General features: G+C 59.7%; 47 protein-coding genes, 4 tRNA genes and 1 pseudogene (1 of these 52 running past the window's edge). 14 read left to right on the forward strand and 38 right to left on the reverse strand.

Annotation, left to right across the window (positions count from 1 at the left end):
- Positions 1-343 precede the first annotated feature (343 nt).
- The 7 genes from KBY08_RS24075 to rluD form a co-directional block, all read right to left on the reverse strand.
- A tRNA-Pro gene (locus tag KBY08_RS24075) sits at positions 344-420 on the reverse strand.
- Between the two features lie 97 nt (positions 421-517).
- Positions 518-593, reverse strand: a tRNA-Lys gene (locus tag KBY08_RS24080).
- A 5-nt stretch (positions 594-598) separates the two neighbouring features.
- A tRNA-Pro gene (locus tag KBY08_RS24085) sits at positions 599-675 on the reverse strand.
- A 29-nt stretch (positions 676-704) separates the two neighbouring features.
- Positions 705-780, reverse strand: a tRNA-Asn gene (locus KBY08_RS24090).
- A 294-nt stretch (positions 781-1,074) separates the two neighbouring features.
- Positions 1,075-3,639, reverse strand: coding sequence for an ATP-dependent chaperone ClpB (gene clpB / locus KBY08_RS24095; RefSeq protein WP_011266593.1), 2,565 nt, complete (start codon positions 3,637-3,639; stop codon positions 1,075-1,077).
- A gap of 171 nt (positions 3,640-3,810) precedes the next feature.
- Entirely contained in the window at positions 3,811-4,539 is a 729-nt protein-coding gene (gene pgeF, locus KBY08_RS24100; protein ID WP_024659983.1) for a peptidoglycan editing factor PgeF, read from the reverse strand.
- Positions 4,536-5,498, reverse strand: a complete 963-nt coding sequence (rluD, locus tag KBY08_RS24105) for a 23S rRNA pseudouridine(1911/1915/1917) synthase RluD (protein ID WP_011266591.1) — start codon at positions 5,496-5,498, stop codon at positions 4,536-4,538. The genes pgeF and rluD overlap by 4 nt, the downstream gene beginning before the upstream one ends.
- A 149-nt stretch (positions 5,499-5,647) precedes the next feature.
- Between rluD and KBY08_RS24110 the strand changes: the two genes are divergently transcribed.
- The 4 genes from KBY08_RS24110 to KBY08_RS24125 all read left to right on the forward strand — a co-directional run bounded on the left by KBY08_RS24110 (position 5,648) and on the right by KBY08_RS24125 (position 9,952).
- Complete coding sequence (locus tag KBY08_RS24110; protein WP_003371138.1) at positions 5,648-6,670, forward strand: outer membrane protein assembly factor BamD; 1,023 nt, start codon at positions 5,648-5,650, stop codon at positions 6,668-6,670.
- Between the two features lie 120 nt (positions 6,671-6,790).
- Positions 6,791-7,030: a PP0621 family protein gene (locus tag KBY08_RS24115; protein ID WP_032624946.1), complete on the forward strand. Its 240-nt coding sequence runs from the start codon at positions 6,791-6,793 to the stop codon at positions 7,028-7,030.
- Entirely contained in the window at positions 7,020-8,612 is a 1,593-nt protein-coding gene (locus tag KBY08_RS24120; RefSeq protein ID WP_225651287.1) for a sensor histidine kinase, read from the forward strand. The genes KBY08_RS24115 and KBY08_RS24120 overlap by 11 nt, the downstream gene beginning before the upstream one ends.
- A gap of 2 nt (positions 8,613-8,614) precedes the next feature.
- Entirely contained in the window at positions 8,615-9,952 is a 1,338-nt protein-coding gene (locus KBY08_RS24125) for a sigma-54-dependent transcriptional regulator (protein WP_024642308.1), read from the forward strand.
- A 126-nt stretch (positions 9,953-10,078) separates the two neighbouring features.
- On the opposite strand, the gene thiO is transcribed toward KBY08_RS24125, so the two are convergent.
- From thiO to KBY08_RS24160, 7 genes are read right to left on the reverse strand one after another with little or no spacing between them, the layout of a single operon-like run.
- Positions 10,079-11,182 (reverse strand): glycine oxidase ThiO, encoded by a 1,104-nt coding sequence (thiO, locus tag KBY08_RS24130; protein ID WP_024641655.1) that lies wholly within the window; start codon positions 11,180-11,182, stop codon positions 10,079-10,081.
- Positions 11,183-11,208: 26 nt separating this feature from the next.
- On the reverse strand, positions 11,209-11,610 hold the full coding sequence (locus KBY08_RS24135) for a type IV pilin protein (protein WP_011266587.1): 402 nt from the start codon (positions 11,608-11,610) through the stop codon (positions 11,209-11,211).
- Between the two features lie 11 nt (positions 11,611-11,621).
- The gene (locus tag KBY08_RS24140; RefSeq protein WP_024641656.1) at positions 11,622-14,819 is read right to left on the reverse strand and encodes a pilus assembly protein; all 3,198 of its coding nucleotides are present in this window, start codon (positions 14,817-14,819) and stop codon (positions 11,622-11,624) included.
- Positions 14,806-15,303 carry a PilX N-terminal domain-containing pilus assembly protein gene (locus KBY08_RS24145; RefSeq protein ID WP_024641657.1) on the reverse strand — a complete coding sequence of 166 codons (498 nt, stop codon included), beginning with the start codon at positions 15,301-15,303 and terminating at the stop codon, positions 14,806-14,808. The genes KBY08_RS24140 and KBY08_RS24145 overlap by 14 nt, the downstream gene beginning before the upstream one ends.
- Positions 15,304-15,314: 11 nt before the next feature.
- On the reverse strand, positions 15,315-16,022 hold the full coding sequence (locus KBY08_RS24150; protein WP_004409697.1) for a PilW family protein: 708 nt from the start codon (positions 16,020-16,022) through the stop codon (positions 15,315-15,317).
- Complete coding sequence (gene pilV, locus KBY08_RS24155; protein ID WP_024641659.1) at positions 16,019-16,534, reverse strand: type IV pilus modification protein PilV; 516 nt, start codon at positions 16,532-16,534, stop codon at positions 16,019-16,021. Before pilV ends, KBY08_RS24150 begins: the two co-directional genes overlap by 4 nt.
- Positions 16,534-17,007, reverse strand: coding sequence for a GspH/FimT family pseudopilin (locus KBY08_RS24160; RefSeq protein ID WP_003403528.1), 474 nt, complete (start codon positions 17,005-17,007; stop codon positions 16,534-16,536). Before KBY08_RS24160 ends, pilV begins: the two co-directional genes overlap by 1 nt.
- 131 nt (positions 17,008-17,138) lie before the next feature.
- Between KBY08_RS24160 and KBY08_RS24165 the strand changes: the two genes are divergently transcribed.
- A complete protein-coding gene (locus KBY08_RS24165) occupies positions 17,139-17,639 on the forward strand; it encodes a GspH/FimT family pseudopilin (protein WP_011266582.1) in 501 nt (166 codons plus the stop codon).
- 6 nt (positions 17,640-17,645) lie between these two features.
- Here KBY08_RS24165 and ispH read toward each other — a convergent pair whose 3' ends face one another.
- From ispH to murJ, 6 genes are all read right to left on the reverse strand, one after another.
- Positions 17,646-18,593, reverse strand: a complete 948-nt coding sequence (ispH, locus tag KBY08_RS24170) for a 4-hydroxy-3-methylbut-2-enyl diphosphate reductase (protein ID WP_003408433.1) — start codon at positions 18,591-18,593, stop codon at positions 17,646-17,648.
- A gap of 58 nt (positions 18,594-18,651) precedes the next feature.
- Entirely contained in the window at positions 18,652-19,128 is a 477-nt protein-coding gene (locus tag KBY08_RS24175; RefSeq protein WP_003318786.1) for an FKBP-type peptidyl-prolyl cis-trans isomerase, read from the reverse strand.
- Positions 19,121-19,627, reverse strand: a complete 507-nt coding sequence (lspA, locus tag KBY08_RS24180) for a signal peptidase II (protein ID WP_011266581.1) — start codon at positions 19,625-19,627, stop codon at positions 19,121-19,123. Before lspA ends, KBY08_RS24175 begins: the two co-directional genes overlap by 8 nt.
- The gene (gene ileS / locus KBY08_RS24185) at positions 19,620-22,451 is read right to left on the reverse strand and encodes an isoleucine--tRNA ligase (protein ID WP_024660298.1); all 2,832 of its coding nucleotides are present in this window, start codon (positions 22,449-22,451) and stop codon (positions 19,620-19,622) included. The genes lspA and ileS overlap by 8 nt, the downstream gene beginning before the upstream one ends.
- 20 nt (positions 22,452-22,471) lie before the next feature.
- On the reverse strand, positions 22,472-23,398 hold the full coding sequence (ribF, locus tag KBY08_RS24190; protein WP_024639443.1) for a bifunctional riboflavin kinase/FAD synthetase: 927 nt from the start codon (positions 23,396-23,398) through the stop codon (positions 22,472-22,474).
- Between the two features lie 132 nt (positions 23,399-23,530).
- Positions 23,531-25,069: a murein biosynthesis integral membrane protein MurJ gene (gene murJ, locus KBY08_RS24195; RefSeq protein ID WP_003403539.1), complete on the reverse strand. Its 1,539-nt coding sequence runs from the start codon at positions 25,067-25,069 to the stop codon at positions 23,531-23,533.
- Positions 25,070-25,319: 250 nt separating this feature from the next.
- Between murJ and rpsT the strand changes: the two genes are divergently transcribed.
- Positions 25,320-25,598: a 30S ribosomal protein S20 gene (rpsT, locus tag KBY08_RS24200; protein ID WP_003344603.1), complete on the forward strand. Its 279-nt coding sequence runs from the start codon at positions 25,320-25,322 to the stop codon at positions 25,596-25,598.
- Between the two features lie 294 nt (positions 25,599-25,892).
- On the opposite strand, the gene KBY08_RS24205 is transcribed toward rpsT, so the two are convergent.
- The 6 genes from KBY08_RS24205 to rplU all read right to left on the reverse strand — a co-directional run bounded on the left by KBY08_RS24205 (position 25,893) and on the right by rplU (position 31,198).
- Entirely contained in the window at positions 25,893-26,954 is a 1,062-nt protein-coding gene (locus KBY08_RS24205; RefSeq protein WP_003403540.1) for an acyltransferase family protein, read from the reverse strand.
- Positions 26,955-27,434: 480 nt separating this feature from the next.
- Entirely contained in the window at positions 27,435-27,905 is a 471-nt protein-coding gene (locus KBY08_RS24210) for a CreA family protein (RefSeq protein ID WP_024660299.1), read from the reverse strand.
- Between the two features lie 25 nt (positions 27,906-27,930).
- Positions 27,931-29,049 carry a glutamate 5-kinase gene (proB, locus tag KBY08_RS24215; protein WP_003403542.1) on the reverse strand — a complete coding sequence of 373 codons (1,119 nt, stop codon included), beginning with the start codon at positions 29,047-29,049 and terminating at the stop codon, positions 27,931-27,933.
- Positions 29,050-29,138: 89 nt separating this feature from the next.
- Positions 29,139-30,362, reverse strand: coding sequence for an Obg family GTPase CgtA (gene cgtA / locus KBY08_RS24220; protein WP_002551973.1), 1,224 nt, complete (start codon positions 30,360-30,362; stop codon positions 29,139-29,141).
- Between the two features lie 216 nt (positions 30,363-30,578).
- Positions 30,579-30,854 (reverse strand): 50S ribosomal protein L27, encoded by a 276-nt coding sequence (gene rpmA, locus KBY08_RS24225; RefSeq protein ID WP_002551972.1) that lies wholly within the window; start codon positions 30,852-30,854, stop codon positions 30,579-30,581.
- A 32-nt stretch (positions 30,855-30,886) separates the two neighbouring features.
- A complete protein-coding gene (gene rplU, locus KBY08_RS24230) occupies positions 30,887-31,198 on the reverse strand; it encodes a 50S ribosomal protein L21 (protein ID WP_002551971.1) in 312 nt (103 codons plus the stop codon).
- Positions 31,199-31,437: 239 nt separating this feature from the next.
- Between rplU and KBY08_RS24235 the strand changes: the two genes are divergently transcribed.
- Positions 31,438-32,406, forward strand: a complete 969-nt coding sequence (locus KBY08_RS24235; RefSeq protein ID WP_003344609.1) for a polyprenyl synthetase family protein — start codon at positions 31,438-31,440, stop codon at positions 32,404-32,406.
- A gap of 146 nt (positions 32,407-32,552) precedes the next feature.
- Here the strand turns inward: KBY08_RS24235 and KBY08_RS24240 are convergent, their stop codons facing one another.
- Genes KBY08_RS24240 through selD form a run of 3 tightly spaced genes read right to left on the reverse strand, consistent with a single transcriptional unit; the run spans position 32,553 to position 35,485 of the window.
- Positions 32,553-33,317, reverse strand: a complete 765-nt coding sequence (locus tag KBY08_RS24240; RefSeq protein ID WP_024651290.1) for a sulfite exporter TauE/SafE family protein — start codon at positions 33,315-33,317, stop codon at positions 32,553-32,555.
- A 33-nt stretch (positions 33,318-33,350) separates the two neighbouring features.
- On the reverse strand, positions 33,351-34,451 hold the full coding sequence (mnmH, locus tag KBY08_RS24245) for a tRNA 2-selenouridine(34) synthase MnmH (RefSeq protein WP_024660300.1): 1,101 nt from the start codon (positions 34,449-34,451) through the stop codon (positions 33,351-33,353).
- Positions 34,451-35,485, reverse strand: coding sequence for a selenide, water dikinase SelD (selD, locus tag KBY08_RS24250; RefSeq protein WP_024660301.1), 1,035 nt, complete (start codon positions 35,483-35,485; stop codon positions 34,451-34,453). Before selD ends, mnmH begins: the two co-directional genes overlap by 1 nt.
- A 235-nt stretch (positions 35,486-35,720) precedes the next feature.
- Between selD and KBY08_RS24255 the strand changes: the two genes are divergently transcribed.
- Genes KBY08_RS24255 through phnE form a run of 4 tightly spaced genes read left to right on the forward strand, consistent with a single transcriptional unit; the run spans position 35,721 to position 38,951 of the window.
- Positions 35,721-36,572 carry a putative selenate ABC transporter substrate-binding protein gene (locus tag KBY08_RS24255; RefSeq protein WP_024651288.1) on the forward strand — a complete coding sequence of 284 codons (852 nt, stop codon included), beginning with the start codon at positions 35,721-35,723 and terminating at the stop codon, positions 36,570-36,572.
- On the forward strand, positions 36,569-37,366 hold the full coding sequence (locus KBY08_RS24260) for a phosphonate ABC transporter ATP-binding protein (protein ID WP_024660302.1): 798 nt from the start codon (positions 36,569-36,571) through the stop codon (positions 37,364-37,366). Before KBY08_RS24255 ends, KBY08_RS24260 begins: the two co-directional genes overlap by 4 nt.
- On the forward strand, positions 37,360-38,187 hold the full coding sequence (locus KBY08_RS24265; RefSeq protein WP_003403550.1) for a PhnE/PtxC family ABC transporter permease: 828 nt from the start codon (positions 37,360-37,362) through the stop codon (positions 38,185-38,187). Before KBY08_RS24260 ends, KBY08_RS24265 begins: the two co-directional genes overlap by 7 nt.
- Complete coding sequence (phnE, locus tag KBY08_RS24270) at positions 38,184-38,951, forward strand: phosphonate ABC transporter, permease protein PhnE (RefSeq protein ID WP_003344624.1); 768 nt, start codon at positions 38,184-38,186, stop codon at positions 38,949-38,951. Before KBY08_RS24265 ends, phnE begins: the two co-directional genes overlap by 4 nt.
- A gap of 67 nt (positions 38,952-39,018) precedes the next feature.
- Here the strand turns inward: phnE and ggt are convergent, their stop codons facing one another.
- The 3 genes from ggt to KBY08_RS24285 all read right to left on the reverse strand — a co-directional run bounded on the left by ggt (position 39,019) and on the right by KBY08_RS24285 (position 43,398).
- Positions 39,019-40,746 carry a gamma-glutamyltransferase gene (ggt, locus tag KBY08_RS24275; protein WP_011266573.1) on the reverse strand — a complete coding sequence of 576 codons (1,728 nt, stop codon included), beginning with the start codon at positions 40,744-40,746 and terminating at the stop codon, positions 39,019-39,021.
- A 204-nt stretch (positions 40,747-40,950) separates the two neighbouring features.
- Positions 40,951-41,838 (reverse strand): 3-hydroxyisobutyrate dehydrogenase, encoded by an 888-nt coding sequence (gene mmsB, locus KBY08_RS24280; RefSeq protein WP_003403556.1) that lies wholly within the window; start codon positions 41,836-41,838, stop codon positions 40,951-40,953.
- 33 nt (positions 41,839-41,871) lie between these two features.
- Entirely contained in the window at positions 41,872-43,398 is a 1,527-nt protein-coding gene (locus tag KBY08_RS24285; protein WP_003403557.1) for a CoA-acylating methylmalonate-semialdehyde dehydrogenase, read from the reverse strand.
- Positions 43,399-43,556: 158 nt separating this feature from the next.
- Between KBY08_RS24285 and KBY08_RS24290 the strand changes: the two genes are divergently transcribed.
- Entirely contained in the window at positions 43,557-44,504 is a 948-nt protein-coding gene (locus KBY08_RS24290; protein ID WP_003403558.1) for a LysR family transcriptional regulator, read from the forward strand.
- 275 nt (positions 44,505-44,779) lie between these two features.
- On the opposite strand, the gene KBY08_RS24295 is transcribed toward KBY08_RS24290, so the two are convergent.
- Positions 44,780-45,388, reverse strand: coding sequence for a GAD-like domain-containing protein (locus KBY08_RS24295; RefSeq protein ID WP_003403559.1), 609 nt, complete (start codon positions 45,386-45,388; stop codon positions 44,780-44,782).
- A 15-nt stretch (positions 45,389-45,403) separates the two neighbouring features.
- The gene (locus tag KBY08_RS24300) at positions 45,404-46,771 is read right to left on the reverse strand and encodes a DUF6861 domain-containing protein (RefSeq protein WP_011266569.1); all 1,368 of its coding nucleotides are present in this window, start codon (positions 46,769-46,771) and stop codon (positions 45,404-45,406) included.
- A gap of 257 nt (positions 46,772-47,028) precedes the next feature.
- Between KBY08_RS24300 and KBY08_RS24305 the strand changes: the two genes are divergently transcribed.
- Positions 47,029-48,189, forward strand: a complete 1,161-nt coding sequence (locus KBY08_RS24305; protein ID WP_024641671.1) for a polymorphic toxin type 44 domain-containing protein — start codon at positions 47,029-47,031, stop codon at positions 48,187-48,189.
- The gene (locus KBY08_RS24310; protein WP_024660303.1) at positions 48,176-48,595 is read left to right on the forward strand and encodes a hypothetical protein; all 420 of its coding nucleotides are present in this window, start codon (positions 48,176-48,178) and stop codon (positions 48,593-48,595) included. The genes KBY08_RS24305 and KBY08_RS24310 overlap by 14 nt, the downstream gene beginning before the upstream one ends.
- A gap of 59 nt (positions 48,596-48,654) precedes the next feature.
- On the opposite strand, the pseudogene KBY08_RS24315 reads toward KBY08_RS24310, so the two are convergent.
- The 4 genes and pseudogenes from KBY08_RS24315 to recC form a co-directional block, all read right to left on the reverse strand.
- Positions 48,655-48,849: pseudogene (locus tag KBY08_RS24315) on the reverse strand (NUDIX domain-containing protein); the annotation flags it as partial.
- Between the two features lie 120 nt (positions 48,850-48,969).
- Positions 48,970-51,063: an exodeoxyribonuclease V subunit alpha gene (gene recD, locus KBY08_RS24320; protein ID WP_103754435.1), complete on the reverse strand. Its 2,094-nt coding sequence runs from the start codon at positions 51,061-51,063 to the stop codon at positions 48,970-48,972.
- A complete protein-coding gene (gene recB, locus KBY08_RS24325; RefSeq protein ID WP_225651288.1) occupies positions 51,060-54,752 on the reverse strand; it encodes an exodeoxyribonuclease V subunit beta in 3,693 nt (1,230 codons plus the stop codon). Before recB ends, recD begins: the two co-directional genes overlap by 4 nt.
- Positions 54,749-57,671: the 3' portion of an exodeoxyribonuclease V subunit gamma gene (gene recC / locus KBY08_RS24330; RefSeq protein ID WP_024641675.1), read on the reverse strand. The gene runs 551 nt beyond the window's last position; the window shows 2,923 of its 3,474 coding nt (coding positions 552-3,474); its start codon lies beyond the right edge, outside the window; it ends in the stop codon at positions 54,749-54,751. Before recC ends, recB begins: the two co-directional genes overlap by 4 nt.

Here is a 57,671-nt window from a genome sequence, read left to right on the forward strand (position 1 = left end):
TGCAATACGAGCAGAACTGGCAAAGGCAACAACCTTAGATACTCAACCCCGACGCCGGGTTAAGGGATACGTTTCTCGGGGGCAAGGTCACTCCTCCCACTCCCTGCTTCCCAATGCCTCAGCGAATAACCTGAATCAATCGTAAGCGCTCCATAGACCCCACTTGGCTAAAGATGGGGTTTATGGAGCGCTTACCCATATTTCGCATCAGGCGGCGGCTGAGCGTGGTCTCACCTGAAAATGCACGCAACAAAAAAGGCGTCCCGAAGGACGCCTTTTCTGTTGGACTCAAAACCACTGTTCTTGAGTCCTGATCTTCAACCCTGATACAGCTGGGCGAAAATGGTCGGGGTAAGGGGATTCGAACTCCTGACATCCTGCTCCCAAAGCAGGCGCGCTACCGGACTGCGCTATACCCCGATGATGCTAAAAAACACCTCCGAGGAGGCGTTTTCTATTTGGGTGACGCTTGTGGCGTCACTCCCTAAGATCCAGCCAGATACAAACTGACCAAAAATGGTGGGTCGTGTGGGATTCGAACCTACGACCAATTGGTTAAAAGCCAACTGCTCTACCAACTGAGCTAACGACCCAAATATGGTCGGGGTAAGGGGATTCGAACTCCTGACATCCTGCTCCCAAAGCAGGCGCGCTACCGGACTGCGCTATACCCCGACTGAAACTGCATTGAACCTTGCGAAATCTGGCTCCACGACCTGGACTCGAACCAGGGACCCAGTGATTAACAGTCACTTGCTCTACCAACTGAGCTATCGCGGAACTATCGATTTCAGATTCAATTTTACAACCTGTTGCCTTGAAACCAGCTTGCTGTTAACTCGTTGATTTCAATCTCATCGACCTTTGCGCTTCGTTTGTATCGTTGCGTTCACGTCTCTGAGGCGCGCTATTCTACAATTTTAAAAACACCTGTCAACCCTATAAATTGCTTTTTAAGACAATGATTTGCGATTTTTTTTCAGATCGCCTCTCGGGCCTGATTCTACTGCTGACCGCGCCTCAAAAAAAGGCCCTCGGTTCGAGGGCCCTTCTATGGAGCGTTGACGAGCGCTGTCAGACAAAAGTGATCTCGTCGTCGACCACCTTGCCGGTGATGGTCGTGCCGGGCATGAAGCTGCCCGAGAGGATCATCTGCGCCAGCGGGTTCTCGATCCAGCGCTGGATTGCCCGCTTCAAAGGGCGTGCGCCATAGACCGGGTCGTAACCAACGGCGATCAGCTTGTCCAGCGCCTCGGGGCTCAGGGTCATCGACAGCTCGCGCTCGGCCAGACGCTTGCGCAGGCGGCCCAGCTGGATGTCGGTGATACCGGCAATCTGGTCACGCGCCAGCGGTTCGAAGATCACCACTTCGTCGATCCGGTTAACGAACTCCGGACGGAAGTGCGTACCGACCGCGTCCATTACCGCAGCACGCTGCGCCTCACGATCCCCGACCAGTTCCTGGATCTGCGCCGAGCCGAGGTTGGAGGTCATGACGATCACGGTATTGCGGAAGTCCACCGTACGCCCGTGGCTGTCAGTCAGGCGTCCGTCTTCAAGCACCTGCAAGAGGATGTTGAACACGTCGGAATGCGCCTTCTCGACTTCGTCGAGCAGAATCAGCGAATACGGTTTGCGACGTACGGCTTCGGTCAGGTAGCCGCCCTCTTCGTAACCGACGTAGCCTGGCGGCGCACCGATCAGGCGAGCCACGGAATGTTTCTCCATGAACTCGGACATGTCGATACGCACCATCGCCTCTTCGGTGTCGAACAGGAACTCGGCCAGCGCCTTGCACAGCTCGGTCTTGCCCACGCCGGTCGGGCCGAGGAACATGAACGATCCGCTCGGACGATTAGGGTCGGAAAGCCCGGCACGCGAACGACGCACGGCATTGGAGACCGCGACCACCGCTTCTTCCTGGCCGATCACCCGGTTGTGCAGCAGAGTTTCCATGCGCAACAGCTTGTCGCGCTCGCCTTCGAGCATCTTCGACACCGGGATACCGGTCCACTTCGACACGACCTCGGCAATTTCTTCCTCGGTCACCTTGCTGCGCAGCAACTGGTTTTCCGGCTTGCCGTGCTGGTCGACCATTTGCAGGCTGCGTTCCAGGTCGGGAATGATCCCGTACTGCAACTCCGCCATGCGGTTCAGATCGCCACGGCGGCGCGCGGCTTCCAGTTCCTGGCGGGACTGTTCGATTTTCTGCTGGATCTGTGCAGAACCGGTGACCTCGGCTTTTTCCGAGGTCCAGATTTCTTCAAGATCCGCGTACTCAAGCTCAAGGCGCTCGATTTCGCCCTGGAGCTTTTCCAGGCGCTTGATCGCCGCCTCGTCCTTTTCCTTCTTGAGCGCCTGAGCTTCTACTTTCAGCTGGATCAGGCGACGCTCAAGGCGGTCGAGCACTTCAGGCTTGGAGTCGATCTCCATGCGAATGCGGCTGGCCGCCTCGTCAATCAGGTCGATGGCCTTGTCCGGCAACTGGCGGTCGGTGATATAGCGATGGCTCAGTTTGGCCGCCGCGATGATCGCGCCGTCGGTGATGGCGACCTTGTGGTGCACTTCGTAGCGCTCTTTCAGGCCACGCAGGATCGCAATGGTGTCTTCTTCGCTTGGCTCGTCGACCAGGACTTTCTGGAATCGACGCTCAAGCGCGGCATCCTTCTCTATATATTGGCGGTACTCGTTGAGCGTGGTAGCCCCCACACAATGCAGCTCGCCACGCGCCAGCGCAGGTTTGAGCATGTTGCCAGCGTCCATCGAGCCTTCGCCCTTGCCGGCACCAACCATGGTGTGCAACTCGTCGATGAACAGAATGATCTGGCCTTCCTGCTTGGACAGCTCGTTGAGCAGCGACTTGAGGCGCTCTTCGAACTCGCCACGGTACTTGGCACCGGCAATCAACGCGCCCATGTCCAGCGACAGCAAGCGCTTGCCGCGCAGGCCATCCGGCACTTCGCCATTGATGATGCGCTGCGCCAGGCCCTCGGCAATGGCGGTCTTGCCCACACCAGGTTCGCCGATCAACACCGGGTTGTTCTTGGTGCGCCGCTGCAGGACCTGAATGGTGCGACGAATCTCGTCATCACGTCCGATCACCGGGTCGAGCTTGCCCTCTTCGGCACGCTTGGTCAGGTCGACGGTGTACTTGTCCAGCGCCTGACGCGACTCTTCGACGTTCGGGTCATTCACGGCACCTTCGCCGCGCAGGTTGTTGATGGCGTTTTCCAGGGCCTTCTTGCTGACGCCCTGCCCCAGCAACAATTTGCCGAGCTTGCTGTTCTCATCCATTGCCGCGAGCAGCACCAGCTCGCTGGAAATGAACTGGTCGCCTTTCTGCTGCGCCAGACGGTCAGCCTGGTTGAGCAGGCGCGCCAGATCCTGCGACATGTTGACGTCGCCGGTCGGGTTCTGGATTTTTGGCAGGCGGTCCAGCTCTGCGCTCAGTTCCTTGCGCAGGCTGTTGATGTCGAAGCCTACCTGCAACAGCAGAGGCTTGATGGAACCGCCCTGCTGCTCAAGCAGCGCCTGCATCAAGTGCGCAGGTTCGATGGCGGGATGGTCGAGGCCAACGGCCAGCGACTGGGAATCGGATAACGCTAACTGTAATTTACTGGTCAATCTGTCGATACGCATTTGTCACCTTCCTTTAATGCAGGCCGGAGCAATGAACACACCTATAAAGAAAACCTGCTGAATAGCCAGTTAGATGCGGACGATTCTGCGCGTTTCAAGCGGGCCGGGGTTGATACAGATCAGACAAGTGTTCAGGCAAGCCTAGCTGGCTTGTGCAAAACAGCCCGGCAATCAGGCGTGTTCGATCCAGATCAGCGAAGCGAAGCGGCCAGTGCGCGCGGCGCGGCGGTAGGAAAAGAAGCGCGGGTCGGTGAAGGTATCCAGCCCGCCGCCGTACACGGCAGAGATACCTTGGGCTGCCAGTCGTAACCGGGCGAGCGAGTAGATGTCGGCCATGAAACGATCAGGATTCGAACTGGCGACAAACGCAGCGGCTGTCTGCGGGTGGCTGGCGGTAAAGGCCTCGCGCACCTCGGGGCCGACTTCGAACGACGGCTGGCCGATGGCCGGTCCTAACCAGACCATGATGTCTTCGGGAGCACTCTGCAGGCTGTTGGCCGTCGCTTCCAGCACCCCGGCCGCCAGCCCGCGCCAGCCGGCATGCGCGGCAGCCACACGCGTACCGTCACGACGACAGAACAGCGCGGGCAGGCAATCGGCGGTCATGATGGTGCAAGCCACGCCAGGCGTGCTCGTCCAGCTGGCATCGGCTTCAACGACGCGGGATGGATCGGCAGGCACGACGTCGACGCCGTGCACCTGCTTCAACCAGGCGGGCTGAGCCTTGAGGCTGGAGCTCAGGCGCTGGCGATTGCTCGCCACGGCCTCTGGGCTGTCATCGACGTGATCGCCCAGATTGAAGCTGTCGAATGGGGCCAGGCTGACCCCACCCGAGCGAGTGGTAACGCAGGACTTGATCTGTGCTGGCGCAGGCCAGTCAGGTATCAGCCAGTCATTCACCCGATGAACGCCTCGCGATCCTGCTTGAGCAAGGACAGCAACCAGACGAAATCGTCCGGCAATGGCGATTCCCAGCTCATGCGCTTACCGGTGGTCGGATGATCCAGCTCCAGGAAGCGGGCATGCAACGCCTGCCGCGGGAAGGTCTTGAGCGAATCGACCATGGTCAGGCTGGCCGCTGGCGGGATACGGAAACGACCGCCATAGGCCGGGTCGCCGACCAACGGGTAGTTGATGTGCGCCATGTGTACGCGAATCTGGTGGGTACGCCCGGTTTCCAGCTTGACCCGCACATGGGTGTGCGAACGGAAGCGCTCCAGCACGCGGTAATGACTGACCGCCTGCTTGCCGCCTTCCATCACCGCCATGCGCTGACGCTGCTGGCCGTGACGACCGATAGGTGCGTCGATCTTGCCGCCTGCGGTCACCACGCCGATCACGATGCACTCGTAGATGCGGCTGACACTGCGACTCTGCAACTGGGTAACCAGTTGGGTCTGTGCCTGAATGGTCTTGGCGACCACCATCAGACCGGTGGTGTCCTTGTCCAGACGGTGCACGATGCCGGCACGCGGAACATTGATGATGTCCGGCACATGGTGCAGCAGGGCGTTGAGCAGCGTGCCATCGGCATGACCGGCAGCCGGATGCACCACCAGCCCGGCAGGCTTGTTGATGACGAGGATCTGGTCGTCTTCATAAATGATGTCGAGTTCGATGTCCTGAGCGACCCATTCACCCTGGGCCTCCTGCTCGGCAATCAGCTCGAGAACAGCGCCACCGTGCACGATGTCGCGAGGGCGCAGAGCGCCTCCGTCCACAGTCAGGCGGCCGTCCTTGATCCAGGCGGAAAGGCGCGAGCGCGAGTGCTCAGCGAATAATTGTGCGGCGACTTGATCGAGGCGTTGACCGCCCAATTCGGACGGCACCTCTGCGCGAAGTTCTATATTTTCGGACATGACCAGACTAGGTGGCGGCTAGCCTTTGGTTTCGGCAGCGCGCTTGTGGTTAAATACGGCGTCTTTTGTCCCGCCGGTATCGCGGGGCGCTCATCATAACAGGACGGCCCCGCCCAAGACAGCAGGCCGTTATAGGGACGCAAGCCGCCATGCAAGTGAAACACCTGCTGCTGATCGCCATCCTCGCATTGACTGCGGCCTGTTCGTCGAAGGAAGTCATCGACGAAAACCTCAGCGAAGTCGAGCTGTACCAGCAGGCGCAGGCCGACCTGGGAAATAACAGCTATAACAGTGCCACTGAGAAGCTCAAGGCGCTGGAATCTCGCTATCCGTTCGGTCGCTACGCCGATCAGGCCCAGCTCGAGTTGATCTACTCGAACTACAAAAACGGTGAACCCGAAGCAGCCAAATCCGCTGCCGAGCGTTTCATCCGCCTGCATCCGCAGCACCCGAACGTCGACTACGCGTATTACATGAAGGGCCTGACCTCCTTCGACCAGGACGTGGGCCTTCTGGCGCGCTTCCTGCCGCTGGACCAGACTAAACGTGACCCGGGCGCTGCCCGCGACTCGTTCAACGAGTTCGCCCAGTTGACCAGCCGCTTTCCGAACAGTCGCTATGCGCCTGACGCCAAGCAGCGCATGATTTACCTGCGCAACCTGCTGGCGTCCTACGAAATCCACGTAGCCGACTATTACCTGACCCGTCAGGCCTACGTCGCCGCCGCCAACCGTGGCCGTTACGTAGTGGAAAACTTCCAGGAGACGCCTTCGGTCGGCGACGGTCTGGCAGTGATGGTCGAGTCCTATCAGCGTCTGCACCTTGACGACCTGGCTGCCACCAGCCTGGAAGTGCTGAAGACCAACTACCCGAACCACCCGCAACTGGCTGACGGCAAATTCACCCCGCGTGAAGCCGAGGCCGATAACCGCTCATGGCTGTCGAAAGCGACCCTTGGCCTGATCGACGGTAGCGCACCGCTGCCACCGGGCCAGACCCGTGCCGATCAGGACATGAAGAAGCAGTACCAGGACGCCAAGGACTCCATTCCGAAAGAGCTGCTGCCGGAGAATCAGGCCGAGCTGGACGAGCAGGCGGAAAAAGACGCCGAAGCGAAAGGCACCAAGAGCCGTTCGTGGTTCAGCTACATGACCCTGGGTCTGTTCGACTGATCCTGAGCGCATGAAAAAAAGAGGCCTTCGGGCCTCTTTTTTTGTGCATTAATTTTGCCACTGTGCGCCCGCTCGCGGCTTGGCTACACTGCGCCATCGTCAATCACTAAGCTGGTAGTCATGATTCGCTTACTTATGTGGGTCGCGTTGATCGCGGCGGTGGTCTGGTTCGTCAAGCGTCTGATCAATCCCCCCAAGCCGAAACCCCGCGCCGAGCCGCCTGAACTGGCGTCTACCCCCATGGTGCGATGCGCGCAGTGTGGCGTTCATCTGCCGCAGGATAGTGCGCTGAGCCAGGCACAGCAATGGTATTGCAGCGAAGCACACCGACTGCAAGGCCCCGCGGCACGTGACCGCTGACTCACCGTCCCTTGTCAGCCCGCAGGCACAGCGGATTCTACGGCTGTACCACCTCTACCGACTGACCATCGGCGTTGTACTGGTTCTGTTGATTTCCAGCAGCCTGGAAACCGAGCTGCTGCAACTGGCCAACCCGAACCTGTTCCGCTCGGGCTGCTGGTTGTATCTGGTGTTCAACATTCTGGTCGTCGTGCTGCTGGAACGCCCCAGCCGTCAGGCACAGTTTTTCGGCCTGGCGATGACCGACGCGATCATGCTCTCCGCACTGTTCTACGCAGCCGGCGGGCCTTCCAGCGGTATCGGCAACCTGTTGATTGCCTCGGTGGCGATCAGCAACGTGTTGCTGCGCGGCCGTATCGGCTTGTTGATCGCTGCGGTTTCGGCCATCGGCATCATCTACCTGACGTTCTACATCAGCTTCGGCACACCCTCGGTTTCCAACGACTACGTGCAGGCTGGCTCGCTGGGCGCCTTGTGCTTCGCCGCCGCCCTGCTGGTGCAGGCACTGACAGCGCGCATGCAGGTCAGCGAGGTGCTGGCCGAACAGCGCGCGGCGGATTTCGACAGCCTTGAAGCACTCAACGCGCTGATCCTGCAACGCATGCGTACCGGCATTCTGGTGCTGGATGCCAACCATCAGGTGCTGCTGGCCAATCAGGGGGCCTTGAACCTGCTGGGCCAGGAACAACTGGTCGGCCAGATCATCGACACCTGCTCGCCACAACTGGTCGAACGCCTGCGCCAGTGGCTCGTCAACCCGATCATGGTGCCGCGCAGCATCACCACCGCCCCCGTCGGGCTGGTGCTGCAACCGAGCTTTGCCACACTCAACCGTGGCGATCAGCGTCAGACGCTGGTTTTTCTCGAAGACCTGTCGCAGATCGCCCATCAGGCGCAGCAGCTCAAGCTTGCCGCGCTGGGGCGCCTGACCGCCGGGATTGCCCATGAGATACGCAACCCGCTGGGCGCCGTCAGTCATGCGGCGCAGTTGCTTAATGAATCGGAAGAGCTCAGTGCAGCGGATCGACGCTTGGGGCAGATCATTCATGAGCAGTCGGGACGCATTGATAGGGTCATCGAAAATGTCCTGCAGTTGTCACGCAGACGCGAAGCGCAACCCGAACTGCTCGATCTGAAAACCTGGCTGGAACACTTTGTCGCTGAATTTCGCAGTTCCGCTGCGCCCAATCAGAAGATTCATGTCGACATCAGCCCTGGCACGCTGACAACCCGCATGGATTCCGGACAACTGACGCAAATCATGACCAACCTGGTGCAGAACGGCCTGCGCTACAGCGGCAAGAATCATCCGTCAGCGCAGGTCTGGCTGAAACTACACAATGACCAGAAGAGCGACCTGCCCACACTGGAAGTGCTGGACGACGGGCCGGGGGTCAGCGAGCAACACCTGAGCAAAATGTTCGAACCGTTTTTCACCACAGAAAGCAAAGGCACCGGCCTTGGTCTATATCTGTCACGTGAACTGTGTGAAAGCAATCAGGCGCATTTGGAATACGCGCCCCGCCCCACGGGTGGCAGTTGCCTGCGCATTACCTTCGCCCACCCGTTCAAGACGAGCTGAGCATGAGCCAACGGCAAAAAATCCTGATAGTCGATGATGAGCCGGATATTCGCGAACTCCTGGAGATCACGCTGGGACGCATGAAACTCGACACCCGTAGTGCGCGTAACGTTGCCGAAGCCCACGACTGGCTGGCCCGCGAACCGTTCGACATGTGCCTGACCGACATGCGTCTGCCGGACGGCAATGGCCTTGAGCTGGTGCAACACATACAGCACGGCTACCCCCACGTGCCGGTGGCGATGATCACTGCCCACGGCAACCTGGACACCGCGATCCACGCGCTGAAGGCCGGAGCTTTCGACTTTGTGACCAAGCCGGTCGACCTGGGCAGGTTGCGCGAGCTGGTCAATAGCGCGCTGAGCCTGCCCGGCGCGCAACCCACGCGCAGCATCGACAACCGCCTGCTGGGCGACTCGCTGGCAATGCGTACCTTGCGCAGTCAGATCGGCAAGCTGGCCCGCAGCCAGGCGCCGATCTACATCAGCGGTGAGTCGGGCAGCGGCAAGGAGCTTGTAGCGAGGCTGATCCACGAGCAGGGTCCGCGCATCGACAAACCTTTCATACCGGTGAACTGCGGCGCCATTCCTTCCGAACTCATGGAAAGCGAATTCTTCGGTCATCGCAAAGGCAGCTTCAGCGGCGCCCACGAAGACAAGCCAGGTCTGTTTCAGGCGGCGCATACCGGGACGCTGTTTCTCGATGAGGTCGCCGACCTGCCGCTGGCCATGCAGGTCAAACTGCTGCGCGCCATTCAGGAAAAATCCATCCGCAGCGTCGGCGGCCAGCAAGAGCAAATCGTCGACGTGCGCATTCTGTGCGCCACCCATAAGAATCTGAATGCGGAGGTCGCGGCGGGTCGGTTCCGGCAGGATCTGTATTACCGATTGAACGTGATCGAAGTGCGCGTGCCCCCGTTGCGCGAGCGGCGTGAGGATATCGACCAACTGGCAGCCAGCGTGCTCAAGCGCCTTGCCGGGAACGGCGCACAACCCGTCGCGCGCCTGAACGCGCAGGCGCTGGAAACGCTGAAGAGCTACCGCTTCCCCGGTAACGTGCGCGAACTGGAAAACATGCTGGAGCGCGCCTACACGCTGTGCGAGAACGATGAAATCCACGCCAGCGACCTGCGCCTGACAGAGTCCGCCAGCCCTCAGGAGAGCGACGGGCCGAGCCTGGCCGACATCGACAACCTTGAAGACTACCTGGAAAGCATCGAACGCCAGCTCATCCTGCAGGCACTGGAAGAAACCCGCTGGAACCGCACCGCTGCAGCAGAAAGGCTCAGTTTGTCGTTCAGGTCACTGCGCTATCGCCTGAAGAAGCTGGGCCTGGATTGAATGCGTTGCGCGGCAAAAACCGTGCGACGCATAGCGTCACGAAAGGCATTCCACTAGAGCGTGCGGAACGATAGGTGCGCGCGAGAACATCGTCGCGCCCCACGCTCCGCGTGACCGACAGGATGACTAGCCTGCGAGGCGACCAGTCGGCGCGTAGGGTGCCGGATCGATGATCGGCTCGCGCTCCAGCAGCAGGTCAGTGATCAACTGGCAGGACGCCGGAGCCAGCACCAGGCCGTTGCGGTAATGCCCGCAGTTGAGCCACAGGCCGTCAAAACCGTCCAGCGGTCCGATGAACGGGATGCCCTCAGGCGAGCCAGGGCGCAGGCCTGCCCACTGGGCGACCGGCTCGGCATGGGCCAATGGCGGAATCAATTCGACGGCCGACGCCTTCAAACTTTCCAATGCGGCCTGCGTGGTGGTTTTGTCGAAACCTTCGTGCTCAAGAGTACTGCCGATCAGGATATGCCCGTCACGACGCGGGATAGCGTAGCGCCCTTTCGCCAGCACCATGCTCGACAGAAAGTCCGATGCGCACTTGTAGAGAATCATCTGGCCTTTTACCGGCTCGACCGGCAGCTCCAGACCCAGGGTCTTGAGCAACTCGCCGCTCCACGCACCCGCCGCCAGAATCACCCGATCACCGGTGATATCCCCTGCTGGTGTCTGCACACCCGAAATCCTGCTGCCTTCACGGGTAAAGCCGCTGACTTCACACTGCTCGCGAATCTCGACATTGGGCAATGCCAGCAAGGCGGCCTTGAGCGATTTGACCAGACGGGGATTACGTACGTTGGCCACATCGGCCATGTAGATCGCCCGCGAATAGCCCTCACCCAGCACCGGCACGGCATCATTCACCGCCGAGATATCCACGCGGTTCAACGAGCGTTTTTCACGGACCGCCCATTCAAGCGCAGACTGCTCGTCATCGAGGTCGAGCCAGTACAGGCCGGTCTTGTGCACTTCGGGGTCGATACCGGTCTGTGCGAGCAAACGCTCGGCGAGGTGCGGGTAGAAGTCCTGCGACCAATGCGCCAGCGCGGTGACCGCAGGGCTGTAGCGCCACGGGTAAAGCGGCGAAACAATCCCGCCGCCCGCCCAGGAGGATTCCTGGCCAACGCCCAAACGATCCAGCAGCACCACGCTGACCTGCTCGGACGCCAGATTGAAGGCGGTCAACAGACCTATGACGCCACCGCCGACAATGACTATTTTTTGCTTGGACATCTTGGTCTCATGACAAGAAAAACGGTTTAGCGGCCCCAGCAGTCTTTGACAGTGACACCGCTGGTTGCGCCCGTGTTGGTACGCGCCCCGGTGTTAGTGATCACGAAACTGCCACACTTGTCGCCAGCCATCAGCGTGCCTCCGATAGGGTCAGCTGTCAGGGTGAAGTCGGTGGCAGTTAGGGTCGGCGTTATCTTGTAGTACGTATTACCACCAGATACGCCTTTGTAATCCGAGTAATTTCCCTTCTGCGAATAAAACCGCTCCAGCGCCTGGGTTTGCTCGGACAGCAGGCTAGCAATCGCCGACCGCTGGGTGCGCTTCACGTACTCGGTGTAACTGGGGTACGCGATGGCCGCCAGAATACCGACAATCGCCACGACGATCATGAGTTCGATCAACGTAAAGCCCCTGGATGTCGCTCGCATGTCTAGTTTCCCTATTGGATTTGTCGCCACATGATGCGTTGGAAGACGTTCGCACTGCCGCCCTTCTCATTAATCTTGGTGGGCGTGCCGCCGCTGGAGTCAATCACGTACTTGTTATCGTTGGCCCCATTGGTACCGGCAACGATAGAAGCCACTACCGGGATACCAGTACCGATACCGAGACCGCCAATGATCAAATCCGAAGAGTTGATATCGCCGTCATTATTGGTGTCCAGTACCTGGTAATTAAGCATGCTGCCAGTCGCGGCGTTCAGCTCGAACAAGCGCCCGGTCCCGGTGCTTTCGCAGGGGTCGGTAGAGTTGACGGCTGCCGTGGTGAAGATGATACGACCGCGAGAGGTTTGTGCCGGATAGATAATCCGCTCGCCGACATAAGGGGCCGTGGTTGCCAACGGCAGGTACCAGCCTTTCTTGGTGCCCCAATCCACATCATTGGAAGTCGTGGTGTAATACGTATTGCCACTTCCGACTACCGTCCCGTTAATGGCCTGAGGCTGCAGATTGGCCTCAACGATGTTGCCTGAACCGTTGTCGCCATCCCAGATGGCATAGAAATCCTGCAACGAGCTGGTCTGCTTGTCCGCGGTTTCGCTGAATTTCCCGGTGCCGAAATACACGATCTTGCCGTTGAGTGGATGGTCCAGCAACAAGGGCTGAACGGTAATCGACTGACTGGCCCCTTGAGGTGCAGTGAACAGGGGTGAGCCATTGAAAGCGACTTTCCAGCTGGATGCTGCGGCCCCGCTCATGTCGAACTTCCATAGGCGGCCCTTGAGATCGCCCGCATAGGCTGCTTGAACGACATTCTGCGAATTGACCCGAAGTTTCACCGAAGACAACCCGTTATCCGTTTCGCTGCCAATGACCGGAGTCGGAATTTCGGCAATGAACTGTCCGGTGTTGGCGTTGAGTACATACAGGGACGCCCTCCCGGTAAAACTGCCATAACCATTGCCAACGACAACGATCCCGGTGCCATCGGCCATACGCGCTACATCCGGCTTGGAGTAGGTGTATCCAAGGTTGTTGAACTTGTTGTTGGTGTCTGAAGTGTCGGGAGCCTTGACCTCCCACAATGCCCCGATGCTGTCTGCCGAACCTTCGAAAAGCTTGATCGCAAAAAAAGCCTTGCCGCCAGCGCCCAGCCCGGAATACGCCACCGTGCGCCATACACTCCCTGCGGATGCCTGCGTATCGAAGACTGCAATCTGACCATCCACCGTAAAACGGTGAACGCCGGAACCGTAGGAAGAGGATGAAATGGTCGCCAATGAACTCAGAGACGTAGACGGCATATACGCGTATTTACGCGCACCGGAGCTGGCGTCGATCACGTTGAAGAAGCCATCGTTGGCGTTGGCCAGCAGACTGGAACTCATGTTGCTGGACTTGGCAGAAAGGTACGTCGTGTAAGTGGTGTCGCCGAGCAAATCAGACGCCGTCTTCTCTGTCGGCAGCCCGGCCCCCAATGATGAATTGACGATATCGCCCAAGAGTGTGGCACGAGTACGAAGCTTGGCATTGGCCGTGCCTTTGGCCCAGGCAATAACCTCCGCGCCGGTCACTCCGGTGGGCAGCGTAGCGGTAAAGGCATCGCGTTGCGCCTGCGTGAAATTCAGAAAATCCAGGGTGATTTTCGTCGGTGTCGCCGCTGTGCTCCATGACTCGAAAACAGGCGCCTTGGTGCTGCTGGTGATCGTGGTATCAGTGGTCCAGACAGGGGCGCTCAGCGCTCCTGTCGTAGCGTCCAGATTGTAAGCCTTGATCGTGCCATGCCAGTCCGTCGGGTCATAAAGCGTCTGATAGAAGCGGCTGCCCGCCTGAAGGGTGGACGAGTTTGCCACGCCACCGCCGCCCGAACCGGCCTTGGCATAGATATCGCTCAATGCGAGGTTCAAGGCGTTGTTCAAACCGGCACTGTCATTGGTCTGGAAATACTTGCCGTGCCCGTGATTATTGTCGGCAGCGTCTATCAGCATCTGGTTGGCGGCTGTGAAACCAATGGTGTAGGTAGTCATGTTCTGTTGAGAGAAGCCGTCTGTATCCCAACTTTTCTTGGTCAGGTCAGTGGCAGGTGTACTGCTCGCTCTTCGCATGTCGATGTCATAGGCGAACTTGGCGAGGTCGTCCAGATAAAGCGTATCGCCCTCACCATCACCATTAAGATTGGCCCCGTCATTGGCCGCATTCAAGTCCCAATTGGGCAGCGAGCGGGAGGTATTGAGTACATCCTCCGGATCGTTGCTCGGGAACGTTCGATCGTACGTCGGCAAGCCGTCAGTAATCACCACGCCAAAGTTTTTCTGGCAGCGGTACTGTATTGGGCTGGTGTAGGTTTCCGGTGCACCGTTATAGCCGTAAAACGGAGTCATGCCCCGAAAGTAGCGGGTTATCTCATAGTACGTTTCAGCCAACGGCGTATTGGAGTCGCCTCGCAGTGCATTGATGGCCGTATTGAGGGCGGTAACATTGTCGTTTGCATCACGCTGGCTGACACCGCCGTTGTTGTAAGGGTTACTGGCAACAGGGGACAGGTCTGCAACAGGTCTGGAAATCTTCCCTCCACGCCCGGGGTCAGCGTTGGTCGGCGGGTTGAACCCGGCCAGACCGATTCTCAGGGATTTGTTGTTTTCAACCAGCTTCAATGAAACGTTGCGCGCGACGTTGATACGGTAATCGTTGGGAATGATGTTGTTGACGGTGAAGTCTTTGGTAGTAGTGTTGGCGGCCCGCGTCAAGTCAACCAGATAAGAAAGGTAATCTGCAGTGTAGCGAGTGGTGCTCTCGTTACCGGCCGGATCGGGCAACTTCAGGCAGTAACCCACGTTGTCACGCGCAACGTAGGTGTAATCGCTTCTGCACGTGTAGGGCCCGGCAGAGTCCAGCGAAAGCGTATCGTCGCCCTGAATGGAAACGCCTCTGCAGTTAAGAAAACCGCATGACCCTGGCTGCGCATAGATAATCGACGGACGATTGGTCACCGTCGGATCAAAGCCGGCTGCCCAGATGATGTTGTACATACTCCCGGAGTTATCCACCAGCAGCATCAGGTTAGGCGGCACGGCCGACGCACTGAGCAAAGGTACTTGTGCTGGCGTAAACGCATACACGGGCGTAAGGGCATAAAAAGCCAAAAGCGCACCGCCGAGATACTTCAGGCTGCGACGGAGTTTCTCAGCAATTGGCATAAATACTCTCCAGCACCGTGCGCGACGTGCCTTGAATAGCGACTGATGTCACGCGATAGAGCGTTACTGTTCCGGTACAGATCGGTGGCCGATTCACAGGTGTTGCAGTGGTCCCCAGATTCTGTATACCGTAGAAACCGCCTGCCGCAGCGATCCAATTAACCCCGGATGCGCCTACCCCAGCCGTCGTCAAAGAAGTGGATTCCGCAGGCGGTGCACAAGATGCAGTTGTACACTTGGCCATGGTAAAGCCCGTCATCTTGATCGAAGACTCTCCCAACCTTAATGCCGCTTCGGCCTTCTGGAAGGATTGATTGCGCAGGGTGACGCTGCCCGCCATCTTTTCCTGCAGCGTGGCGTTCTGCATGGAAGAGATACCCAGCAGAGTGAGCAGCAGCAGAAACACCAGACTGACCAGCAACACCATACCGCCCTGCCGTGCAGGGAAAGCCTGTATCGATTTGAATCGCACGATCCTGTTCATGCCCGGCCCGTTCAAAAGCGATTACGCAAGTAAGCGACAACATTGTACTTTTGAGACTTTACGATGCCGTTCTGCCCATCCTGCAGCGTCAGGCTGATACGCACACTGCGCACAGCGTCGGCGTTGGCCTTGGTAACAGCCGTGGTATAGGACATCGGGTTACCCGTCATGCCGAAAGAAACACTGAAGTCCGCGACGTTCTGCAACAGCGGCTGCGGAGTGCCGTCCGTGCCATATTTTATGGTCAAGTCTGTTCCGCTGAGCGTGTAGACCAACTGCCGCAACGGAAAGGCCGTCTCCCCCGTAGCCGGCGCACGAGTACTGGCGTAAAGCTGCGTCTTGGACTGACAGTCTGAAACGATGGTCCAGGTGGGCGTACTGCCTGTGGTCCCTACGTCGGCAGTCACCAGCGTCAGCGTCCTGCTCGGATTATCCCAGAGAATTGGAGTATCCAGTGCGATCGGCCACGGGATAGCAGGAGATACAGGCGTGTAGTTTTTGAAGCTCAGGCAGCCATACATGCCGGTCATCCTGATTTCCTGAATCAGTTTGCTCAGCAGGAAACGCGCATCCTCCTGCATCCGCGCTGCGGCATTCTGGCTCTGGTAGGTGCCTCTGGCCGCCGTGAATATCTGCACGATACCCAGGCTGACCACCAGCCCCAGGACCAGCGCCACCATGATTTCGACCAGGCCGAAGCCTCTGGACAGCTTTCTCATGGGTTGACCCCGATCCGCGAGGTCAGCGTAAAATTCCGGTTGGTCGGGCTGCCGGTCGTGTTTCCGGTTGCCTGATTGCTCGATCCCGCAGCCCTTGTGTCGCTCCAGCCGACGTTAATGGTCACCTCCGGAGCCCCGGTGATATCAATGCTGCCGGTACCGCTCGAGCCTGCAAAGTTGATGATGTTGCTTCTGAAATCAGACAGATCCTGCGCTCTGGCATCGTTCGGATTGGCCGCTGGCGCCGCATCCAGATTCGCCAACGCATAAGTCGCCAGCACGTTGGTCGACCCGTTGGCACTGGCATTACCATCAACATTGGCGCGGATACGATCCATCATGTCGTAAGCAATGAAGCTGGCCTGACTGCTCATGGTCGCGCTGTCGGTGTACTTGAGCGCGTTGAGCTGAATGGCCGCCGCGCCCAGCAGGCCGATGGCCAGAATCAATACCGAGACCAGCACCTCGATCAAAGTCATACCGATCTGGCGATGTCGGGTTTCACCGGCCATCAGCAGCCTCCACCCAGGGTGATCCGACCGGTCAGACAGACCTTTATGGTTTTGCTAATGGTGCCTCGGGTGTAGGTCATGGTCACCGCCGCAGCCGGGGCAATGAGCGCGCCCAGGTTGTTGAAATCAATTGCCGTGGCATTGTTATCGGCCACCAGCGTGGCACCGCTGCTCATGGCCGCCACTTTTCGCAGCGCCGTAGGCGTCGTCTGAGTATCGGAAACCAGATACACCTGCAATTCGCTGGTCCACGCCGTACCGCTGGTCGGCGCAATACGCACTGCCACTCCCCTGTTTATCGCCTCGAGTCGCGCATAGTTGAGCGCCCGCTGCAAATCGCTGAGCTCGGTATCGGCCTTGTTGCTCTGGATGGAGCTGGTGAAATTCGGGATAGCGATAGCCGCCAGGATGCCCACCAGGGACACAGTGACTAACAATTCGATGAGGCTGAATCCCTTGGCTATATGACGCATTGAGTGTCTCCTAGACGTTACGACTATAAGGCAGCAACGCCGCTGGAAAATCCATAGCGGGACGTACGGTTGTTTTGCCACGACGAACGCCCGCAGGGTGCTGAAACGGCGGTTTCCAGGGAGGAAAGCATATGAAGCATGCAGGATTCACACTGATCGAATTATTGATCGTCGTTGCACTGGTGGCCATTTTGGCCAACGTCGCAACACCGTCTTTCAAGGAACTCATCGATTCCAGCCGCGGGCTTGCAACCGCCCGGGAGCTGGCCAGCGGCATTCGCTCGGCGAGAGCGGCCGCAGTCACACGCAATCAGATCGTTACGCTTCATGCCATCGAGAACGACTGGAGCAACGGCTGGCGGATCATACTCGACGCGGATGGCAAAGGTCCCGACGAAAACGATCCGGTGCTGATAGAACGCGCCAATAGCAGCACGGCGCGAGTGGTCGATAACCGCAAGCGTGTAGAGGAAATCAGTTTCAACGGTCTGGGGACGTTGCGGCGCAGGACCGCCAGGACGTTGCACGTATGTGCCGCAGATCAGCCGGTGAGCAACTATCGGGTGATAGTCGCACCGGCCGGGCGCGTGAGGGTCGAGGACACGAAAATCGATGCAGCACTGTGTGGCTGAATAGCCTCAGAGCAGCGACTTGACGCGCAATTCCTTGGGCATCGAGAAGGTGATGTTCTCCTCGCGGCCGGCAAGCTCATCCGCACCAGTGGCGCCCCAGGCCTGCAATTGCTGGATCACGCCGCGCACCAGCACTTCGGGGGCCGAAGCGCCCGCAGTGATGCCGATACGCTCTACCCCGTCGAACCAGCCCCGTTGCATGTCTTCGGCGCCGTCGATGAGGTACGCCGGAGTCGCCATGCGCTCGGCCAGCTCGCGCAGGCGATTGGAGTTGGAGCTGTTCGGGCTGCCCACCACCAACACCACATCGCATTCGTCGGCCAGTTGCTTGACCGCGTCCTGACGGTTTTGCGTGGCGTAGCAGATGTCATCCTTGCGCGGCCCGCCAATGGCCGGGAAGCGCGTGCGCAAGGCATCGATCACCCGGCTGGTGTCATCCATGGACAAGGTAGTCTGGGTCACGAAAGCCAGGGCTTCAGGGTTGCGCACCTGCAGGCTGGCAACATCCTCTTCGTCCTCGACCAGATAGATCGCACCGCCGTTGGCGGCGTCGTACTGGCCCATGGTGCCTTCGACTTCCGGGTGACCGGCGTGGCCGATCAGGATGCACTCGCGGCCGTCACGGCTGTAACGGGCAACCTCGATGTGCACCTTGGTCACCAGCGGACAGGTAGCATCGAAGACTTTCAAGCCACGGCCTGCCGCCTCGGTACGCACAGCCTGGGAGACACCGTGGGCACTGAAGATAACGATGACGTCATCCGGCACCTGATCCAGCTCTTCAACGAAGATCGCACCGCGAGAGCGCAGGTCTTCGACGACAAATTTGTTGTGAACTACTTCATGGCGCACATAAATCGGCGGACCAAACACTTCCAGAGCGCGATTGACGATTTCGATCGCGCGGTCCACTCCGGCACAAAAGCCGCGGGGGTTGGCGAGTTTGATTTGCATGCGGTGCCTCATGGTTGGTACGGGGTAGCCCGGCCTGAGCCGGGCTTGACGGCGAAGGTCAGGAAGCCAGAATCGCCTTCACTTCGAAGATTTCCACTTCAAAGCTCAGAGTCTTGCCTGCCAGCGGGTGATTGAAGTCGATGGTGACCTGCTCGTCATCGAACGCTTTCACCACGCCGGGCAACTCGGTATTGGCGGCGTCGTTGAAGATCACCAGCAACCCTTCGGACAGTTCCATGCCCACGAACTGCGAGCGTGGCATGATCTGCACGTTTTGTGGGTTGGGCTGACCAAAGGCGTTCTCCGGCAGAATCTCGACGGTCTTTTTATCGCCCGCCTTGAAACCGAAAATCGCCATTTCGAAGCCGGGCAGCAGGTTGCCGTCACCGACCTTGAACGTGGCCGGGGCCTTTTCGAAGGTGCTGTCGACGGTATCGCCGTTTTCCAGACGCAGGGCGAAGTGCAGAGTGACCTGCGTGTTCTGACCGATGCGCAGCTCGTCAGACGAGCCTTGAGTCGAAGATTGCTCAGTCATTGACGGTCTCTCCGGTTTTCTTGCTCTTGAACATGTCCAGCGCCAGCATGACTGCGCCGACGCTGATCGCACTGTCCGCGACGTTGAATGCAGGGAAGTACCAGCGGTTCTGCCAGTGAACCAGGATGAAGTCGATCACGTGGCCCAGCACGATACGGTCGTAGAGGTTGCCCAGTGCGCCGCCCAGTACCAGCGCCAGTGCAACGGCCAGCCACGTGTCGTCACGACCCAGGCGTTTGAGCCAGACGACCAGCACGGCGCTGACCACCACCGCGATCAGGGCGAACAGCCAGCGCTGCCAGCCGGCACCGTCGGCCAGAAAACTGAAGGCGGCACCGGTGTTGTAGGCCAGGGTCCAGCTGAACAGGTCGGGAATCACGATGATCTGCTGATACAGGCTCAACGCGTTCTCGAAGTAATACTTGCTGGCCTGGTCAATGACCAGAACCAGCACGCTCAACCACAGCCAGGCCAGACGGCCAAACGAGGCGTTAGGCATAGTGACGGACCTCGCCTGCACCGCTGATGTTGTCTACGCAACGACCGCAGATTTCCGGATGCTCGGGGTTGACCCCCACATCCTCGCGGTGATGCCAGCAACGGGCGCACTTGGCATGACTGGACTTGAGCACTTTCAGTTTCAGCCCGGCGACTTCGGTGACCACGGCATCGGCTGGCGCGGACGCGAGCGGCGCCACACTGGCTGTCGAGGTGATCAGCACGAAGCGCAGCTCGTTGCTCAGCTTCGACAGGTCAGCCACCAGCGACTCCTCGGCATACAGGGTCACTTCAGCCTGCAGGTTGCCGCCAATGGCCTTGGCAGCGCGCAGGTTTTCCATTTCCTTGTTGACCGAGGTCTTCACCGCCATGATCCGCTCCCAGTAGGCGCGGTCCATGTCGAAGTCGGCCGGCATTTCGGTCAGGCCTTCGTACCAGGTGTTGAGCATCACCGATTCGTTGCGCTCGCCGGGCAGGAACTGCCACAGCTCGTCGGCGGTGAACGCCAGGATCGGCGCGATCCAGCGCACCAGCGCTTCGGAGATGTGGAACAGTGCCGTCTGGCAGGAACGACGCGCAGTGCTGTTGGCCGCCGTGGTGTACTGACGATCCTTGATGATGTCGAGGTAGAAACCACCCAGCTCCTGCACGCAGAAGTTGTGGATCTTCGAGTACACGTTCCAGAAGCGGTATTCGCCGTAATGCTCTTGCAGCTCGCGTTGCAGCAGCAGCGTGCGATCCACGGCCCAACGGTCCAGCGCGAGCATTTCCTCGGCAGGCAGGATGTCGGTCGCCGGGTTGAAGCCCGTCAGGTTGGAGAGCAGGAAGCGTGCAGTGTTGCGGATACGACGATAAGCGTCAGCGCTGCGCTGCAGGATCTGGTCGGAAACCGCCATCTCGCCGGAATAATCGGTCGCCGATACCCACAGACGCATGATGTCGGCACCCAGCGAATCGTTGACCTTCTGTGGCGCTACCACGTTGTTCAGCGATTTGGACATCTTGCGGCCGTTCTCGTCGACCACGAACCCGTGGGTCAGCAGCTCGCGATACGGTGCGTGATCGTCCAGCATGCAGCCGGTCAGCAGTGAGGAGTGGAACCAGCCGCGATGCTGGTCCGAGCCTTCCAGGTACAGGTCGGCACGCGGACCGCTTTCGTGGCCCATCGGGTGCGAACCGCGCAGCACATGCCAGTGCGTGGTGCCCGAGTCGAACCAGACGTCCAGGGTGTCGGAGATCTTGTCGTACTTGCCGGCCTCTTCACCGAGCAACTCGCTGGCGTCGAGCTTGAACCAGGCCTCGATGCCTTCTTTCTCGACACGCTGCGCCACTTCTTCCATCAGCTCGACGGTACGTGGGTGCAGGTCGCCGCTTTCCTTGTGCAGGAAGAACGGAATCGGCACGCCCCAGTTGCGCTGACGCGAGATGCACCAGTCAGGACGGTTGGCGATCATCGAGTGCAGGCGCGCCTGCCCCCATGCCGGAACGAATTCAGTGTCTTCGATGGCCTTGACCGCACGCTTGCGCAGGGTCTCGCCGCTTTCAGGCTGCTTGTCCATGCCGACGAACCACTGCGCGGTGGCGCGGTAGATCAAGGGCGACTTGTGGCGCCAGCAGTGCATGTAGCTGTGGCTGATGGTTTCGGTGTCCATCAGGCTGCCGACTTCGACCAGCTTGTCGATGATGTTCTGGTTGGCCTTGAAGATGAACTGGCCACCGAAGAACTCCAGCGACTCGACATACACACCGTTGCTCTGCACCGGGCTGATGATGTCGTCGTTGCTCAGGCCATACTGTTTGCAGATAGTGAAGTCGTCTACGCCATAGGCAGGCGAGCAGTGAACGATACCCGTGCCCGCACCCAGCTCGACGTAGTCAGCCAGATAGACGGGCGACAGGCGGTCGTAGAACGGATGGCGGAAGTTGATCAGCTCAAGCGCCTGACCGGTAATGGTCGCGATGACGGTGCCTTCCAGCTTGTAACGGGCCAGACAGCTTTCGACCAGTTCGGCGGCCAGTACCAGCAGCTTGTCGCCGACATCGACCAGCGCGTATTCGAATTCCGGGTGGACGTTCAGTGCCTGGTTGGCGGGGATGGTCCACGGTGTGGTGGTCCAGATCACGATGGACGCAGGCTTGCCCAGCGACGGCACGCCGAACGCAGCTGCCAGTTTCGCTTCGTCGGCGATCGGGAACGCGACGTCGATGGTCGAGGACTTCTTGTCCTGATACTCGACTTCGGCTTCAGCCAGTGCCGAACCGCAATCGAAACACCAGTTGACCGGCTTGAGGCCCTTGAAGACGAAACCGCCCTTGACCATCTCGGCCAGCGCGCGGATTTCCCCGGCTTCGTTGGCAAAGTTCATGGTCAGGTACGGATTGCTCCAGTCGCCCAGCACGCCGAGACGGATGAATTCGGACTTCTGGCCTTCGATCTGCTCGGACGCATAGGCGCGGCACAGCTCACGCGTACGGTCGGCAGAGAGGTTCTTGCCGTGGGTCACTTCGACCTTGTGTTCGATCGGCAGACCATGGCAGTCCCAGCCCGGCACATACGGGGCATCGAAGCCCGCCAGGGTCTTGGAACGCAGGATCATGTCCTTGAGAATCTTGTTGACCGCATGACCGATGTGAATATTGCCGTTGGCGTACGGAGGACCGTCGTGCAGAACGAACTTGGGACGATCCTTGCCAATCTCGCGCAGCTTCTGGTACAGGCCAATGCTGTCCCAGCGCTGCAGAGTTTGCGGCTCGCGCTGGGGCAGGCCGGCCTTCATAGGGAAGGCGGTGTCCGGAAGGTTTAGCGTGGCTTTATAGTCAGTCATTTCAGGCTCTTGTTTAGCGGTTAGCCATGCCAATGGGCACGGGCGGCGGCGACGTCCGCATTGATCGCCGTCTTGAGCGCCTCCAGTGAGGCGAAACGCTGCTCATCACGCAGCTTGTGGTGGAAAGCCACCGTCAAACGCCGGTCATAAAGATCGCCGGCAAAATCCAGAAGATGCACTTCAAGGTGGGCACTGCCATCACCGGTGACCGTCGGGCGCACACCGATGTTGGCGACCCCCGGCCAGGTTTTGCCATCGATGTCCGTGCTGACCAGATAGACCCCGCTCAGCGGTACACGACGACGCTTGAGTTGTACGTTGGCGGTGGGCGTACCCAGCTGGCGCGCCAGCTTCTGGCCGTGCAATACCCGCCCGGCTATCTGGAACGGACGACCGAGCATGCGCTCGGCCAGGGCAAAGTCCGACGCAGCCAGAGCCTTGCGCACCTTGGTGCTGCTGACCCGGATGCCATCTATTTCAACGGTCTGCGCCGCTTCTACGGTAAAACCATACGTCGTACCGGCCTGTTGCAGGAAGTCGAAGTCACCGACCCGGTCGAAGCCGAAACGAAAATCGTCGCCCACTTCGAGGTGCTGGACACCGAGGCCGTCGATCAGCACGGTCTCGACAAAACTTGCCGCGCTGAGCTTGCACAGACGCTGATTGAAGGACAGGCACAGTACCCGGTCAACGCCTTCGGCACTCAGCAGCTCGAGCTTGTCACGCAGACGGGCCAGACGCGCCGGCGCCGTCTCGGGCGCAAAGAACTCACGTGGCTGCGGCTCGAAGATCACCACACAACTGGGCACACCCAATTCGACGGCACGCTCGCGCAGACGCGCCAGGATAGCCTGGTGGCCGCGATGAACGCCGTCGAAATTGCCAATCGTGGCGACGCAGCCCCGATGTTCGGGGCGCAGGTTGTGAAGGCCTCTAACCAGCTGCATAACGCACTTCTTGCTCATAAAGTGGCCGATTATAACCACACACGGCCGTGGACGACAGGCAACACACCAAGACCGGATGAAGGTTCTCGGCGTGTGGCGACAAAAACCGAAGGTCAACCCCTGCAACGCGCCCTACATAATGGCTTTGCGGGCGAAATCCCGGAGGCGGAAGCCTAATAAAAGAAGCATGGCGAAATAGGTCACGACGCCGGCTGCAACCAGCGCACCCAGACGCAGAAAACGCTCCAGCATGTGACCTTCGTCCCACGCCGGCATGACATGCATAAGCCCCAGCAGCACCGCCGACATCACCGCGACGGCAATCACCAGCTTGAACAGGAACTTCGTCCAGCCTGGCTGCGGCTGAAACAGATCCTGCTTGCGCAACTGCCAGAACAGCAACCCGGCATTGATGCACGCCCCCACACTGATCGCCAGCGCCAGACCGGCATGCTGCAAAGGCACGATGAAGGCCAGGTTGAGCAGTTGAGTCACTATGAGGGTGAAGATCGCGATTTTCACCGGGGTGCGGATATTTTGTTGAGCATAAAAACCGGGGGCCAGCACCTTGATCAGGATGATCCCCAGCAAACCGACCGAATAGGCGACCAGCGCACGCTGGGTCATGGCCGCGTCGAGCGCGTCGAATTTACCATACTGAAACAACGAAACGGTCAATGGTTCGGCGAGCAGCCCGAGCGCCAGGGTGCAAGGCAGGACCAGCACAAAACACAGCCGCAGGCCCCAGTCGAGAATTCGCGAATATTCCTGGCGATCCCGTTGCGCATAGGTTTTGGACAGTATCGGCAGCAGAATCGTACCCAGCGCCACACCCAGCACACCGGAGGGCAGCTCCATCAAGCGGTCGGCGTAGTACATCCATGACACCGAGCCAGCGACGAGAAACGAGGCAAAGATCGTGTTGATGATCAGAGAAATCTGACTGACAGAGACGCCAAGGATGGCGGGCAGCATCTGCTTCATTACCCGCCAGACCCCGGTGTCGCGCAGATTCAGGCGCGGCAGCACCAGCATGCCGATCTTTTTCAGGTGCGGCAGTTGGTAAAGCAGCTGCAGCAGGCCGCCCACCAGAACCGCCCAGCCCAGCGCCATGACCGGCGGATCGAAATACGGCGTCAGGAACAGCGCGAAGAAAATCATGCTGACGTTGAGCAGCGTAGGCACGAACGCCGGCACCGAGAAACGGTTCCAGGTATTGAGGATCGCCCCGGCCATCGAGGACAGGGAGATCAGCAATATATAAGGAAAGGTCACCCGCAGCAGGTCCGAGGTGAGGGCGAACTTCTCCGGGGTGTCGACAAAGCCGGGCGCGGTGGCCCAGATCACCCAGGGCGCAAATATCACTCCGAGCAGTGTCACCAGCGCCAGCGCAAGGGTCAGCAGCCCGGTGACATACGAAATGAAGGTACGCGTCGCCTCCTCCCCCTGCTGGCTCTTGTACTCGGCCAGGATCGGCACGAATGCCTGGGAAAAGGCACCCTCGGCGAAAATACGGCGCAGCAGATTGGGCAGCTTGAAGGCGATGAAGAACGCATCCGTGGCCATTCCGGCACCGAAAGTGCGCGCGATGATGGTGTCGCGGACAAAGCCCAGAACCCTGGAAACCATGGTGATAGAGCTGACGGCGGCGAGTGACTTGAGTAGATTCATTGAAAGAGTTGTGCGCCTTGGCAAAGGATGGGCGATTAAGCCAGCCATTTATGCGATACTTCGCGCCGCAAAAACGCCCGAAGCAAAGGCCGCGAGTTTACAGGTCACAGGCCGGAAATAAATCCTCCAGTCAAATGTAGCAACCACTCAGCGGAACACCTTAACTGCCCTTGACAAGACTTCAACTCATCGGCATGATTCGCGGCCTATTTTGTTTGCTATTTCACAAAGTCTTTCGAGGAGCTCGACGGTGGCCAACACACCTTCCGCCAAAAAACGTGCAAAACAGGCTGAGAAGCGTCGCAGCCACAACGCCAGCCTGCGTTCCATGGTTCGTACCTACATCAAGAATGTAGTGAAAGCCATTGACGCAAAAGACGCAGAAAAAGCGCAAGCCGCTTATGTTCTGGCTGTTCCTGTTATCGACCGTATGGCCGATAAAGGCATCATCCACAAGAACAAGGCTGCTCGCCACAAAGGTCGTCTGAACGGTCACATCAAGGCTCTGAGCCTTGCTGCTGCAGCCTAAGCGACACGCTGGTTAAAAAACCGACCTCAGGGTCGGTTTTTTATTGCCTGCTTGAAAGCCGCCTCGGCCCAGGCATCTCACAGATCATTGCCGGTCAAGCCGACTGGCCCGCCAAACAGCGGGTAGGGTATGGCGACAACGGCTTCAATGCTTTGAGCAAGACTGCGCAGAGCACTCATGTGCCGATGGGCAGACCGTAACAGTTGCACCGACAGCGGACACAAGGTTGCTCAAATCCCGCCTTCTGAGCTCACTACAATAAACATACCCACTGCCTGAGTTTTAGCGCATCGGTCATTTCTGCCCAGCAGATAAAACACTGGCAACTTTTTTACCCACCCTGATGAAGGGCTTTTCAACCCACTCAAACATGAAAAACGCCAACACGATGCTTGCAGCGATCGACAGAATGAACACCCCTGCCTTTTCAACCATCGGTGCATTGCCAGGAATGATTTTAATCAGGAACATCATCAGGGAATAATGAACAAGATAAAGCGAATAGGAAATATCACCGAGAAAAATCAATAGCCTGTTACCCTTCACTTCAGCGCGATAACCGAGCATCACAACCGACGACACAATAATTAATGCCAGCCAAAAACCGCCACGGAGACCGAAGTCTTGCCACCCCAAAAGGCAGGCACTTATTATCGCCAACAGAAGAGCCAACTGCATAAGCCTTCGCCCCGACAGCGACAGGTCGGGCAACCTGTTCGCGAGCATTAACTCAGCCAGCATCATGCCGGCGATGAATTCGAAAGTGATGGTATTGCTAATAATCTTAATCCAGGCCTGCCATACGTGCACCACAACAATATCGGGCGAGGCCTGTGATGAAAAATCAAAATGACCATTGTAATACAGCTGAAATCCTACCGAAGACACCAGAAAAACCAGCGCGCAGACGTAGCTGCGGTAGCGATAGCTGATACTCATTGAAATAGTGAATACAAGGTAGAACACAACCTCATAGGTGAGGGTCCAGGGCGGTCCGAGCGCGCTGAATCCAAACGACGGCGCCACGAGACTATAGTCCTGCAGACAAAAATAGAGACTGCATATCATCTGATCGAGGGGTTTTTCAGGGTAAACAAACAGGTAGGAAAGCAGCCACACCACAAAAAAAGCCGGCCATATACGAAAGAGGCGCCTGATCACAAATGATATCGGCCTTTCAGGGGACTGATAAGTGATCAACGTCATAATGAAACCACTCACAATAAAAAAAATATCCACGCCCAGCAAGGCAGGTATATGATCTATCCAGTCGCCGCCCAAAAAAAACGAATTATGCCCAACGACAACAAGTAATGCAGCGAATCCACGCAAGTACTGCAATGAGATCATTCTCATGAGTGCCTACCCTCTTGATACGCCGAAGCCTCCAATGAGTAAATTTTATTCAGCGTGATCATTAAGTAATAGCGTGCTTACCCCCACCAGCCGGCTATTACGAACTGGCCACATCAAACCACTTCGTTCATCAACCCGTCTACTGACAGAAATAACAGGTAGGCCGTTTTTTCAATCCGCGGCCGCAAGGCCGATGTTATTTGCCAGACGACATGATTCAGCCGTCCGCACGAGCTTCGGAATCAGAGGCAAGAGGCTGGAAGTAAGACGACATGCGCATGGGTGCTTTTTTGAGACGAAAAAGAAGTGCATCCTGATGGACCGGGCATCAGCAGTGGCAGTAGCGCACTGCCACAACGCATAAGCCCAAGCCGGGATGCACTCTTTACCGCACAGAACTGCGAACAACCGATGCAGAGCGCCACCACAACGCCCTGACATGGCAACTCCCCTCAGCGTGGACCTCAGCATGGAGGAGGATCAAGGCGCTGGCGCGGTTGTCCATGGCAAAATCGGAATGGCGGTCACGGCATTCTGCGGGCTGCCTTCGATGACCCGGTCGCTGTAGACCAGGTACACCAGTGCATTGCGCTTCTTGTCGAAGAAACGCACCACCTGCATGGTCTTGAAGACCAGCGAAGTACGCTCCTTGAACACCTCGTCGCCGTCCTTGAGGGTTTCCTTGAAGCGGATCGCCCCGACCTGGCGACAGGCGATGGACGCCTCGGCACGGTCTTCGGCCAATCCCAGACCACCCCTCACACCGCCCGTCTTGGCGCGTGACAGGTAGCAAGTCACCCCGTCCACCTTGGGATCATCAAACGCCTCGACCACGATTCGATCGTTGGGCCCGACCATCTTGAACACGGTCGACACCTGACCGATCTCTTCGGCCGAGACCAGCACCGGCACCAGCAACGCGGCCGCCAATAAACCTTTCATGAAGCGCATCAACGATTCCTTTTGCAGCCTTGAGTCAGACGAGGATCAGGTTATCCCGATGAATCAGCTCGGGCTCGGCCATATAGCCCAGCTCGCGCACGATGGATTCGGAAGAGTGACCAATGATTTTCTGGGCTTCGATGGCACTGTAGTTACTCAGCCCACGAGCGATCTCGCGACCGTCCTGGGCGACGCATACCACCATCTCGCCGCGCCGGAAGCTGCCCTGGACCAGTTTGACGCCCACCGGCAGCAGGCTTTTCTGATCCCTGGCCAGCGCCGCAACAGCGCCATCATCCAGCACCAGCGTACCGCGGGTCTGCAGATGACCTGCCAGCCACTGCTTGCGTGCTGCGAGCATGCCGCGCTCCGGGGACAGCAGCGTACCCAACCGCTCACCACCCTTGAGCCGCGCCAGAACGCGCTCGATGCGCCCGCCGACGATGACGGTATGCGCACCGGAACGCGCCGCCAGTCGCGCTGCACGCAACTTGGTCTGCATGCCGCCGCGACCCAGCGCACCGCCGGTACCACCGGCCACTGCATCCAGCGCCGGATCATCGGCACGCGCTTCGTAAATCAGCTGCGCCTCCGGGTTGTTGCGCGGATCGGCGTCGAACATGCCGTCACGGTCGGTCAGGATGACCAGCAGATCAGCTTCGACCAGATTGGCAACCAGCGCCGCCAGCGTGTCGTTGTCGCCAAAACGGATTTCGTCGGTGACCACTGTGTCGTTTTCATTGATGACCGGCACAACCCCAAGCTCGACCAGCGTGCGCAGGGTGCTACGGGCATTCAGGTAGCGCTTGCGATCCGACAGGTCATCGTGAGTCAGAAGGATCTGCGCGGTATGTCGGCCATGCTCGGCGAAGCTCGATTCCCACGCCTGCACCAAGCCCATCTGACCAATCGCCGCAGCAGCCTGAAGCTCATGCATGGCGCTGGGTCGGGCCGTCCAGCCAAGACGGCTCATGCCGGCAGCCACCGCCCCGGAAGACACCAGTACCAGCTCGACACCCGCCTCGTGCAGCGCCACCATCTGCTCCACCCAAACACCCATGGCGTTGCGATCCAGACCCTTGCCATCCGCCGTCAGCAAGGCACTGCCAATCTTCACAACCCAGCGCTGGGCGCCCGTCACTTTGCTGCGCATCTTCTTCCAACCCTAGCCAGAGATTTTCAAATTCGGGATACAAAAACGCCGCTAACAATCGTAGCGGCGTTCAAGTTTACTTCAAGCGATCAGTCACGGACGTAAATGATTTCCGGACCATCTTCATCGTCCACATCTTCTTCATCCCAGTCATCGTCACCGATGTCATGCACGCTCTTCACGCCACTGCGACGCAGGGCACGCTGATCGTCCAGTGCCTGCAACTGGGCACGGGCTTCGTCTTCGATGCGCTGATCGAGCTCGGCCAGCTCTTCGGCGTAACCAGGCTCTTCGGCGATACGCTGGCTGCGCTCTTCAAGGTAACGCATGATGTCGCGGGTCAGTTGCTCGGTGCCTTCTTTGGCAATGGCAGAGATCACGTAAACCGGGCCGGTCCACTCCAGACGATCGACGATCTCCTGCTTGCGCGCTTCCTGCTCCTCTTCGAGAATCTGATCGCACTTGTTCAGCACCAGCCAGCGATCACGCTCGGCCAGCGACGGGCTGAATTTCTCCAGCTCGTTGACGATCACTTCAGCCGCATCCGGAGCACTGCTTTCATCCAGTGGCGCCATATCGACGAGGTGCAGCAACAGACGGGTACGCGCCAGGTGCTTGAGGAAGCGAATCCCCAGGCCCGCGCCGTCGGATGCACCCTCGATCAGACCTGGAATGTCGGCAACCACAAAGCTTTTCCAGCGATCGACACTGACCACGCCCAGGTTCGGCACCAGCGTGGTGAACGGATAGTCGGCAACCTTCGGCTTGGCCGCAGACACCGAACGGATGAAGGTGCTCTTACCGGCATTTGGCAGACCGAGCAGGCCGACGTCGGCCAGCACTTTCAGCTCGAGCTTGAGATCACGCTGATCACCCGGCTTGCCCGGTGTGGTCTGGCGCGGAGCGCGGTTGGTACTGGACTTGAATCGGGTGTTACCCAGACCGTGCCAGCCGCCCTGCGCAACCATCAGGCGCTGACCGTCCTTGGTCAGGTCACCGATGATTTCCTGAGTAGTGGCGTCGATGATGGTGGTCCCGACCGGCACACGCAGCACCAGCTCTTCACCCTTGCGACCGGTGCAGTCGGCGCTGCCACCGTTGGAGCCGCGCTCGGCGTCGAAGTGGCGGGTGTAACGGTAGTCGACCAGCGTGTTCAGGTTGACGTCGGCGACCATGAAGATCGAGCCGCCATCACCACCATCACCGCCGTTGGGACCACCGTTTTCAATGAATTTTTCGCGACGGAAGCTCATGCAACCGTTGCCGCCATCACCGGCTTTTACTCGAATGGATACTTCATCTACAAATTTCATAACGCACGCCTCCCGCCACAGGGACGAGCAGAACCACATAAATTACATAAGACTCTTGCAAAAATGAGCGTTGCGATACCGATCAGAAACCAGCGACCCCATGGGTCAACATCACAACAGCCCGCACAAACAGTTTTGCAAGAGACTCACCTGCCTCTCTACCTCTACAAACAAAAAAGCCCCGTCGCAAGACAGGGCTCTTAAGCTACTGCGTGATTACGCTGCGGAGACTTCAGTCTTCGGAACGATGCTCACGTAGCGGCGACCGAAGGCGCCCTTGACCTGAAACTTGATCACGCCTTCCACTTTCGCGAACAGGGTGTGATCTTTACCCATGCCAACGCCGTAGCCAGCGTGGAATTGGGTGCCGCGCTGACGCACGATGATGTTGCCAGGGATGATAGCCTGGCCGCCATACATCTTCACGCCAAGGCGTTTGGCTTCTGAGTCGCGCCCGTTACGGGTACTACCACCAGCTTTTTTGTGAGCCATGAGTCAATTCTCCAGTTGAGGATTAGGCTGAATTAAGCCTGAATACCTGTAATTTTGATCTCGGTGTACCACTGGCGGTGGCCCATACGCTTCATGTGGTGCTTACGACGACGGAACTTGATGATACGAACCTTATCGTGACGACCTTGCGAAACCACTTCAGCCACAACGGTAGCGCCAGCAACAACGGGAGCACCGATATTGACGTCGTCGCCATTGCCAACCAGCAGAACGCGGTCAAACGTGACGGATTCGCCAGTAGCGATTTCCAGTTTTTCAATTTTCAGGTATTCACCTGGGGCGACTTTGTACTGCTTGCCACCGGTAACAATTACTGCGTACATGGTATTTCTCCGAAAATCCTGCTCACCCAGCTCTTTATAAGAAGAGTATCGGCTGGCATGGCTGCATGGGGCTGGAACGGCCCGTCTGCATTGCGTAAGGCAGGTGCTGCCCAGGAAAGTTAGGGTGCGCGATTGTACGCAAGGCATTCGCGTGTTGCAAGAGGCGGCTCGTCATACCTTGACACGCTCTACCCCGCGACCTAGCATGCGGCGCAACCTATCCGGAGCACCTGTCGCTGATGCAACCCCAAGCCTTCTACCGCGCGGTGGCGGACGACTTTAGTGCCGTTGACCTTATCATCAAAAAGCAACTGACGTCGCGCGTACCGCTGGTCTCGAAAATCGGTGATTACATCACGTCGGCAGGTGGCAAGCGCCTGCGCCCGTTGCTGGTGCTGCTGTGTGGCAAGGCACTGGGTCGCGAAGGCGATGATGTTCGCCTGCTCGCCGCTACCATCGAATTCCTGCACACCGCGACCCTGCTGCATGACGACGTGGTCGACATGTCCGGCATGCGTCGTGGTCGTTCCACCGCCAACGCGCTCTGGGGCAATGCGCCCAGCGTATTGGTGGGCGACTTCCTTTATTCGCGCTCGTTCGAAATGATGGTCGAGCTGGGCTCGATGGAAGTCATGAAAATTCTGTCCAAGGCAACCCGCATCATCGCCGAAGGCGAAGTGTTGCAGCTCTCGAAGATTCGTGACGCCAGCACCACCGAAGAAACCTACATGGAAGTGATTCGTGGCAAGACAGCCATGCTGTTCGAAGCCTCGACGCACAGTGCCGCTGCCCTGTGCAACGCCCCCCAGGAACAGAGCGAAGCACTGCGCACGTTCGGCGACCATCTGGGTGTGGCCTTCCAGCTGGTGGATGACCTGCTCGACTACCGTGGCGATGCCGAGACACTGGGCAAGAACGTCGGTGACGACCTCGCCGAAGGCAAGCCGACCCTGCCGCTGATCTACACCATGCGTGAAGGCAGCCCGGAACAGGCCGCGCTGGTTCGTCAGGCGATCCAGAAAGGTGGCCTGGAAGATCTGGAAAGCATCCGCAATGCAGTGGAAAGCGCCGGTGCCCTCGATTACACCGCACAGCTGGCCCGCGACTACGCGGCCCGCGCCATTGCCTGCCTGGACGCGCTGCCGCCCAGCGAGTACCGCGACGCACTGGTCGAACTGAGCGAGTTTGCGGTCGCCCGCACGCACTGACATTCGCAGCAGTCAAAAGCCCGTCCAGCGACGGGCTCGGCAAATGGCAGTCAGCGCGTAATCCTTCATCCTCTCCTGCATGAAATCCGGAAAACACTGAATCCTCAGTGCAAGCCGCGTATGCCCGCGATACAGCGCATGACTGATCAGCCTTTTATCAGCAGATGCAGCCCCAGCAGGCCCATGCCGATAAAGAACACACGCTTGAACAGCACTGCGCTGATTCGCTGGCGCAGCCATTGCCCCAGCAGCATGCCCAACAGGGCCGGAATCAGCGCCAGCGTGGAGGCGCCCAGCTCTGCGCCGCCCAGCGCGCCGTTCCACGACAACCCCGCCGCCAGCGCAAGCGTCGAGACGGTGAAGGACAACCCCAGCGCCTGGACCAGTTGGTCGCGCTCAAGGCCCAGCGCCTGCAAATAAGGCACCACGGGAATCACGAACACCCCGGTGGCCGACGCGATCACCCCGGTAATCAAGCCGCACAGCGGGCCCAGCCAGCGCTCGGCAGCGGCGGCAACCCTGAAGGTCGGCAGGAACAACCCGCTCAACGCGTAGAGAAACAACGCGCCACCCAACGCGCGGGTCATTGAATGACCGCCACTCATGCCCAGCCAGAACGCCCCGGCCAGCGTGCCGATGAAAATCATGCTCAGCATCGGCCATAGCCGCTTCAGCAAAGGCCGCAGGCTCCCACCCGTCGCCAGTTGCCAGACGTTGGTGAATGTCGACGGGATGATCAGCAACGCCGCAGCCTGCGCCGGCAGCATGGCCAGCCCCAGCAACCCCATTGCCACCGTGGGCAAGCCCAGACCGATGACACCCTTGACCGTTCCGGCCAGCAGAAAGGTGCCGATCACCAGCGCCGAAAGGCCCCAGCCCAGGGTTTGATAGAAGTCGAGAATCGAGTGCATGGCGTCCTTTGCCAGATGGATAGAGGTCGAGGCTTAACGTTGCTCAGAGCGCTCGCGCAGATAGGCCAGCACTTGCGTTTGATCACCTGCGAATTCGATACGCGCCGCTTTGTGTTCGCGCTGGTAAGCGTACATCGGATCGTAATACTCGCCGAGCAACCCTTCGATCCAGCCTCGGTGCAGGTCAACCGCACCGCTACGCTGCTGTTCTTCCAGCGCCGCCTGCATCAGGTCCGACAGGCGCTGATGACGCTCGCCGCCCAGACGTTTGTGAATATTGTTCAGGCTTTGCAACAAACGCTCGGCGAACAGGCCAAAGCCCTGCTCTTCGCCCTTGACGGTGATGAACTCTGCGCAGAGGTTGATCACGTAGTCCTCGAGAATGCGCTCGACGCGGTTCTCGAAGCTGTCTTCCAGCCAGACCATCGGGCAGCCCTGCATCGCCTGGTGCAGTTCCAGCGGCACGTTGCAACTGCCAACCAGACGGCTTTCATCTTCCACAACGAATTGCTCGATACCGGCTGCGCGCTTCTTGAGCAGGTCGATGGCCAGGCGGTTCTCGAAGTCGATCTGCGCCGGCTGCCCGGTGGCACGCTTGCCGAAGCTGGAGCCGCGGTGATTGGCGATGCCTTCCAGGTCCACGCTATTGCGCAGTTGCGTCAATACTTCGGTCTTGCCCGTGCCGGTCATCCCGCCGAGCACGACAATAGCGCATTCGCTCACCGCCTCGTGCAGGGTATCCAGCAGGAACGTGCGCATCGCCTTGTAGCCGCCAAGAACCCGCGGGTAGTCGACCCCGGCATCCTTCAGCCAGCGCTGCACGGTCTGCGAGCGCAGCCCGCCGCGAAAGCAGTACAGGTAGCCGTCCGGATTGGCTTTAGCGAACTCGATCCACGCATTGACGCGTTCATCCTTGACCTGACCGCAGACCAATTGATGCCCGAGCTGGATAGCGGCGTCCTGACCGTGTTGCTTGTAGCAGGTGCCGACCTTTTGCCGCTCGATGTCATTCATCAGCGGCAGGTTGATCACGCCAGGGAAAGCCCCCTTGGAAAACTCCACCGGAGCCCGAGCGTCCATCATCGGCACGTCGTTGAGAAACAGTGCACGGTAGTCGCTGCTGTTGTCGGCCATCAGAACACCTCGACGGCGTGGGTCTGTCGCTCGTGCAGGGTGCCGATAGGGGTGAGCAGCAGCCCCAGTTCGGCGGCCACGATCAGAAACTCGGCTTCACCTTCAGGGCTGACCGCGACCAGCAGACCACCGCTGGTCTGCGGATCACACAACAGATCACGCTGGGCATCGCTCAGTGCGCCGATCCTGTCGCCGTAACTTTCAAAATTGCGCAATGTGCCGCCCGGCACACAGCCCTCGGCAATGTAGTGCTCGACGCCGGGCAGACGCGGTACAGCAGCGTAGTCCAGACGTGCGGTCAGACCTGCGCCGTCAGCCATTTCAACCAGATGCCCGAGCAGACCGAAGCCGGTGACATCGGTCATTGCCTGCACCCCGTCGAGCTTGCCGAACCGGCTGCCCGGCTTGTTCAGGGTACACATCCAGTCACGCGCCAGGCCGATGTCCTCATCGCGCAACTTCGATTTTTTCTCGGCCGTGGTGAGGATGCCGATGCCCAGAGGCTTGGTCAGGTACAAGGTGCTCCCCGCCAGGGCAGTGTCGTTGCGCTTCATGTGCTTTTTCTGCACCACGCCGGTCACCGCCAGACCGAAGATCGGCTCCGGCGCATCGATGGAATGCCCGCCCGCCAGCGGGATACCGGCAGCGTCGCAGACGGCACGACCACCGCGAATGACTTCACGTGCGACCTCTGGCGGCAGGATGTTGACCGGCCAGCCGAGAATGGCGATGGCCATCAGCGGGTCGCCGCCCATCGCATAGATGTCGCTGATGGCATTGGTCGCGGCGATACGGCCGAAGTCGAACGGGTCATCGACGATGGGCATGAAGAAGTCCGTGGTCGAGACCACGCCGCGCTCGTCATCCAGCGCATAGACCGCCGCGTCATCACGCGAGGCATTGCCAACCCAGAGTCTGGGGTCAAGGTTCTGAGCGCCGCTACCAGCGAGGATCACGTCCAGCACCTTGGGGGAAATCTTGCAGCCACACCCTGCTCCGTGACTGTACTGGGTCAGGCGGATTGGCTCATTCATCGCGACACTCTCGGTTACCGGGAAACAGGCTGTGGAGTCTAGGGGCTGTTCCCTTATCAGCGCAAACCGCGTCGTGCGCCGGTCGCGCATTCGGGCGATGAATCTGCCGAACTGGCCTTTCTCGCCATGCCTCTTATAATCCCCGCGCATCATCACCGAATCCTGTGAAGCGCCGCCTGCTCGTGCACGCGGGCTTCAGGCTATCCTTTTTCCGCTATTGAACCGGAGAACCCCCATGCTCAAGCGTACCCTGGCGCTCGCCGCCGGCCTTGCCCTGTCCTTCTCCGCCCTGACCAGCCACGCTGCCGACACCCTGCGCGTCTCGGCCATTCCCGACGAAGCGCCCACCGAACTGCTGCGCAAGTTCAAGCCGCTGGGAGCTTATCTGGAGCAACGGCTGGGCATGAAGGTCGAGTTCGTTCCGGTCGCGGATTATCCGGCAGTGGTCGAAGCGCTGGCCACTGACCGGCTCGACATGGCCTGGCTGGGCGGTTTCACCTTCGTTCAGGTCAACCTCAAGACCGGTAATGCGATGCCACTGGTACAGCGTGAGCAGGACGCCAGGTTCACCAGCAAATTCATCACCTCCGATCCGAACGTGAAAACCCTGGCGGACCTCAAGGGCAAGACGTTTGCCTTTGGCTCGGTGTCGTCGACATCCGGCAGCCTGATGCCGCGCTACTTCATGCTCAAGGAAAACATCAAGCCGGAAACGTTCTTCAGCCGGGTCGCCTATTCCGGCGCGCATGACGCAACCGCCGCATGGGTTCAGGCGGGCAAGGTCGATGCAGGCGTGCTCAACGCCAGCGTCTGGGACAAGCTGGTCGCCAGCGGCAAGGTCGACACCAACAAGGTTCATGTCTTCCAGACCACACCGGCTTATTTCGACTACAACTGGACCGTACGCGGCAGCCTCGACCCGGCACTGGCAGCGAAGATCAAACAGGCTTTCCTCGACCTCGACCCGGCCAACCCGGAGCAGAAGGCGATCCTCGATCTTCAGGCCGCCAGCCGCTTCATCGAAACCAAGCCAGAGAACTACAAAGGCATCGAAGAAGCCGCACGCGCTGCCGACCTGCTGAAATGACCCTGCGTCTGTCCGCCATCGAGCTGCGCCACAGCGACGGCACACTGGCGTTGCGCGGCCTGGACCTGAGCATTGATCGCGGCGAGCGGGTGGCGATCATCGGGCCGTCCGGTGCGGGCAAGACCACGCTGCTTAACCTGCTGGCCAGCGCTCTGCCGCCCAGTGCCGGGCAACTGCAGGTGCTGGGGACTGATCCCTGGCAGCTCTCCAGCACACGACGCCAGCGCCTGCGCAGCCGCATTGCGCTGATTCATCAGGCACCGCCGTTGCCGGCGCGCCAGCGGATGGTGACTGCGGTGTCGGCGGGCAGGCTTGGTCAGTGGGGGCTGGGCAAAAGCCTGCTGAACCTGCTGCATCCACTCGACATCAGCGGCGCCCGTGAGGTGCTGGCACGTCTGGACCTGGCGGACAAACTGTTCGAACGTTGCCAGCAGTTGTCCGGCGGACAGCTGCAACGTGTCGGCATTGCCCGCGCCTTGTATCAGCAACCCGAACTGCTGCTGGCCGACGAGCCGGTTTCGGCGATGGACCCGCGCCTCGCCGATCACACCCTGGCGCTGCTGGGTCAGCACGCCATCGAGCACAACGTGACGCTGGTCGCCAGCCTGCATGCGGTGGAACTGGCGCTGGCGCATTTTCCGCGAATCATCGGGGTGCGCGACGGGCGCATTCACTTCGACCTCGCCGCCAGCGAGGTCGGCCGGGAGCATCTCGACACGCTGTATGCCAACGAACAACTCAGCCCTCAGGCGGTTTCGGATGCGGCTGAAACACGCTGGACGCCGCGATGCTGAGTCGGGATCAGCGCGACCCGGCGGCAACGCCGCGCCTGTTGCTGACGTTGCTGGCGGTCGCCCTGCTCTGGCCGGGCATTCGTCTGGCCGAACTGAATCCGCTGGTACTGCTGCAAGCCGATAATGCGCGGACGATGGGCAGCTTTCTCGCCGGGTTCTGGCCGGTGGCGCACTCTGCGGAATTCCTCGGGCTGCTGCTGGATGCGACGCTGCAAACCCTGGCGATCGCCACAGCCGGCATAGCCCTTGCGCTGCTGCTGGCCGTTCCGGCAAGCCTGCTCGCCAGCCAGGCATTGTCGCTGTCGGCCGCCTCACGCGGCGGCCGCCCCGGCTGGCCCGGCCAGTGCCTGCGCTGGCCGGCACGCGGGGTACTGATCTTTCTGCGCAGCGTGCCGGAAATCGTCTGGGCGCTGCTGTTCGTGCGCGCGGTCGGCCTGGGCCCTACGGCAGGCGTGCTGGCCATCGCCATCACCTATGCAGGCATGCTCGGCAAGGTGTACGCGGAGATTTTCGAATCGGTGGACCAACGCCCGGCCCACGCGCTGCTTCAGGCAGGCAGCGGTCGCCTGGCCGCACTGGCTTACGGCATCCTGCCCAACGCGGCAGCCGAACTGACCTCCTACACCGTGTACCGCTGGGAGTGCGCCGTGCGCGCTTCGGTGGTCATGGGCTTCGTCGGCGCAGGCGGACTCGGTCAGCAGATCGACCTGTCGATGCGCATGTTCGCCGGTGACGAAGTGGCGAGCATGCTGCTGACCTTCCTGCTGCTGGTGCTGCTCGCCGACCAGCTCAGCCGTTTGCTGCGCAGGCAGTTCACATGAAGCGCGCTGGCAATCTGCTGCTGGTGCTGACGATGATTGCGGCCGTGGTCGCATCGTTTGTGTACCTCGGCCTCGACCTGTTCACCCTGGGCAGCCACGACAACCTGACGCAGATGGGCCGTTACGCGTTGCGCTTCATGAGCCCGGACCTGAGCGGCCCTCATCTGCAGGCAATCGGCCAGGGTGCCCTGGAAACCCTGGCCATGTCTGCGCTTGGCACCTTGCTGGCCGCCATTGCAGGTTTGCTCCTGGCCCTGCCCGCTGCCGGACGCTTCGGCTGGTTCCTGCGCAGCCTGAGTCGCCTGCTGCTCAATGCGCTGCGCGCCATTCCGGAACTGGTGTGGGCCGTGTTGATGGTGCTGGCTGCCGGGCTCGGCCCCAATGCCGGCACGCTGGCATTGGCGCTGCACACCACCGGCGTTCTGGGCCGTCTGTTTGCCGAGGCGCTGGAAAATACCGCGCCGCAACCCGCGGCAGCGATTCGTCTGCAGGGCGGCAGCGCCTGGCAGGCGTTCAGCTACGGCACCCTGCCCAACCTCTGGCCACAACTGCTGGCGTATACGCTGTATCGCTGGGAGAACAACATTCGCATGGCCAGCGTACTGGGTTTTGTCGGCGCGGGCGGTCTGGGGCAGATGCTGTATGTCAGCCTCAGCCTGTTTCAGGAAGCGCAGGCCAGCACCGTGATTCTGGCCATGCTGATACTGGTATTCGCCGTCGACGCGTTGAGCGGCTGGAGCAGGCAGCGCTGGGTGCGTAACTGAGCAGACCTCAGAACGCAAAACGCCACGACCCTGAAGCTTAGGGCCGTGGCGTGACTGGCAGCGTGACTCAATAGCCGAGCGACAACCCAGTGTTGCGACGCGGGTCGTTGGCGCCGTAGAAGCGGTTGTTACCGACCGGTTTGCCACCCAGCGAAGGCGCGCCCACCAGAATCGCCGCCACATGATTGAGCGGCTGCGGACCTGCGAACTTTTGACCCCAGCTCTGGAGAATCTTCAGCGTGTCAGGGCTGACCGCGAAGGTATCGATGTTGGTCTCTTCAGGCTGCCATTGCTGGTGGAAACGCGGCGCGTCCACCGCTTCCTGAATGTTCATGCCGTAGTCGATGACGTTGAGCATGGTCAGCAGCGTGGCGGTAATGATGCGGCTGCCGCCCGGCGTGCCGACGACCATCACAGCCTTGCCGTCCTTGGTGACAATGGTCGGGCTCATCGACGACAGCGGCGTCTTGCCCGGCGCGATGGCGTTGGCTTCGCCCTGCACCAGTCCGTACATGTTGGGCACGCCGACCTTGACGGTGAAGTCATCCATTTCGTCGTTGAGGATCACGCCGGTCTTGCTGGCCATGACGCCCGCGCCGAACCAGTTGTTCAGGGTATAGGTCACCGAAACCGCATTGCCCCATTTATCGACAATCGAATAGTGAGTGGTGTTGCTGCCTTCATGGGGCGCGACGCCGGGTTTGATCTTGTTCGAGTCACCGGCCTTTTGCGGATCGATGGCAGCGCGCAGCTTGGCGGCATACTTGACGTCCAGCAGGTGCTCGACCGGGTTCTTGACGAAGTCCGGGTCGCCCAGGTAGCTGTTGCGGTCTGCGTAGGCGTGACGCATGGCCTCGATCTGATAATGCATGCCCTGCGCCGAGCGGAAGCCCAGCTCTTTCATCGGGTAGCCTTCGAGGATGTTCAGAATCTGGCAGATGACCACACCACCGGAGCTCGGAGGCGGTGCCGAGACCACGTGGTAGCCACGGTAGTCACATTCGACCGGAGCCAGCTCGCGGGTCTTGTAATGGTCGAGGTCAGCCTGGGTGATGATGCCCTTGCCGGCCTGGCTGGAATCGACCAGTGCCTTGGCAACCCAGCCCTTGTAGAAACCGTCGCTGCCCTTCTCGGACACTTCCTTGAGGGTCTTGGCCAGGTCTTTCTGCACCAGCTTCTGACCGACCTGCATCGGCTCGCCCTTGTCGAGGAAGATCGAACCGGAATCGGCCATGTCCGCCTTGAACACATCCGTGGCGCTCGACAGCATGTCGACATCGCCCTGGCCCAGCACAAAACCGTCCTCGGCGAGCTTGATCGCCGGCGCGATGACTTCTTCACGCTTGCGGGTGCCGTACTTGCTCAGGGCCATTTCCATACCGGACACGGTGCCAGGCACGCCGACGGCCAGATGGCCCTTGGCACTCAGATCAGGGATGACCTTGCCGTCCTTGTCCAGGTACATGTTCGCAGTCGCGGCCAACGGCGCCTTTTCACGGAAGTCGAGGAAGGTCTTGCGCCCGTCGGCCAGCTGAATGGTCATGAACCCGCCACCGCCGAGGTTGCCGGCAGCGGGATAGACCACCGCCAGCGCGTAGCCAACCGCTACGGCCGCATCGACCGCATTACCACCAGCCTTGAGTACATCGACACCCACGTGGGTAGCCAGGTGCTGAGCCGTGACGACCATGCCGTTTTCGGCGGCGACCGGGGCTTGTGACGCGGCGAATGTGGGGGAATACGCGACAATCAATGCCGTCGCGATCAACGATCTGGCGAGGGGTTCGAACTTCATGGTCGATCTCTTCTTTTTCTGGGTCAGGGACGTTTGATGTGAAGCGCCAGCCTCTAGGCGAGGGATGCGGCACTTCTCGTCGAAGCGTACCGAGCATCCCGGCGCGGGTCTGACGAAGTCCAAAGTATCCGGTTCTGCCACGTTTTCCTACTGTAAAAACCGGATACACATTAACGCCCCGCTTATCCCCGACACGTGCGACACCTACGCTTTCGGGCGATACCCCTCAATGATCGCCGAGAAATCCTTGCCACCATCGCCACGCAGGCTCATCGCCTGGTACAGCTGTTGCGCCACTGCGCCGAGGATGACCGGTTGATGCGCCGAGCGCGCGGCCTCGGTTGCCAGGCCCAGGTCCTTGAGCATCAGTTCGGCGCCAAAGCCGCCGCTGTAACCGCGTGACGCGGGCGCGCTTTCGACGATGCCGGGCCACGGGTTATAGGCCTCGGAACTCCAGCAGCGACCGGTCGAGGTATTGATGATGCCGGCCAGCACTTCGGTGTCGATACCCAGCGCATTGCCCAAGGCCATGGACTCGGCCACGCCGATCATGGAAATCGCCAGCAGCATGTTGTTGCAGATCTTGGCGATCTGGCCGGTGCCCACGTCACCACAATGCACGATGTTGCGGCCCATCTGTTCCAGCACTGGTTTGAGCACAGCGAAATGACCGGCAGAGCCTCCGACCATGAAAGTCAGGGTCCCGGCCTGCGCCCCACCGGTGCCGCCCGACACCGGCGCATCGCCCAACACCACGCCTTGCTGCGCAGCGACCGCGGCGATGTCGCGAATGGTCTGCGGGTCGATGGTGCTGCAATCAACCGCCGGAACTCCGGGCGAGATCCCCTTCAAAACGCCGTCGTCGTTCAGGTACACGCTGCGCACGTGCGCCGCGGCGGGCAGCATGGTGATGACCAGTTCAGTGCCTTGGGCCGCCTGTGCGGGTGAATCGCTGACCTGTGCGCCCAGCTCGGCGAATTCAGCCAGTACGCTCTTGTTGAGGTCGAACACCTGCAAGGCGTGACCGGCTCTGATCAGGTTGCGGGCCATGGGCGCGCCCATATTGCCCAGACCGATAAATGCGATGTTCATGGTTGTTCTCCCGGACGAATTGACCGCCAGCGCTCAGCGCAGATTGATCGTGGTGTTCACGCCATCGTTGACGCTGTCGTCATCGAACCAGCGACTGGTGACGGTCTTGGTCTGAGTGTAGAACTGCACCACCTGTTTGCCGTACGGGCCCAGATCGCCCAGTTTGGAACCCCGCGAGCCGGTAAAACTGAAAAACGGCACCGGCACGGGAATCGGAATATTGATCCCGACCTGCCCGACATCGATCTCGCTTTGGAACTTGCGCGCCGCCGCGCCGCTCTGGGTGAACAGCCCGGTGCCGTTGCCGAACGGGTTGGCGTTGACCAGCGCGATAGCCTCATCGAGGGTATCGACCTCCAGCACCACCAGCACCGGCCCGAAAATCTCCTGGGTGTAGATCTGCATGTCGGTGGTGACGCCCGAGAACAAGGTCGGCCCCACGAAGTTGCCGCCCTCGTAACCCGGCACCGAAACCTCCCGACCATCCAGTTCCAGCGTCGCGCCTTCACGCACACCGCTCTCGATCAGGTCCAGAATGCGTTGTTTGGCCCGTCGTGAAATCACCGGCCCGATGTCGGTGCCCGGTTCCTGGCCGGCATTGACCTTGAGAGTCTGCGCCCGCGCCTTGAGGTCGGGCAGCCACTGTTTCGACGCGCCGACCAGCACCACCACAGAGGTCGCCATGCACCGCTGACCCGCCGCACCAAAACCTGCGCCCACCAGCGCGTTCAGCGTTTGCTCACGGTTGGCATCAGGTAGCACCACGGCATGATTCTTCGCGCCCATCATTGCCTGTACCCGCTTGCCATGCCGACCGGCCAGATCGTAGACATGCGTGCCGACCGCCGTCGAACCGACGAAGGAAACAGCCTTGATGTCCTGGTGCGTGCAGATCGCGTCCACCACCTCCTTGCCACCATGCACCACATTGAGCACACCGGGCGGCACCCCCGCCTCGATCGCCAGTTCGACCAGCAACAGGGTCGACAGCGGATCCTGCTCGGAAGGCTTGAGCACGAATGTATTGCCGCAGGCGATCGCCATCGGAAACATCCACAGCGGAATCATTGCCGGGAAGTTGAATGGCGTGATCCCGGCGCATACACCGATCGGCTGGCGCAGCGTATAGGTGTCAACGCCACTGGCGACGTTCTCGGCAAACTCGCCCATTTGCAGCGTGCCGATCGAACAGGCGTGCTCGACCACTTCCAGGCCCCGAAAGATATCGCCCTCGGCATCGGCCAGCGTCTTGCCCTGCTCGGCACTGAGTACCGCCGCAATACGTTTGGAGTGCTCGCGGATCAGCGCCTGCAACTTGAGCATGATGCGCATACGCACACCGATGGGTGTTTCACGCCAGGTTCGATAGGCCGCGTGAGCGGCTGCGACGGCGGCGTCCACTTCACTGGCCGTGGCGAATGGCACTTGGGCGAGGATTTCCTGAGTGGCCGGGTTGACGATGTCTTGCCATTCGCTGCTTTGCGAGTCAGTCCACTCGCCGTTGATCAGCAGTTTCACGCGAGCAATCGAGGTCGTCGTGTGGTTCAGTGAAGCATTCATTTCAGCGATTCTCCCTTCAGCAAACCACGCATCCACAGCCTGTGCAGAAGGATGAGCGTGGCCTCCCGGCAGTCTTGTTTTTGAATTGGTCAGGGGGCGTGCTTTGGAGTATAGATGTGCAAACTTCTAACAAGAACGCAGATAAAAGCAGGGTCAACATGCAAAAAAACATCACCTCCCTGGGGCTGTTGAACTGGGATGACCTGAAGTTTTTCCTCGAGGTGGCACGCACCCGAAAAGTCAGCAGCGCGGCCCGCCGCCTGGGCGTCGACTACACCACCGTGTCGCGGCGCATCAACTCGCTGGAAACCTCCCTGGGCACACTGCTGTTCGAGAAATCGCGCAACAACGGCTTCATCATGACCGCCGAAGGTCAGCGCCTGCTGGGCTATGCAGAATCCATCGAAAGCACACTGCACATGGCCTGCGAGCAGGTTTCCGGGTCCAGCGTCGCGTTATCCGGGCATGTGCGCATGGGCTGCACCGAAGGCTTCGGCAGCTTCTTCATCACCCCGCAACTGAGCCACTTTCTCGACAGCTACCCGAGCATTTCGCTGGACATCCTGCCGCTGCCGCACTTCATAAGCCTGTCGAAACGCGAGGCGGATATCGTCATCGCCCTGGAGCGCCCCGAACACGGTCCTTACGTGTGTTGCAAGCTCTGCGATTACAGCTTGGGCCTGTACGCGACCCAGGCCTACCTCGACAACCACTCGCCCATCGAACACAAGGCAGACCTGAGCGAGCACGTTTTCATCAGCTACGTCGACGACTTGGCGTTCAGCTCCGAGCTGCTGTACATGAGCAACCTGCTGCCCAACGCCCAGGCACAACTGCGCAGCACCAGCGTCATCGCCCAATACACCGCCGCCCTGCAGGGCCGCGCACTGGCCATCCTGCCATGCTTCCTCGCCGCCCAAGACCCACGGCTACTGCCGGTGCTGAGGGAGGAAGTGAACATCACTCGTCAATTCTGGATGTACTGCCGGGAGGACCTGCGCAAGTTGAAGCGGATCACGTTGCTGTGGGATTACATTCGGGAGGTGACGGAGTTGAATAAGGGGTTTTTGTTGGGGGAAAACCGCGCTATTCGCTTCCTTCAGTGACAGATTTTCAAGGGATCAGGTGGCCGTATCGTAGCGGTGGCAGACAGGGGTTGGCCGACAGTTTTTGACAACTATTGGTACAGGACTTGTGACAGGAAATGGTTAACAACTCTCGCTTGAAACCCAGTCCCCCCACGCTCCAAGTCTCAAGCCACCTTTCTGCACACATCCTCTTTCATTATATTTCCAGCCAGAAAACAAAGCCCCCGATAAGGAGGCTATTATTTTTGGCGGCGAGATGTGAACACCTCTAAAGACATGCCCGCATGAATACCTCAAAAGCTATAAGGCTGAAGTTCCGCAAGCTGGGAAAGCAGTATTAAATGCTCCACTGCTTTTAGTTTCTCAATATGATCAAGGGATGCCGATCCGCCAAGCATTAATGCTGGAACAAAACCATACATTTCATCATGGCGTAGCGTACCAAGCTGTCTTCTTGCCGGTTTGAACAAATCTTCCAGATCGTTAGAGTCCACATTTCTGGACAACAAAAAACCTTGTAGCTCTCTGTTCATTTCTTCGGTTGTAATTTCAAAGTCATGGATCACGCATCGAGAGAAGACACTGGTTATCTTCAGCGAAAATCCCGTTTTTTCGCCCCATAGATAAAGATCGCCGAACGCCCCACGTGCAATCAGATGATAATTGTCGCGCTTTTCAAATTTAGTTCCCTCAAGCCAAGAAGCTACTACTCCTTCATATTCTTGCGGGTTTACTATCCAAAAAATCCCGTCACCGTATCCGCACCAGCCGTGCTCAGTCCAGTATTCCAGAAGCTGACTAGGCAGTTTGCCCCTATAGCGCTCAATACTTGATGCTGGCACTTCTTGGCGATCGACAGGGCCACCAAACTTCTCTAAGAACCTAGCAAATACCTTATCCACGAATATCTCCTTTAGTCAACACTTATGTAATTTAACATTGAGGAAAGTTGAATCTCGCATAGTTTCTGGCACTTTTTCAGCAGCCGCTTTGAGGTTTTGGATTTTTGGTCTCCACTGAGGGCCAATGCTGGAGTTAACTTGTCTGTCTCCGAAATCCGCGATGATGTCCTTCCCGCCAGCTGTTAGGTCAGGATTGTGAAGACCTGCGAGACTTGCCATCGTTTCCCTGGCCTTTTTAATTGCAGCTTCCTCCGCGTCTAGAGGGCTCATCTCTTTTTGAAATTCCCTCTGAAACCGTTCTTGTAAAGTATCTTTTAAGTCCGTACGGGCTTTCTTTGCCGCCATAGCATCGCGTTTAACGGGGTTAGCTATATTTTTTAAGTATTCCTCAACCGTCAGCCGATTCAGCCCGTCCTCCTGTCCCTTCAACTGTCGCTCGAACTCTCCAACTTTGGAGGCCGGCATCTTGTCTGCCTTGAAGCATTCTACCTCATGGCGCGGCATAGTATTTGGCTTGCCCTTGGGCGGTTCTTTGTCTTTTGCAGATGGGCTGTTCGGTGGTGGTTCTTGCGGCCCAAGTGCGCCTCTGCGAGGTTCTGCCGTTTGTAGGTCAGGGTGTTTTTTCAATGCGTCTTCATGCTTTAGCATCCATTGGCCAAGCTTTGCACCTCGCTCGCTTCCTCGCATCTCAGTTGCGAGTACACTTAGGTTTCCACGACCTCGCGTCAGATAAGCAACGATGGCGCTTAGCAAGAGAATCACTACGGCCTCATGGGAGCGTGCAATATCCCACGCACCTTGTTGTGCTGACATGGTGTCGTCGGAAAAGGAGCTTAACGGATTACCGGTTCGCTCCCTAGGGCCGTTCCAAGCGGTAGAAACCCCACGAATATAGCCAGTAGCTATAGGCTTAAGGCCTTCCGTAAAGAATTCAGCAATCGAGGCCAGCCCCAGTACTCCAAGAATCCACGTTCCCGCTTGCACTCCAATCAGTGCTCCTGCAGTTGCGCCTGGGAAGGCGCCGACGCCCCCAGCAAGTAATCCGACTCCTCCACCTATTGTGGCGCCGGTTAAAGCGCTGCCGATAATGATCATCGCCATGTCGACCACTGTGCTGATCATTTCGTCGATGATGCTTCGAATATCAAGGTCAGAAAAGCGTTTGAGGATGCTGTTGGTGGCCTCTTTTTCGCCTAAATCACATGCTTGACGGACACACCTGACTCGGCGATAGATCAGATCGATACTAAGTATATTTATGGAGCTTGGTGGGCTGAGAGGATTCATGCCCCTTTCGCGTACCCCGAGGTCGCCCTTACGAAATAGGCGTTCTGCATAAGCCTCGATATCGAGCCAACTGGGTATCTTTGTCCATAAAGACATTCATCGCTCCTGCGTTTGGGAAAGAATCGAGGAAGCTAAACATTGAGCCATGCTATGTCAAAAGTGATTTCAAGCTGAGCACGGAGCTTATGCTAGTTCGCTCCCATTGAGGTGACCCCGACTTTTCGATCAGATTCTCAAGGTCCTTCACAAAACTAAGATTTCCCCTACATACCGCCTTTTGCGCCTCCGGTAGCCTGCCACGCGTCAACTAAACGCTGGTTGTCTACGGATCAAAGACGCAAGGACGGCATGCAATGATTTCTTCAGCCCGATTGGGCGACAAGCACGCCTGCCCATTACCGGGTCACGGTACAACGCCTATCGCTTCTGCATCCGGTGACGTCAACATCAACGGCATGGGCGCGGCACGTGTGGGGGATACCTGCGGGTGTGGCGCGGTCATCACTGCAGGCTTTCCTTCCATTCTGGTGAATGGCCGTCCCATGGCCCACTTGGGAAGCCCCACCAGTCACGGCGGGACAATCATCACCGGCTCAAGCAATGTTGGTGGCGGCTTCGTCATGGGTGACGCTGGTGGCGCGACCATTATCAATTTCATGGCGCTGGGGGCCTTCCGGCCAGACGGCTCCATGGACAATGAGAAGATGGCGACCTTGTTGTCTGACCCGAAGCTCACGGAGAAAGCCTTGGCGGCGAACGCTTTGGTAGGCCCTGAGGCAGCCGGTAAGAAGTCAGATGCGCAGCCTGAGTCAAAAGCGGAACCTGTTGTTTGCAAACACCCTGACAGGATGGAAGAGCTGGCGAGCTATATAGCTGGAGAGATGAACGCCAACATCAATAGTCCCGCAGTTCGACAGATGAGAGACCTCAATAGCTTCGATGCGGCGGCAAAGATGAAGGAGTATGAGGCGCTTCCATTTTACTTGCGCCTTGGTCCCGGCCCCGATTTCTACAGCATGGCGGCCGGTATGCAAGCAAAGGCTTTTGCTATCTGGGCAGAACGTGTTGGTCAGAATCGCCCGTGGGACCACAAGCCGATCATCCGTCGAACAATGGGTGGTGTTTGGCACAAACAAGGCAAGTACGAGTATTTTTATGACATCTGGTCCAACGTCCATTACGGATATGTAGGCATGGCTGGGGGTCTCTCCGAAAGCGCTCTATTGGATGGCGCCGGGGCCGAGCAGATAATTTCAGACGCCGGACGGAAGGTTGATGAGGTGTTTACAAAGCCTAAGGCTCAATGGGAGCTACCCTGTCCGAACCGCTCCGGTGATGTCGATGGCCTGAGGGCTTGGGATGATGCTCCCGACCGAATATCTATTAGCATTGGGGTGAAGCTCTATCAACAACATCCCAACGGAGGCATCACGGCCAAGATGATCATGGACGAAGTGCTTGCAGTACCGCCCCAGGCATGGGGTAAAGGGGTCCAGATACATGCCTGTCCATAAACCCAAGATCCGATTTGGCCGCTGGATGTTTCTTCTACTCGGCATCCTTCCTGTGGCTTTTTGGTATTTTTCCTCGCCGGTCGTAGCGGTCAATTTTTCTCCGAATAGCAAGGAGGAGTTTCGATACGTGTGGAACACTCAGGACAGAATCCACAGGGGCGATATCAGGCACGGCGGCTCAGCCGTTGAGTTCAGCTACATATTCCCTGATAAGGACTTCTTCATGATGTTCGATTGGTGGACCGATAAGGGTTTCAAGCGGTGCATCGACATCACGCCTAAATGGGGAAGTACGATAGACATCTATCTTGATGATATCGGCAGGATCGACACGGCGAAAACGGCGCCTGACATTATTGCTCGTCTGAAACAGTGTCCGGGGCGACCAGACCCCTTCCAGCCCTGAGGCGTGCTACCCGCGCCACGTCAAACTCGGCACAGCCAATGAGTAAACACAAAGACACTCCCATGACTGCGTTGGTAGATGGAGCTAATAGCTGCCTCCTCCATTAACTCCCGCACAGCAGCCGCGCAAGTTGACTCGCCTGGTTCCACACTGCCCTTCACCAATTGCAGGCCCGCCAACGGATGCTCGAATGCCAGAATCTCCAGCACTCCCCGGTCTCGCAGAACCACAGCACACGCTTTATCCGCCGTCATGCAGTTACACCCTGGCCTTTTCAATTGACCCTTGAACCCGGTTGAAGCGCATAGGGATTATGGCGCTCGACTTCGTACCTGCAATGCACGGTAACGAATCGCCAGACAGCCCGGACGTGATCAAAGCCCCAACATCAGCCCACTCAGACGTTTGACCTTGCGGCGCAGGGCTTCTTCGAAGATGCCCTGGCGCGGTTCGATGAGGCTGAACCAGTGCTTGGCGCGGGTGATGCCGGTGTAGATGAGCTCCTTGGTCAGTACCGGGTTGAGCGCTTCGGGCAGGATCAGGGCGGTGTGGGCGAATTCCGAGCCCTGGGATTTGTGTACGGTCATGGCGTACACGGTTTCGACCTCGTTGAGGCGGCTGGGCAGGACGAAGCGTACGCCTTCGCTGCCGTCGTTGCGGGGGAAGGCGACGCGCAACACCTGTTTGCCCTCGCCGTCGCGCTCAGGCAGGCGCAAAGTGATGCCGATGTCGCCGTTCATCAGGCCGAGGCCGTAGTCGTTGTGGGTCATCAGCACCGGGCGACCTTCGTACCATTGCTGTTCGCTTTCGATCAGCTTCGCGCTGAACAGCGCGTGCGTGATGCGCTGGTTCAAGCCTTCCACGCCCCACGGGCCTTTGCGCACGGCACACAGCAGTTGAAAAGCGTCGAAGGCGCTGAGTACCGAGCGCGCCCAGCGGGTCCAGCACGCGTCGTCCAGTGCCGAATCGTCGGCGGGCCGCTCGGCGGCGAGTACGTTCAGGTAATGCCGGTAACCCTGCGGACCTTGCTCGCCCCTGCCAAGACCGTCGAGCACCAGGCGTTCGAACTTGAGGTCCTGCTCGCCCTTGAGAGCCAAGGCGAACAGGTCGTCATGACTGCCCGCCGACAGCAGCGCGCGGGCCTGTTGGTCCTGTTGCTGGTTGACCAGCCGGGCCAACTGGCCGATCCCACTGCCTTGGCCGAAGCGACGTGAGTGGCGCAGCATCACCACTTGCTGGGCCAACGGATGCTGCTGCGCATCGCCCTGGCGCAAACCGCCCTTGCCGAGGTCTTCGCCGCTGACGGCTTCCAGCCAGGCCTGGGTGTCGGGGCTGTAGAAACCTTCTTCGGCGTCGCGGCACAAATCCCCGAGTACCGCCCCCGCCTCAACGGATGCCAGCTGGTCCTTGTCACCCAGCAGAACCATGCGTGCATGCGGCGGCAGTGCGTCGAGCAGGTTAGCCATCATTTCCAGGTCGATCATGGAGGCTTCATCAACCACCAGCACGTCGATCGGCAGTAAATTGCCCGCGTGGTGGCGGAAGTGCCGGGTACCGGGGCGACTGCCCAGCAGGCGGTGGACGGTGGTCACCTCGCTGGGGATTTTCTGGCGTACGTCGTCACTGACATCCAGGCTCTGCACCTGTTGACTGATGGACTCGGTCAGACGTGCCGCCGCCTTGCCGGTGGGCGCCGCGAGCCGGATGCGCAGCGGTTGGCCACTCTGTACCGCCGGGGCCTGCAACAAGGCCAGCAGGCGTACCACCGTGGTGGTTTTGCCGGTGCCGGGGCCGCCGGTGATGATGCTGAAGCCCTTGCGGGTCGCCAGTGCGCAGGCAAGTTTCTGCCAGTCGATAACGGCTTGTGGCGAAGAATCGGCCGGGCCGAACAACGCGTCGAGCTGCTGCGGCAGCCCCTCCGGCGGCGTTTCACGCTGGGCCAGGCGCTGACGCAAGGCGGCAGCGATACGCCGTTCGTAAGTCCAGTAGCGACGCAGGTACAGACGTCGCTCGGCAAGCACCAGCGGTTTTTGTCGCGCTTCGGCACTTGAATCGCCCACCTCGGCGACCAGCATGCTGCCTGCCAGCGCCTGGCACCAGGCGGCGCCATCCAGTGCTGCCAGAAGTTGTGAGGGCAGCAGCATCGGCGCGCTCTGCTGATCGCCTTCAGGTGGCAGTGACAGGGCGAAGTCCGGTTCTTTGAGGGTCTCGTACAGATCAAGGCAGACGTGGCCGTGGCCGAGCTGATGACTGGTAAGCGCCGCTGCCACCAGCACCAACGGATCGGCCTGCGGATCGAGGTCACTGAGGAACGCGACGAACGCCTTGTCCAGAGCACGCAACCAGCCGCGCTCGACCCAACGTTCGAGCAGGATCAGCAGATCGCCGACACGCACCAGCGGGCTCAACTCAGCGAGGCTGATGTCGTCCAGCGCAGTAGGCAACAGATCATCGAACGAGCGGCTCATGCCAATGCTCCCGGCAGGTCATGCGCTATCGGTTTGCCCTGAAACAGCAGGTCCAGACTTTCGATCAGCTCACGTGGCGGACGGGCGAAATACGCGCCCTGAGAGGCTGAGCGACTACCGCGCAGGAACAGGTACAGCGCGCCGCCCATGTGCTGGTCGTAATCGTAGTCGGCCATCCGCGTCTTGAGCTGGCGGTGCAGAGCCAGCAGGTACAGGACGTATTGCAGGTCGTAGCGGTTGTCTAGAATGGCGGTTTCCATGGCCAGCGGGGTGTAAGCACTCTCGTCGCTGCCCAGCCAGTTGGACTTGTAGTCCGCCACGTAATACCGGCCTTCGTGTTCGAACGTCAGGTCGATAAAGCCCTTGAACATGCCGTTGAGCGAGACCGTCTCGGTCGCAGCACGCGGCGCGTTGTCGTGGGTGAAGCGGCGCACGAGGGCGTCCATTTGCGCGACGTTGACGTTATTGCTGGCGAACCAGAATTCCATCTCCACACGGTACTGATTGGGCTGATCCAGTTCGCCCAGGGCCACCGGTGCGGCATCAGGCGACAGGCGCAGCGGCATGTTCAGCAGGTGCTGCAGCCAATCGCTCAGGGTATTGATCCAGCCCGCCCAACCGCGCCGATTACAGCGACGGGCGACGGCGTCCTGCAGTTTGTCCGGCGCGTGCGCGGTATTTGCAAAACCTTCGTTGCCAGCCCATTCGAGCAGCCCGTGCAGAAAGGTGCCGGGATTGGGGCCACGCGGAAAACGATGGATATCGCCGCCGCTGGTCAGGATGTCGCGCGGGGCTTCGGGGTCCAGACGCTCGTCGTCGAACAGTTTCTGTGCCTGCGGGCTGTCAGGCGATTCATCGGCACCGGCCGTTACCGTGTCGCCGATACGCAGGGCACTGTAGGACGCAATCCACCAGTTCTCGGCAGCGCGGCGTTTGGGCACCAGCAGCTTGACCAGCGCCGCTGCGTTGCGCGGCGCACTGAAGCGCTCGTCGGTGGGCTCGGGAACAGGCTGCAAGGCAATTGCGTCACACCCCTGGGCCAGATCACGCAGCCAGATGTTCAACTCCGCCGACTCGGCCAGCGCTGCGCCACCGCCCAGCAGGTAACCCAGCGCGGAACGGTGCAGCATCGAGGTGTTGGCATTGCCACGCTTGAGGTCGGCGACGCCCAGCCAGCAGGCATGTTCCGATCGGGTCAGTGCGACGTAGAGCAAACGCAGGTCTTCGGCCAGACGCTCGTCATCAGCTTGCTGAATAAGCGCCTCGGTAGGCTGCAGGCTGATCTGGGACTTGCCGTCGGCGTCATGAAACTGCAGCGGCAAGCGACTGCCGTCCACCGGTTTCGAGGAGCAAATGAACGGCAGGAACACCAGCGGGTACTGCAGGCCCTTGGACTTGTGGATGGTGACCACCTTGACCAGTTGCTCGTCGCTTTCCAGGCGCAGGATCTGCTCTTCGCCGGCCTGGCCGGAAAGTGCCAGGTGGTCGCCCAGATGACGGATCAGCGCCTGTTCGCCATCCAGTTCGGCGGCGGCCTGCTGCAGCAGTTCAGACAGGTGCAGCAGGTTGGTGAGTACTCGCTCACCGTCGTTGCGGGTCATCAAGGTCTGTGGCAGGGCAAAGTCGTGCAGCAGACGGCGCAGCATCGGCAGCACGCCCTGGCTGCGCCATATGGCGCGATAGCCACGAAACTGCATGACGCGCCGCTCCCATGCCAGCTCGTCCTGATTCAGGCGTTCCAGCTCGGCCAGCGGCAGGTCCAGCGTGATACACGCCAGCGCGGCACGCAGCGTGCGCTCGGAGTCCGGCTCGGCACAGGCCTTGAGCCAGGACAGCAGGTCGTGGGCTTCCTGAGCGGCAAACACGGAATCCTTGTCGGACAGGTACACGCTGCGCACACCCCGCGCGGTCAGTTGCTGACGCACCGCCTGCGCTTCCTTGCCGTCGCGGACCAGAATCGCAATGTCGGCCGGACGCAGCCCGCGCAGTGTGCTGTCGGGCGTGACGAAACCGGCACTACCCTGCTGACCGGCATTGAGCAGACGCACGATCTCGCTCGCGCAACTGGCTGCCAACTGCTGACGATAAACCACGCCGGACACCGGCTGGTCACTTTGCAGGTGCCAGACCGTCAGCGCCGTCAGGGGTGCACCGTCGACGTGCAGCGTCTCTTTGCGGCCTTGGGCCAGCGCATCGGAGAACGGCACCTGATTGCCGTGCTCATCACGAAACAGGAACGCACCGCGACCTTGCTCACGTTGCTCTGCCCGCGTGAAGACGTGGTTGACCGACTCGACCATCGCATGACTGGAGCGGTAGTTGGTGTCCAGCGTATGCCAACGGCCATCGGTAGCCTGCCGGGCACGCAGGTAGGTGTAGATATCGGCGCCGCGAAAGGCATAGATCGCCTGTTTCGGGTCACCGATCAGGAACAGCCCGGTCTGCTCATCGTTGGCCTCGAGACGATAGATGCTGTCGAAGATCCGGTACTGGACCGGGTCGGTGTCCTGGAATTCGTCGATCAACGCCACCGGAAACTGCTCGCGAATCAGGGTGGCCAGACGCTCGCCGCCAGCGCCATGCAGGGCCGCGTCGAGCCTGAGCAGCATGTCATCAAAGCCCATCTCGGCGCGGCGACGCTTCTCTTCTTCAAAGCGGACACTGACCCACTGCGCCGCATGCTGCAACACGGCAGCGTCCGGTTTGGGCAAGCCATCGAGCGCCGCCTTCAGCTGTGCCATGGCCTCGAAGGCCGGGTGCGCAGGTGGATCGCCCTTCCAGGCTTCGGCAATGCCGTCGGGGGTCAGACGAGTGAAACCGGTGCCCAGATCCAGCGCTTCCTGTGTGTCGTCAGCGGCCCAGGCGGCAAGCTTTTCGAACCAGGGTTTGAAATAGCGCTCCTGCATTTTGCGGCCATCGACTGCCTTGCGAGCGACCGCGTCCTGACACAGCGCATACAACTCGTCGGACCAAACGGCCCACGGCGCTTTCAGCGCGGCAAGCGCTGCCCGGCGCTCTTGCAATGACGCCGCGATCAGTTCGGCCGGTTCCTGGGTGAGTGGGCTGCGCTCGCGTCCGAACAGACCTCGCACACGCGGCAGCAACGCCGCGGGGCCGCTGAGGTTTTCCCGCACCCAGGTCAACGCGTCGCCGCTCATGGGGTAACAGAAGCGCCGCCAGTAATCACGCAGGACTTCGCCGAGCAAATCGCTGTGGTCGGTTTCCAGCGTCTGGGTGAACAGACTGCCGCTGTCGAATGCGTGCTCGCGCAACATGCGCTGGCACCAACTGTGGATGGTCGAGACCGCGGCCTCGTCCATCCACTGCGCGGCGATGTCCAGACGGCTGGCACAGGCAGGCCATAGCGACGCTTCAAACTGTTCACGCAGCTCGGCAATCAGGCCATCGGGGGAAGGGATCTCGTCACGAAAGAAGCGTGCAGCCTCCGCCAGCCGGGTACGAATTCTGTCACGCAGTTCCTTGGTCGCGGCGTCGGTAAAGGTCACCACAAGGATCTGCGGCGGCAGCAGTTCACGACCAAAGCCGCACTGCTCGGTACCGTGGCCGAGCACCAGACGCAAGTACAAGGCTGAGATAGTGAAGGTCTTGCCGGTCCCGGCGCTGGCCTCGATCAACTGGCTACCGCGCAGTGGGAAGCGCAGCGCCAGAGGAAGGGATTGCTCACTCATGCGCCGCCCTCCCCGCCGGACAACGATTGCCAGGGCGCGTCGTAAATCGGTTTGTAGAGCGTCTCGCACCAGCCTGCAAATTCTTCACTGTCGATCAGTGCGTCAAAGTCCGGGAACTGCCGAGCCAGTGCCGTGCTTTCGCGACGCTCGCCATCGCTGGTCTGTCCGTCACCTTCGTAGGCTTTGCGGGCAGCCGCTTCGGCTTTGTCGGCAGGCTGGCCCAACCAGGCGAAGGCGGTTTTGACCGCGACCGGAAGGGGTTCCTGCATGCCGTGCAGCCAGGCCGTCAGCAAGTGATTGAGCGTGGTGACGGCACTCGCCTTGTCCAGCGGCTCCAGCATCAGGGTTTCATCACTGGCGACCAGTGCCGTGCTCAACGGCAGGTCGCAGGCGCACGCCACCAGGTGATTGACCCACGGCCGAATCAGCCGGTGCCACTTGCGGGTCTTTTTCGAGCCGATGCTGTTGGGAATGGCGGTGACCAGCAATAGCTCGCCGCGGGCGTTACGGTGCAGCCCGCCCAGCCAGCCGTCGATGCTCACACCCGCATGGCTGAAGCCGATCGGTAAAGCGCTGCTCAGGGTCTCGGGCCAGAGGGTCAACAGATCGTGGTAGCGCCTGAGTACGTCAGGCAGCGGCTCGATCAGCTCGCTCTGCATCAAGGTGCCGAAGCCCGCGAGCGGCAGCAGTCCACTGGCTTGCAGTTTCAGCGCCTGGGTTTTCAGGGCGGCATCCATATCGTCAGGGGAAACCATCGCTGCGCTGAGCAGGCTTTCACTGAGGCCGTAACGCTCAAGGGCATCGAGCACGAACGGTTCCTCATCGGCGAGCGGCGCTTCAGCCACCTCGAAATAGATCTTCAGGCGCTGACTGAAAAAGTGCTTTACCGGGTTTCTCAGGAAATCCTGTAACTGCGCAATGGACAGCGGTTCTTCCTGTTCATGAGCAGGCAGCGCTTGAGGCACAGCCACCTGAAGGTCGGTTTCATGCAGCAGGCGCCACTCGCGGGCGAAGCTGAAATAACCTGTGCCGGCGTGGAAGTAATTGGCGCTGAAGGGTTGCAAAGGGTGATTCACAGTCAGGGCTTTCAGCAAGCGCTGATCATCGTGTTTACCGTCCGGATCGGTCTCGCCGGCCAGCTTCCAGCCGCTGGCGAGGTGATCGCGCAGCTGACCGATGAGCACCGAAGCTGGACGCTCGCTGTTGTCACGAATGCTATGGCCAACCCAACTGACGTACAACTGGTCTCTGGCCGAGAGCAAGGCTTCCAGCAACAGGTAGCGATCGTCTTCACGCCGGGAGCGGTCGCCGGGTCGGTAATCGCTGCCCATCAGATCGAAATCCAGCGGCGGTTGCGCACGCGGGTAATCGCCGTCGTTCATGCCCAACAGGCAGACCACTTTGAACGGGATGGCGCGCATGGGCATCAGCGTGCAGAAGTTGACCGAGCCCGCCAGAAAACGCTGGGACAGGCGCCCTTGATCGAGCCCGGCCAGCCAGGCCTCACGCACAACGGTCAGCGGCAGCTCATCGGTCAGTCTTACCGTTGCACAGGTTTCCAGCCAGTTCTCGCGCAGTGTTTCCAGCTGGGCAAGCAAGTAGTCGTCATGCTCGCTGTCGGCGAGGAAGAACAACTGCAGCAGCGATTGCAGGCGAGCACCCCATGCTTCCGGAGTGGTGGGTGTCGACAACTCTGTGTGGGCGACCTGGAGAGCATCAATCAACGCGACCAGCGGACCGATCAACGCTGCATCAAGCCCGCCGATCTCATCGTAGGGTTCGATGCCGTCGTAAGCCGCGCCGGCACCCACCGCGTACCCCAGCAACATGCGACGCAGGCCGAAATGCCAGCTGTTCTGCTCAAGAGCATCCGGCAGACCCAGACCGGCACGCTGTTGAGCATTCAGCCCCCAACGAATGCCCGCGCCCTCTATCCAGCGATGCAGTGTTGGCAGGTCACGCTCCTGAATCCTGAAGCGTGCGCGCAAGGCTGGAACGTCCAGCAGGTCGAGAATCTCGCTGACCGGGAAACGGCTGTCCGGGAGTTTGAGCAGGTGCTCGACAGCAATCAGCAACGGCTCGCGGCCGCGCTGGCCCTGGTCAGCCAGCGTAAAGGGGATGAAGCGACGATCTTCGCGCTCGATCTGCCCGAATACTGCTCGTATGTGCGGGGCATAGCTGTCGATATCCGGGACCATGACAATCACGTCACGCGGGCGCAGGCCAGGGTCTTTGCTGAATCTCGCCAGTAGCTGGTCATGCAGCACCTCTACTTCGCGCTGCGCGCTGTGAGCCACATGGAAGCGGATCGAGCGGTCCTCAGAAGGATTGACTGCCGGCCACAGCTCACGGGTTTCATCCAGCGGACGCAGCTCGAGGATATCGTCCTGCAGCTGGTTCAGAAGGTTGGTGGGCTCTGACTCACTGAACAGGTCAATCCGCTCGTCCTTGAACGAGGAACGGTAGCTGCGTGGGTCGTCATGGCTGTCCAGCAGGTTGATGTAATCACGTCCCTGCTTGCCCCAAGCCGCGAGCAAGGGGTGAGCATGCTGATGCAGCGCTTGCGGGTCGAGGACCATCGGCATTCCGCTCTTGCGCGCCTGGCGTTTGTACTGGTGACGCAGCAGGTCCTTGTCAGCAACGATATCGGTCCAGTGGTGACGACACGGATTGTGCACACAGAGCAGAACCTGACTGAACCTGGCCAGCCCTGCCAACGCCTCGAGCGCTTGTGCCGGCAGTGACGAAATGCCGAAAACGATGACCCGTGCCGGCAAGCCCGGTGGCGCTTCGGTCATATTGCCGATGCGCTCGATGAAGCGCTGATGCACGCCTGCACGGCTCTGCGACATCCCTTCAGCCCCGACATCGTCCAGCAGCGCGCGCCACAGTTCGGCTTGCCAGCAATTAGCGGCTGAC

Source organism: Pseudomonas sp. P135, assembly GCF_020312125.1.
Classification (GTDB): domain Bacteria; phylum Pseudomonadota; class Gammaproteobacteria; order Pseudomonadales; family Pseudomonadaceae; genus Aquipseudomonas; species Aquipseudomonas fragariae.

What these genes read in the sequence shown, in the direction of transcription:
- ileS (WP_024660298.1), bottom strand. Translation starts at nt 22,451, where the DNA reads ATGACTGACTATAAAGCCACGCTAAACCTTCCGGACACCGCCTTCCCT.
- KBY08_RS24150 (WP_004409697.1), bottom strand. Translation starts at nt 16,022, where the DNA reads ATGAGAAAGCTGTCCAGAGGCTTCGGCCTGGTCGAAATCATGGTGGCG.
- KBY08_RS24255 (WP_024651288.1), top strand. Translation starts at nt 35,721, where the DNA reads ATGCTCAAGCGTACCCTGGCGCTCGCCGCCGGCCTTGCCCTGTCCTTC.
- KBY08_RS24235 (WP_003344609.1), top strand. Translation starts at nt 31,438, where the DNA reads ATGCAACCCCAAGCCTTCTACCGCGCGGTGGCGGACGACTTTAGTGCC.
- ispH (WP_003408433.1), bottom strand. Translation starts at nt 18,593, where the DNA reads ATGCAAATCAAACTCGCCAACCCCCGCGGCTTTTGTGCCGGAGTGGAC.
- rplU (WP_002551971.1), bottom strand. Translation starts at nt 31,198, where the DNA reads ATGTACGCAGTAATTGTTACCGGTGGCAAGCAGTACAAAGTCGCCCCA.
- cgtA (WP_002551973.1), bottom strand. Translation starts at nt 30,362, where the DNA reads ATGAAATTTGTAGATGAAGTATCCATTCGAGTAAAAGCCGGTGATGGC.
- KBY08_RS24300 (WP_011266569.1), bottom strand. Translation starts at nt 46,771, where the DNA reads ATGTCTTTATGGACAAAGATACCCAGTTGGCTCGATATCGAGGCTTAT.
- KBY08_RS24140 (WP_024641656.1), bottom strand. Translation starts at nt 14,819, where the DNA reads ATGCCAATTGCTGAGAAACTCCGTCGCAGCCTGAAGTATCTCGGCGGT.
- mnmH (WP_024660300.1), bottom strand. Translation starts at nt 34,451, where the DNA reads ATGGCCGACAACAGCAGCGACTACCGTGCACTGTTTCTCAACGACGTG.
- lspA (WP_011266581.1), bottom strand. Translation starts at nt 19,627, where the DNA reads ATGCCTAACGCCTCGTTTGGCCGTCTGGCCTGGCTGTGGTTGAGCGTG.
- KBY08_RS24290 (WP_003403558.1), top strand. Translation starts at nt 43,557, where the DNA reads ATGCAAAAAAACATCACCTCCCTGGGGCTGTTGAACTGGGATGACCTG.
- phnE (WP_003344624.1), top strand. Translation starts at nt 38,184, where the DNA reads ATGAAGCGCGCTGGCAATCTGCTGCTGGTGCTGACGATGATTGCGGCC.
- recD (WP_103754435.1), bottom strand. Translation starts at nt 51,063, where the DNA reads ATGAGCCGCTCGTTCGATGATCTGTTGCCTACTGCGCTGGACGACATC.
- proB (WP_003403542.1), bottom strand. Translation starts at nt 29,049, where the DNA reads ATGCGCAGCAAAGTGACGGGCGCCCAGCGCTGGGTTGTGAAGATTGGC.
- ggt (WP_011266573.1), bottom strand. Translation starts at nt 40,746, where the DNA reads ATGAAGTTCGAACCCCTCGCCAGATCGTTGATCGCGACGGCATTGATT.
- KBY08_RS24285 (WP_003403557.1), bottom strand. Translation starts at nt 43,398, where the DNA reads ATGAATGCTTCACTGAACCACACGACGACCTCGATTGCTCGCGTGAAA.
- KBY08_RS24110 (WP_003371138.1), top strand. Translation starts at nt 5,648, where the DNA reads ATGCAAGTGAAACACCTGCTGCTGATCGCCATCCTCGCATTGACTGCG.
- KBY08_RS24265 (WP_003403550.1), top strand. Translation starts at nt 37,360, where the DNA reads ATGCTGAGTCGGGATCAGCGCGACCCGGCGGCAACGCCGCGCCTGTTG.
- KBY08_RS24310 (WP_024660303.1), top strand. Translation starts at nt 48,176, where the DNA reads ATGCCTGTCCATAAACCCAAGATCCGATTTGGCCGCTGGATGTTTCTT.
- rluD (WP_011266591.1), bottom strand. Translation starts at nt 5,498, where the DNA reads ATGTCCGAAAATATAGAACTTCGCGCAGAGGTGCCGTCCGAATTGGGC.
- KBY08_RS24205 (WP_003403540.1), bottom strand. Translation starts at nt 26,954, where the DNA reads ATGAGAATGATCTCATTGCAGTACTTGCGTGGATTCGCTGCATTACTT.
- KBY08_RS24125 (WP_024642308.1), top strand. Translation starts at nt 8,615, where the DNA reads ATGAGCCAACGGCAAAAAATCCTGATAGTCGATGATGAGCCGGATATT.
- KBY08_RS24210 (WP_024660299.1), bottom strand. Translation starts at nt 27,905, where the DNA reads ATGCGCTTCATGAAAGGTTTATTGGCGGCCGCGTTGCTGGTGCCGGTG.
- murJ (WP_003403539.1), bottom strand. Translation starts at nt 25,069, where the DNA reads ATGAATCTACTCAAGTCACTCGCCGCCGTCAGCTCTATCACCATGGTT.
- KBY08_RS24145 (WP_024641657.1), bottom strand. Translation starts at nt 15,303, where the DNA reads ATGAACAGGATCGTGCGATTCAAATCGATACAGGCTTTCCCTGCACGG.
- rpmA (WP_002551972.1), bottom strand. Translation starts at nt 30,854, where the DNA reads ATGGCTCACAAAAAAGCTGGTGGTAGTACCCGTAACGGGCGCGACTCA.
- selD (WP_024660301.1), bottom strand. Translation starts at nt 35,485, where the DNA reads ATGAATGAGCCAATCCGCCTGACCCAGTACAGTCACGGAGCAGGGTGT.
- KBY08_RS24305 (WP_024641671.1), top strand. Translation starts at nt 47,029, where the DNA reads ATGATTTCTTCAGCCCGATTGGGCGACAAGCACGCCTGCCCATTACCG.
- KBY08_RS24175 (WP_003318786.1), bottom strand. Translation starts at nt 19,128, where the DNA reads ATGACTGAGCAATCTTCGACTCAAGGCTCGTCTGACGAGCTGCGCATC.
- thiO (WP_024641655.1), bottom strand. Translation starts at nt 11,182, where the DNA reads ATGTCCAAGCAAAAAATAGTCATTGTCGGCGGTGGCGTCATAGGTCTG.
- pilV (WP_024641659.1), bottom strand. Translation starts at nt 16,534, where the DNA reads ATGGCCGGTGAAACCCGACATCGCCAGATCGGTATGACTTTGATCGAG.
- KBY08_RS24115 (WP_032624946.1), top strand. Translation starts at nt 6,791, where the DNA reads ATGATTCGCTTACTTATGTGGGTCGCGTTGATCGCGGCGGTGGTCTGG.
- KBY08_RS24240 (WP_024651290.1), bottom strand. Translation starts at nt 33,317, where the DNA reads ATGCACTCGATTCTCGACTTCTATCAAACCCTGGGCTGGGGCCTTTCG.
- recB (WP_225651288.1), bottom strand. Translation starts at nt 54,752, where the DNA reads ATGAGTGAGCAATCCCTTCCTCTGGCGCTGCGCTTCCCACTGCGCGGT.
- clpB (WP_011266593.1), bottom strand. Translation starts at nt 3,639, where the DNA reads ATGCGTATCGACAGATTGACCAGTAAATTACAGTTAGCGTTATCCGAT.
- KBY08_RS24135 (WP_011266587.1), bottom strand. Translation starts at nt 11,610, where the DNA reads ATGCGAGCGACATCCAGGGGCTTTACGTTGATCGAACTCATGATCGTC.
- ribF (WP_024639443.1), bottom strand. Translation starts at nt 23,398, where the DNA reads ATGCAGCTGGTTAGAGGCCTTCACAACCTGCGCCCCGAACATCGGGGC.
- KBY08_RS24160 (WP_003403528.1), bottom strand. Translation starts at nt 17,007, where the DNA reads ATGCGTCATATAGCCAAGGGATTCAGCCTCATCGAATTGTTAGTCACT.
- KBY08_RS24165 (WP_011266582.1), top strand. Translation starts at nt 17,139, where the DNA reads ATGAAGCATGCAGGATTCACACTGATCGAATTATTGATCGTCGTTGCA.
- mmsB (WP_003403556.1), bottom strand. Translation starts at nt 41,838, where the DNA reads ATGAACATCGCATTTATCGGTCTGGGCAATATGGGCGCGCCCATGGCC.
- KBY08_RS24260 (WP_024660302.1), top strand. Translation starts at nt 36,569, where the DNA reads ATGACCCTGCGTCTGTCCGCCATCGAGCTGCGCCACAGCGACGGCACA.